Source organism: Oceanobacillus iheyensis HTE831, from assembly GCF_000011245.1.
Lineage (GTDB): Bacteria > Bacillota > Bacilli > Bacillales > Amphibacillaceae > Oceanobacillus > Oceanobacillus iheyensis.
Genome location: NC_004193.1, coordinates 1 through 57,671 on the forward strand (window position 1 = coordinate 1; position 57,671 = coordinate 57,671).

59 protein-coding genes, 2 tRNA genes, 1 other RNA gene and 1 other annotated feature (1 of these 63 running past the window's edge) are annotated in these 57,671 nt (G+C 36.3%); of the genes, 54 read left to right on the top strand and 8 right to left on the bottom strand.

Annotation, left to right across the window (positions count from 1 at the left end):
• The first annotated feature begins 299 nt into the window (after nt 1–299).
• The 8 genes from dnaA to OB_RS00045 all read left to right on the top strand — a co-directional run bounded on the left by dnaA (nt 300) and on the right by OB_RS00045 (nt 10,813).
• A complete protein-coding gene (gene dnaA, locus OB_RS00010; RefSeq protein WP_011064403.1) occupies nt 300–1,643 on the top strand; it encodes a chromosomal replication initiator protein DnaA in 1,344 nt (447 codons plus the stop codon).
• 186 nt (nt 1,644–1,829) lie between these two features.
• On the top strand, nt 1,830–2,966 hold the full coding sequence (dnaN, locus tag OB_RS00015; RefSeq protein ID WP_011064404.1) for a DNA polymerase III subunit beta: 1,137 nt from the start codon (nt 1,830–1,832) through the stop codon (nt 2,964–2,966).
• 252 nt (nt 2,967–3,218) lie between these two features.
• Nucleotides 3,219–3,440, top strand: coding sequence for a S4 domain-containing protein YaaA (gene yaaA / locus OB_RS00020; RefSeq protein ID WP_011064405.1), 222 nt, complete (start codon nt 3,219–3,221; stop codon nt 3,438–3,440).
• A gap of 2 nt (nt 3,441–3,442) precedes the next feature.
• Nucleotides 3,443–4,552, top strand: coding sequence for a DNA replication/repair protein RecF (gene recF, locus OB_RS00025; protein WP_011064406.1), 1,110 nt, complete (start codon nt 3,443–3,445; stop codon nt 4,550–4,552).
• 35 nt (nt 4,553–4,587) lie between these two features.
• Nucleotides 4,588–4,869: an extracellular matrix regulator RemB gene (remB, locus tag OB_RS00030; RefSeq protein ID WP_011064407.1), complete on the top strand. Its 282-nt coding sequence runs from the start codon at nt 4,588–4,590 to the stop codon at nt 4,867–4,869.
• Between the two features lie 239 nt (nt 4,870–5,108).
• Nucleotides 5,109–7,034: a DNA topoisomerase (ATP-hydrolyzing) subunit B gene (gene gyrB, locus OB_RS00035; RefSeq protein WP_011064408.1), complete on the top strand. Its 1,926-nt coding sequence runs from the start codon at nt 5,109–5,111 to the stop codon at nt 7,032–7,034.
• 88 nt (nt 7,035–7,122) lie between these two features.
• Complete coding sequence (gene gyrA, locus OB_RS00040) at nt 7,123–9,636, top strand: DNA gyrase subunit A (RefSeq protein ID WP_011064409.1); 2,514 nt, start codon at nt 7,123–7,125, stop codon at nt 9,634–9,636.
• 70 nt (nt 9,637–9,706) lie between these two features.
• The gene (locus tag OB_RS00045) at nt 9,707–10,813 is read left to right on the top strand and encodes an HD-GYP domain-containing protein (RefSeq protein WP_011064410.1); all 1,107 of its coding nucleotides are present in this window, start codon (nt 9,707–9,709) and stop codon (nt 10,811–10,813) included.
• 62 nt (nt 10,814–10,875) lie between these two features.
• Here the strand turns inward: OB_RS00045 and OB_RS00050 are convergent, their stop codons facing one another.
• Nucleotides 10,876–11,832: a YaaC family protein gene (locus tag OB_RS00050; protein WP_152023676.1), complete on the bottom strand. Its 957-nt coding sequence runs from the start codon at nt 11,830–11,832 to the stop codon at nt 10,876–10,878.
• 239 nt (nt 11,833–12,071) lie between these two features.
• Here OB_RS00050 and guaB point away from each other — a divergent pair, with 239 nt between their 5' ends.
• The 6 genes from guaB to OB_RS00080 all read left to right on the top strand — a co-directional run bounded on the left by guaB (nt 12,072) and on the right by OB_RS00080 (nt 18,650).
• Entirely contained in the window at nt 12,072–13,541 is a 1,470-nt protein-coding gene (gene guaB / locus OB_RS00055; RefSeq protein WP_011064412.1) for an IMP dehydrogenase, read from the top strand.
• 232 nt (nt 13,542–13,773) lie between these two features.
• Nucleotides 13,774–15,117: a serine hydrolase gene (locus OB_RS00060; RefSeq protein WP_011064413.1), complete on the top strand. Its 1,344-nt coding sequence runs from the start codon at nt 13,774–13,776 to the stop codon at nt 15,115–15,117.
• Nucleotides 15,118–15,219: 102 nt separating this feature from the next.
• Nucleotides 15,220–15,445 (top strand) — a binding site (T-box leader).
• Nucleotides 15,446–15,502: 57 nt separating this feature from the next.
• On the top strand, nt 15,503–16,777 hold the full coding sequence (gene serS, locus OB_RS00065; protein WP_011064414.1) for a serine--tRNA ligase: 1,275 nt from the start codon (nt 15,503–15,505) through the stop codon (nt 16,775–16,777).
• 144 nt (nt 16,778–16,921) lie between these two features.
• Nucleotides 16,922–17,017: transfer RNA gene (locus OB_RS00070), tRNA-Ser, on the top strand.
• A gap of 516 nt (nt 17,018–17,533) precedes the next feature.
• Nucleotides 17,534–18,346: a pyrroline-5-carboxylate reductase gene (gene proC, locus OB_RS00075; protein ID WP_011064415.1), complete on the top strand. Its 813-nt coding sequence runs from the start codon at nt 17,534–17,536 to the stop codon at nt 18,344–18,346.
• Nucleotides 18,347–18,359: 13 nt separating this feature from the next.
• Nucleotides 18,360–18,650, top strand: coding sequence for a TIGR04104 family putative zinc finger protein (locus OB_RS00080; RefSeq protein ID WP_011064416.1), 291 nt, complete (start codon nt 18,360–18,362; stop codon nt 18,648–18,650).
• 301 nt (nt 18,651–18,951) lie between these two features.
• On the opposite strand, the gene OB_RS00085 is transcribed toward OB_RS00080, so the two are convergent.
• Both OB_RS00085 and OB_RS00090 read right to left on the bottom strand, forming a co-directional pair.
• The gene (locus OB_RS00085; protein ID WP_011064417.1) at nt 18,952–19,638 is read right to left on the bottom strand and encodes a deoxynucleoside kinase; all 687 of its coding nucleotides are present in this window, start codon (nt 19,636–19,638) and stop codon (nt 18,952–18,954) included.
• 20 nt (nt 19,639–19,658) lie between these two features.
• Nucleotides 19,659–20,309: a deoxynucleoside kinase gene (locus tag OB_RS00090; RefSeq protein WP_011064418.1), complete on the bottom strand. Its 651-nt coding sequence runs from the start codon at nt 20,307–20,309 to the stop codon at nt 19,659–19,661.
• Between the two features lie 182 nt (nt 20,310–20,491).
• Between OB_RS00090 and OB_RS00095 the strand changes: the two genes are divergently transcribed.
• From OB_RS00095 to OB_RS00105, 3 genes are all read left to right on the top strand, one after another.
• Nucleotides 20,492–21,691 carry a Bcr/CflA family efflux MFS transporter gene (locus tag OB_RS00095; RefSeq protein WP_041544397.1) on the top strand — a complete coding sequence of 400 codons (1,200 nt, stop codon included), beginning with the start codon at nt 20,492–20,494 and terminating at the stop codon, nt 21,689–21,691.
• An 81-nt stretch (nt 21,692–21,772) separates the two neighbouring features.
• Nucleotides 21,773–21,845 (top strand) — tRNA-Arg (locus OB_RS00100).
• A 349-nt stretch (nt 21,846–22,194) separates the two neighbouring features.
• Complete coding sequence (locus tag OB_RS00105) at nt 22,195–22,650, top strand: hypothetical protein (RefSeq protein WP_011064420.1); 456 nt, start codon at nt 22,195–22,197, stop codon at nt 22,648–22,650.
• Between the two features lie 96 nt (nt 22,651–22,746).
• Here the strand turns inward: OB_RS00105 and OB_RS00110 are convergent, their stop codons facing one another.
• Entirely contained in the window at nt 22,747–22,935 is a 189-nt protein-coding gene (locus tag OB_RS00110) for a hypothetical protein (RefSeq protein ID WP_011064421.1), read from the bottom strand.
• Between the two features lie 156 nt (nt 22,936–23,091).
• Between OB_RS00110 and OB_RS18455 the strand changes: the two genes are divergently transcribed.
• Nucleotides 23,092–23,247, top strand: coding sequence for a hypothetical protein (locus OB_RS18455; protein WP_011064422.1), 156 nt, complete (start codon nt 23,092–23,094; stop codon nt 23,245–23,247).
• Nucleotides 23,248–23,424: 177 nt separating this feature from the next.
• On the opposite strand, the gene OB_RS18345 is transcribed toward OB_RS18455, so the two are convergent.
• Nucleotides 23,425–23,580 (bottom strand): hypothetical protein, encoded by a 156-nt coding sequence (locus OB_RS18345; protein ID WP_160162340.1) that lies wholly within the window; start codon nt 23,578–23,580, stop codon nt 23,425–23,427.
• 591 nt (nt 23,581–24,171) lie between these two features.
• Between OB_RS18345 and OB_RS00115 the strand changes: the two genes are divergently transcribed.
• The 3 genes from OB_RS00115 to OB_RS00125 all read left to right on the top strand — a co-directional run bounded on the left by OB_RS00115 (nt 24,172) and on the right by OB_RS00125 (nt 27,981).
• Entirely contained in the window at nt 24,172–25,398 is a 1,227-nt protein-coding gene (locus tag OB_RS00115; protein ID WP_011064423.1) for a dicarboxylate/amino acid:cation symporter, read from the top strand.
• A 189-nt stretch (nt 25,399–25,587) separates the two neighbouring features.
• Nucleotides 25,588–27,303, top strand: coding sequence for an acetate--CoA ligase (gene acsA, locus OB_RS00120; RefSeq protein WP_011064424.1), 1,716 nt, complete (start codon nt 25,588–25,590; stop codon nt 27,301–27,303).
• A 159-nt stretch (nt 27,304–27,462) separates the two neighbouring features.
• The gene (locus OB_RS00125) at nt 27,463–27,981 is read left to right on the top strand and encodes a type 1 glutamine amidotransferase domain-containing protein (protein ID WP_011064425.1); all 519 of its coding nucleotides are present in this window, start codon (nt 27,463–27,465) and stop codon (nt 27,979–27,981) included.
• Nucleotides 27,982–28,260: 279 nt separating this feature from the next.
• On the opposite strand, the gene OB_RS00130 is transcribed toward OB_RS00125, so the two are convergent.
• Entirely contained in the window at nt 28,261–29,550 is a 1,290-nt protein-coding gene (locus OB_RS00130; RefSeq protein ID WP_011064426.1) for a LysM peptidoglycan-binding domain-containing protein, read from the bottom strand.
• 61 nt (nt 29,551–29,611) lie between these two features.
• On the bottom strand, nt 29,612–30,145 hold the full coding sequence (locus OB_RS00135) for an isochorismatase family cysteine hydrolase (RefSeq protein WP_011064427.1): 534 nt from the start codon (nt 30,143–30,145) through the stop codon (nt 29,612–29,614).
• 80 nt (nt 30,146–30,225) lie between these two features.
• Here OB_RS00135 and tadA point away from each other — a divergent pair, with 80 nt between their 5' ends.
• The 20 genes from tadA (at nt 30,226) to rsmI (ending at nt 44,732) form a co-directional block, all read left to right on the top strand.
• On the top strand, nt 30,226–30,726 hold the full coding sequence (gene tadA, locus OB_RS00140; protein ID WP_011064428.1) for a tRNA adenosine(34) deaminase TadA: 501 nt from the start codon (nt 30,226–30,228) through the stop codon (nt 30,724–30,726).
• Between the two features lie 94 nt (nt 30,727–30,820).
• Nucleotides 30,821–31,086, top strand: an RNA gene (gene ffs, locus OB_RS17915) — signal recognition particle sRNA large type.
• A gap of 105 nt (nt 31,087–31,191) precedes the next feature.
• Entirely contained in the window at nt 31,192–32,109 is a 918-nt protein-coding gene (locus OB_RS00145; protein WP_011064429.1) for a glycine betaine ABC transporter substrate-binding protein, read from the top strand.
• A 148-nt stretch (nt 32,110–32,257) separates the two neighbouring features.
• Nucleotides 32,258–33,289, top strand: a complete 1,032-nt coding sequence (locus OB_RS00150) for an NADH:flavin oxidoreductase/NADH oxidase (RefSeq protein ID WP_011064430.1) — start codon at nt 32,258–32,260, stop codon at nt 33,287–33,289.
• 187 nt (nt 33,290–33,476) lie between these two features.
• Nucleotides 33,477–35,186, top strand: coding sequence for a DNA polymerase III subunit gamma/tau (gene dnaX, locus OB_RS00155; RefSeq protein ID WP_011064431.1), 1,710 nt, complete (start codon nt 33,477–33,479; stop codon nt 35,184–35,186).
• A gap of 33 nt (nt 35,187–35,219) precedes the next feature.
• Nucleotides 35,220–35,534, top strand: coding sequence for a YbaB/EbfC family nucleoid-associated protein (locus OB_RS00160; RefSeq protein WP_011064432.1), 315 nt, complete (start codon nt 35,220–35,222; stop codon nt 35,532–35,534).
• 163 nt (nt 35,535–35,697) lie between these two features.
• Nucleotides 35,698–36,294: a recombination mediator RecR gene (gene recR / locus OB_RS00165; protein ID WP_011064433.1), complete on the top strand. Its 597-nt coding sequence runs from the start codon at nt 35,698–35,700 to the stop codon at nt 36,292–36,294.
• A gap of 36 nt (nt 36,295–36,330) precedes the next feature.
• A complete protein-coding gene (locus OB_RS00170; protein WP_011064434.1) occupies nt 36,331–36,543 on the top strand; it encodes a YaaL family protein in 213 nt (70 codons plus the stop codon).
• 248 nt (nt 36,544–36,791) lie between these two features.
• Nucleotides 36,792–37,055: a pro-sigmaK processing inhibitor BofA family protein gene (locus OB_RS00175; RefSeq protein ID WP_011064435.1), complete on the top strand. Its 264-nt coding sequence runs from the start codon at nt 36,792–36,794 to the stop codon at nt 37,053–37,055.
• Between the two features lie 70 nt (nt 37,056–37,125).
• Nucleotides 37,126–37,323, top strand: coding sequence for a sigma factor G inhibitor Gin (locus OB_RS00180; protein ID WP_011064436.1), 198 nt, complete (start codon nt 37,126–37,128; stop codon nt 37,321–37,323).
• Nucleotides 37,324–37,464: 141 nt separating this feature from the next.
• Nucleotides 37,465–38,883 carry an aminotransferase class I/II-fold pyridoxal phosphate-dependent enzyme gene (locus OB_RS18715; RefSeq protein WP_011064437.1) on the top strand — a complete coding sequence of 473 codons (1,419 nt, stop codon included), beginning with the start codon at nt 37,465–37,467 and terminating at the stop codon, nt 38,881–38,883.
• A gap of 10 nt (nt 38,884–38,893) precedes the next feature.
• Nucleotides 38,894–39,571: a dTMP kinase gene (tmk, locus tag OB_RS00190; protein ID WP_011064438.1), complete on the top strand. Its 678-nt coding sequence runs from the start codon at nt 38,894–38,896 to the stop codon at nt 39,569–39,571.
• Entirely contained in the window at nt 39,540–39,869 is a 330-nt protein-coding gene (locus tag OB_RS00195; RefSeq protein ID WP_011064439.1) for a cyclic-di-AMP receptor, read from the top strand. Before tmk ends, OB_RS00195 begins: the two co-directional genes overlap by 32 nt.
• Before the next feature lie 28 nt (nt 39,870–39,897).
• On the top strand, nt 39,898–40,329 hold the full coding sequence (locus tag OB_RS00200) for a YaaR family protein (RefSeq protein WP_011064440.1): 432 nt from the start codon (nt 39,898–39,900) through the stop codon (nt 40,327–40,329).
• A gap of 48 nt (nt 40,330–40,377) precedes the next feature.
• Complete coding sequence (gene holB / locus OB_RS00205) at nt 40,378–41,367, top strand: DNA polymerase III subunit delta' (protein WP_011064441.1); 990 nt, start codon at nt 40,378–40,380, stop codon at nt 41,365–41,367.
• A 4-nt stretch (nt 41,368–41,371) separates the two neighbouring features.
• A complete protein-coding gene (locus OB_RS00210) occupies nt 41,372–42,196 on the top strand; it encodes a PSP1 domain-containing protein (protein WP_011064442.1) in 825 nt (274 codons plus the stop codon).
• 14 nt (nt 42,197–42,210) lie between these two features.
• Nucleotides 42,211–42,573 carry a DNA replication initiation control protein YabA gene (gene yabA, locus OB_RS00215; RefSeq protein ID WP_011064443.1) on the top strand — a complete coding sequence of 121 codons (363 nt, stop codon included), beginning with the start codon at nt 42,211–42,213 and terminating at the stop codon, nt 42,571–42,573.
• 277 nt (nt 42,574–42,850) lie between these two features.
• Nucleotides 42,851–43,591, top strand: a complete 741-nt coding sequence (locus OB_RS00220) for a tRNA1(Val) (adenine(37)-N6)-methyltransferase (RefSeq protein WP_011064444.1) — start codon at nt 42,851–42,853, stop codon at nt 43,589–43,591.
• Nucleotides 43,584–43,844 carry a GIY-YIG nuclease family protein gene (locus OB_RS00225; RefSeq protein ID WP_011064445.1) on the top strand — a complete coding sequence of 87 codons (261 nt, stop codon included), beginning with the start codon at nt 43,584–43,586 and terminating at the stop codon, nt 43,842–43,844. Before OB_RS00220 ends, OB_RS00225 begins: the two co-directional genes overlap by 8 nt.
• Before the next feature lie 6 nt (nt 43,845–43,850).
• Nucleotides 43,851–44,732 (top strand): 16S rRNA (cytidine(1402)-2'-O)-methyltransferase, encoded by an 882-nt coding sequence (gene rsmI, locus OB_RS00230; RefSeq protein WP_011064446.1) that lies wholly within the window; start codon nt 43,851–43,853, stop codon nt 44,730–44,732.
• A gap of 73 nt (nt 44,733–44,805) precedes the next feature.
• Here rsmI and OB_RS00235 read toward each other — a convergent pair whose 3' ends face one another.
• A complete protein-coding gene (locus OB_RS00235; RefSeq protein WP_011064447.1) occupies nt 44,806–45,081 on the bottom strand; it encodes an AbrB/MazE/SpoVT family DNA-binding domain-containing protein in 276 nt (91 codons plus the stop codon).
• A 339-nt stretch (nt 45,082–45,420) separates the two neighbouring features.
• Here OB_RS00235 and metG point away from each other — a divergent pair, with 339 nt between their 5' ends.
• From metG to OB_RS00305, 13 genes are all read left to right on the top strand, one after another.
• Nucleotides 45,421–47,442: a methionine--tRNA ligase gene (gene metG, locus OB_RS00240; protein ID WP_011064448.1), complete on the top strand. Its 2,022-nt coding sequence runs from the start codon at nt 45,421–45,423 to the stop codon at nt 47,440–47,442.
• A 124-nt stretch (nt 47,443–47,566) separates the two neighbouring features.
• Nucleotides 47,567–48,337, top strand: a complete 771-nt coding sequence (locus tag OB_RS00245) for a TatD family hydrolase (protein ID WP_011064449.1) — start codon at nt 47,567–47,569, stop codon at nt 48,335–48,337.
• A 256-nt stretch (nt 48,338–48,593) separates the two neighbouring features.
• Nucleotides 48,594–49,811 (top strand): G5 and 3D domain-containing protein, encoded by a 1,218-nt coding sequence (locus OB_RS00250; protein ID WP_152023678.1) that lies wholly within the window; start codon nt 48,594–48,596, stop codon nt 49,809–49,811.
• A gap of 85 nt (nt 49,812–49,896) precedes the next feature.
• Nucleotides 49,897–50,490, top strand: coding sequence for a ribonuclease M5 (rnmV, locus tag OB_RS00255; protein ID WP_011064451.1), 594 nt, complete (start codon nt 49,897–49,899; stop codon nt 50,488–50,490).
• Entirely contained in the window at nt 50,456–51,340 is an 885-nt protein-coding gene (gene rsmA / locus OB_RS00260) for a 16S rRNA (adenine(1518)-N(6)/adenine(1519)-N(6))-dimethyltransferase RsmA (protein ID WP_011064452.1), read from the top strand. Before rnmV ends, rsmA begins: the two co-directional genes overlap by 35 nt.
• Nucleotides 51,341–51,422: 82 nt before the next feature.
• A complete protein-coding gene (gene yabG / locus OB_RS00265; RefSeq protein ID WP_011064453.1) occupies nt 51,423–52,298 on the top strand; it encodes a sporulation peptidase YabG in 876 nt (291 codons plus the stop codon).
• 589 nt (nt 52,299–52,887) lie between these two features.
• A complete protein-coding gene (gene veg, locus OB_RS00275) occupies nt 52,888–53,136 on the top strand; it encodes a biofilm formation stimulator Veg (RefSeq protein ID WP_011064455.1) in 249 nt (82 codons plus the stop codon).
• A gap of 254 nt (nt 53,137–53,390) precedes the next feature.
• A complete protein-coding gene (locus OB_RS00280) occupies nt 53,391–53,564 on the top strand; it encodes a small, acid-soluble spore protein, alpha/beta type (RefSeq protein WP_011064456.1) in 174 nt (57 codons plus the stop codon).
• Nucleotides 53,565–53,740: 176 nt separating this feature from the next.
• Nucleotides 53,741–54,583: a 4-(cytidine 5'-diphospho)-2-C-methyl-D-erythritol kinase gene (gene ispE, locus OB_RS00285; RefSeq protein WP_011064457.1), complete on the top strand. Its 843-nt coding sequence runs from the start codon at nt 53,741–53,743 to the stop codon at nt 54,581–54,583.
• A 67-nt stretch (nt 54,584–54,650) separates the two neighbouring features.
• Nucleotides 54,651–55,460, top strand: coding sequence for a pur operon repressor (gene purR, locus OB_RS00290; RefSeq protein WP_011064458.1), 810 nt, complete (start codon nt 54,651–54,653; stop codon nt 55,458–55,460).
• Between the two features lie 162 nt (nt 55,461–55,622).
• Entirely contained in the window at nt 55,623–55,913 is a 291-nt protein-coding gene (gene spoVG, locus OB_RS00295; protein WP_011064459.1) for a septation regulator SpoVG, read from the top strand.
• A gap of 340 nt (nt 55,914–56,253) precedes the next feature.
• On the top strand, nt 56,254–57,621 hold the full coding sequence (gene glmU / locus OB_RS00300; protein WP_011064460.1) for a bifunctional UDP-N-acetylglucosamine diphosphorylase/glucosamine-1-phosphate N-acetyltransferase GlmU: 1,368 nt from the start codon (nt 56,254–56,256) through the stop codon (nt 57,619–57,621).
• 29 nt (nt 57,622–57,650) lie between these two features.
• On the top strand, nt 57,651–57,671 hold the start of the coding sequence (locus tag OB_RS00305) for a ribose-phosphate diphosphokinase (RefSeq protein WP_011064461.1). The gene runs 933 nt beyond the window's last position; only the first 21 of its 954 coding nucleotides appear in the window; the start codon lies at nt 57,651–57,653; its stop codon lies beyond the right edge, outside the window.

Sequence of the window (57,671 nt, forward strand, 5' to 3'; positions counted from 1 at the left end):
ACTTTCAAAAAAATCAGCGTAAAAAACATACTAATTTGGGCAAATTCCCACCTGTTTTTAGGGACATTTTTCTTTGAATTAGAGCCTCAGCAGCTCGTCATTGCTGAATTTTCTTGAAGTTGCCTCGTTTCTAGGCGCTTACGCTGGTCGTAGCCGGTTTCTGACTACGAATGATTTAAAAATTTAGTTTGTCATCTATGCTTCGTACATAGATAAAGATAATAATGCCTTTCCATCTATTTTAGATTGAGAGAGGCTTTTTCTGTCATGATTAAATTAGGAAAGGAGTGAGCACTACTTTGGAAAATATTGAAGAATTATGGAGCGCTACATTAAAAAAAATTGAAGAAAAATTGAGTAAACCTAGCTTTGATACGTGGCTTAAAAATACAAAAGCAGAAGCATTAGAAAAAGATACACTAATTATTTCTGCTCCAAATGAATTCGCAAGAGATTGGTTAGAAAATCAATACACGAACTTAATTTCTCAGATGCTACTTGAAGTTACAGGATCTGAATTAAATACAAAATTTATCATTCCTGATTCATTAGAAGAAATAGAAGAGCAAAAGCCTATGCCAAAACCAAAGCAGTCTACAGATACAGGTGACTCACCAAAATCGATGCTTAACTCAAAATATACTTTTGATACATTTGTCATTGGAGCTGGTAATCGTTTCGCTCATGCTGCTTCATTAGCGGTAGCTGAAGCACCTGCAAAAGCATATAATCCTCTATTTATTTATGGGGGAGTTGGATTAGGTAAAACACATTTAATGCACGCTATTGGTCATTATGTACGAGACCATAATCCGAATGCTAAAGTCGTTTATTTAACATCCGAAAAATTTACAAATGAATTTATTAACGCAATCATGGATAATAAATCCAATCATTTTCGTAATAAATACCGAAACATTGATGTTTTATTAATTGATGATATTCAATTTATTGCTGGAAAAGAATCGACGCAAGAAGAGTTTTTCCATACATTTAACGCATTGCACGGTGAAAGTAAACAAATTATTATCTCAAGTGATCGACCACCAAAAGAAATTCCAACATTAGAAGACCGATTACGTTCTCGTTTTGAATGGGGATTAATTACTGATATTACTCCTCCAGACTTAGAGACACGAATTGCGATTCTTAATAAGAAAGCAAAAGCAGAAGGACTCGATATACCAAATGAAGTCATGCTCTATATTGCAAATCAAATTAATACAAATATCCGTGAACTAGAAGGTGCATTAATTAGAGTGGTAGCTTATTCATCATTAGTTAATCAAGATATCGATGCTTCATTAGCAGCGGATGCGTTAAAGGATATTATTCCTAGTAGTAAACCAAAAGAAATTACCATACCAGCTATTCAAGAAATTGTTGCAGAACGCTACCACATTCGTTTAGAAGATTTTGCTGCAAAAAAGCGGACAAAATCTATTGCATTTCCTAGACAAATAGCGATGTATTTATCGAGAGAATTAACCGATGCATCTTTACCAAAGATCGGAGAAGAGTTTGGCGGTCGAGATCATACAACTGTCATTCATGCTCATGAAAAAATATCAAAAATGCTAGAACAAGATACGGAATTAGATAGAGATATCGAAGAACTAAAAGAAAAGCTTAAGTCGATATAAAGATATCCCCATGTGTATACTGTGTAAAACGTGTCTCACTCATGCACAGTTTATCCACATGTGGAAAACCTTTAGTAAAGTGTAATAATGATAGTTATCCACATAATCACAGGCCCTATTATTATTATTACTGTATTTTATAAATAAAAATAATAAATATAACTTCCAAATTAGGAGGGAACTAAAATGAGATTTACAATCCAACGAGATAAGTTAATTAATGGTGTATCAAATGTAATGAAGGCCATTTCTGCAAGAACGGTAATTCCAATTTTGACAGGCATGAAAATAGAAGTGAAAAATCATGGAGTTACTTTAACAGGAAGTGATTCGGATATTTCAATTGAGTATTATATTCCAATTGAAGAAGACGGTATTGTTCATGTGGAAAATATTGAAGAAGGTACAATTATACTTCAAGCAAAATATTTTCCGGATATAGTTAGGAAATTACCAGAAAGTACGGTTGATATTGTAGTAGATGATCAATTGAACGTAAGAATTACTTCTGGAAAAGCAGAATTTAATTTAAATGGACAAAGTGCTGAAGAATATCCACAGCTACCAAAAGTTCAAACAGAAAATAGTTTTGAATTACCGATTGATCTATTAAAAAGTATGATTAAGCAAACTGTATTTGCAGTATCCACAATGGAAACTCGACCGATTTTAACCGGTGTAAACTTGAAACTTGTGGATAACTCACTTTCATTTACTGCAACGGATAGTCATCGTTTAGCAAGAAGAGAAATTCCGGTTTCTAATGCACCAATCGAAATATCACAAATTGTTGTACCTGGAAAAAGTCTCAATGAATTAAACAAAATTCTTGGGGATTCTGAAGAAACGGTAGAAATTAGTGTGACTAATAATCAAATTTTATTCCGTACGAAGCACTTAAACTTCCTTTCAAGACTGCTTGATGGAAATTATCCGGAAACTTCTAGATTAATCCCTGAGCAAAGTAAGACAAAAATTCAATTAAAAACGAAAGAATTATTAGGGACAATTGATCGTGCTTCCTTATTGGCGAAAGAAGAAAGAAATAATGTCGTAAAGTTTAATGCACCTGGTAATTCAATGATTGAAATCTCCAGTAATTCGCCAGAAGTAGGAAACGTTGTTGAGGAAATTACAGCTGACCAAATGGAAGGTGAAGATGTGAAGATCTCATTTAGTTCTAAATATATGATTGATGCACTAAAAGCAATCGAATATGATGAAGTACAAATTGAGTTTACTGGCGCAATGAGACCATTTATTATCCGACCAGTTGGGGATGATTCTATTCTACAACTTATCTTACCTGTTAGAACCTATTAATTAATCTAAATAATATGGGAAGAAGCTCTTTCAACGAAAGGGCTTTTTTTCATTTAGTGTAAAGGTGAGAATAAAATTGCATCCTAAATTTGGAGGGAGATAAATTTAAAATGCAAAATTAAGGGTTTTTAAGACGTTTTTGTATATTTTGAGAGGTAAACTTCCTTTTCGAGCAAATCTTTAGTAGAATAGATATATAAGACTTTTAAAGTGTATCCGGTTTTAAAATATAAAAAGAATTTGGTGATAAACATGCACGAACAAATACAAATCGACACGGAGTATATTACTTTAGGGCAATTGATTAAGCTATTAAATTTCTTGGAATCTGGAGGAATGGTAAAGACTTTTCTTCAAGAAGAAGGTGCCTTAGTAAATGGTCATCTCGAGCAAAGACGTGGAAGAAAGTTATATCCAAAGGATGTCGTTGAAATCCAAGGCATTGGTTCATATATCGTGATTAAAGAGGACTAAACATGCATATTGAAAAATTAGAACTAACGAATTATCGAAATTATGACCAATTGGAGATAGCATTTGATGATCAAATTAATGTGATTATCGGAGAAAATGCTCAAGGTAAAACAAATCTAATGGAAGCTATCTACGTTCTATCATTTGCTCGGAGTCACCGAACTCCTAGAGAAAAAGAATTAATTCAATGGGACAAAGATTATGCTAAAATAGAAGGTAGAATTACAAAAAGAAATCAGTCTATTCCCTTGCAAATCTCCATAACTTCCAAAGGAAAAAAAGCAAAGGTCAATCACCTTGAGCAACATCGTTTAAGCGACTATATTGGGTCGGTGAATGTCGTGATGTTTGCTCCAGAAGATCTGACAATTGTCAAAGGTGCTCCCCAAATTCGACGACGATTTATGGACATGGAACTTGGTCAAATACAACCAACCTATATTTATCATTTAGCGCAGTATCAAAAAGTATTAAAGCAACGCAACCATTTATTAAAACAATTACAACGAAAACCTAATTCCGATACGACCATGTTAGAAGTATTAACCGATCAATTGATTGAGCATGCTTCTATTTTATTGGAACGACGTTTTATTTACTTAGAATTGTTAAGAAAATGGGCTCAACCGATTCATAGAGGAATAAGTCGAGAATTAGAGCAACTCGAAATTCAATATAGTCCGAGTATTGAAGTATCAGAAGACGCAAATAAGGAAAAAATAGGTAATATATATCAAATGAAGTTCGCAGAGGTAAAGCAAAAGGAGATTGAGCGTGGAACGACTTTAGCTGGCCCGCATCGAGATGATTTAATTTTCTTTGTAAATGGAAAAGATGTGCAAACATATGGTTCACAAGGTCAGCAGCGCACAACTGCTTTATCGATTAAACTAGCGGAAATTGAGCTGATTTATCAAGAGGTTGGAGAATATCCTATCCTCCTGCTAGATGATGTATTAAGTGAATTAGATGATTATCGTCAATCTCATTTACTTAATACTATTCAAGGTAAGGTACAAACATTTGTATCAACGACAAGTGTTGAAGGTATTCATCATGAAACATTACAACAAGCTGAGTTATTTAGAGTTACCGATGGTGTAGTGAATTAATTAGCAGAAAATAATTTAAAAGGAAGTGACGATTTATGTTTATCCATATTGGAAACGGAAATGTCATTCGAACAAAGGAGATCGTTGCCATTATTGATTGCAATCTACTTTCGTCATCTTCCATTGTTGATGAAATGATGGAGGCTTGGAAAAAAAATAAAAAAGTCTCTGGCCCAAGGAAACATGCTAAATCAATTATGCTAACGGAAGATCATGTGTATTTTAGCTCATTGTCCGTTGCAACGTTAAAAAAACGTTCAAGTATGATGTCCACGATTAATAAATTGGATGATTATTCAGATGAACTATCCATTTAATCGTTAAATATAGATAGAAAAATGAAATTCTCCGACCCTGGATTGCGTTAGCAACCGGAGGCTTATCTGCCGCCGTTGGATAAGCGGGATATATTTCTAGAGCGGAGTTTCAAATTCCCGAAGATTGAGGAATCTACAAGCTAAATCAAGTTATTTATTGCAAAAGCTTCCGAATAGAAGGACATCGATAAAATCGGTCTCCTATTTAAGTGTATTTCAACAGAAATGAGTGTGAGAAAATGTCTATGGAAGATAAAATTACGGAAAACCAAGAATATGGTGCAGATCAGATACAAGTTCTTGAAGGATTAGAAGCAGTTAGAAAAAGACCTGGTATGTATATTGGCTCTACTAGTGAAAAAGGGCTTCATCACTTAGTCTGGGAAATTGTCGATAATAGTATCGATGAAGCATTAGCAGGTTATTGTGACCATATTCAAGTAGTGGTTGAAGAAGATAATAGTATTACAGTAAAGGATAATGGACGTGGTATTCCAGTTGATATCCAACAAAAAACTGGAAGACCCGCACTTGAAGTAATTATGACTGTACTACATGCTGGCGGAAAATTCGGTGGAGGCGGTTATAAGGTTTCTGGCGGATTACACGGTGTAGGGGCATCGGTTGTAAATGCACTTTCTAGTGAATTAGAAGTGTATGTACATCGTGATGGGAAAGTTCATTTCCTGTCGTTCAAAAAAGGTGTTCCAGATGGAGAAATTAAGGTGATTGGAGATACCGATATTACTGGTACTGTAACTCACTTTAGACCAGATACAGAAATCTTCACAGAAACAACAGAATATAACTTTGATACATTGGAACAACGTCTTCGTGAGCTTGCATTTTTAAATAAAGGATTAAAAATTTCTATCGAAGATAAACGTACGGATAGAGAACAAGTGACGTACCACTATGAAGGCGGTATAAGTTCTTATGTTGAATTTATTAATAAAAATAAAGAAGTTCTTCATGAGCCCTTCTTTGCAGAAGGAGAAGACCAAGGGATCTCTGTAGAAGTAGCTATTCAATACAATGATGGATTTGCAAGCAATTTATACTCATTCGCGAATAATATCCATACGTATGAAGGTGGATCACATGAAGTCGGATTCCGTAGCGGTTTGACACGTATAATAAATGATTATGCAAAGAAAAACGGTTTAATTAAGGATGGAGATTCTAATCTTTCCGGTGACGATGTTCGTGAAGGAATGACAACAATCGTATCTATCAAACATCCAGATCCACAATTTGAAGGACAAACAAAGACGAAACTCGGTAATAGTGAAGTTCGTGCAATAACAGATGGAGTCTTTTCTGAAGCATTTTCTAAGTTTTTATATGAAAATCCTTCCACAGCAAAAATTATTGTCGAAAAAGGATTGATGGCGTCACGAGCACGGCTTGCAGCTAAAAAAGCAAGAGAACTTACACGTCGTAAAAGTAACTTAGAGATTTCTAATTTACCTGGTAAGTTAGCTGACTGTTCTTCACGAGATGCCGCTATAAGTGAACTATATATTGTAGAGGGGGACTCAGCTGGAGGTTCTGCAAAATCCGGTAGGGATCGCCATTTCCAAGCAATCCTCCCACTAAGAGGTAAGATTTTAAACGTGGAAAAAGCACGCTTGGACCGTATTTTATCTAATAATGAAGTACGAGCTATGATAACAGCGCTAGGAAGCGGTGTTGGCGAAGAATTCGATATTAGTAAAGCACGATATCACAAAATCGTTATCATGACGGATGCTGACGTAGATGGTGCGCATATTCGAACATTGCTATTAACGTTCTTCTACCGATATATGCGTCCACTGATTGAACAAGGCTATATTTACATCGCGCAACCACCACTTTATCAAGTGAAGCAAGGAAAAACGGTGAATTATGCGTATAACGATAAAGAATTGGATCGGATATTAAATGAAATTCCTAAAGCACCAAAACCTAATATTCAGCGATACAAAGGTTTAGGAGAAATGAACGCAGATCAATTATGGGATACAACAATGGACCCTGATACTCGTACACTCCTGCAAGTAGAATTAAGCGATGCAATCGATGCTGACCAAGTATTCGATATGTTAATGGGAGATAAAGTAGAGCCACGTCGAATCTTTATCGAAGAAAATGCACAATATGTGAAGAACTTAGACATTTAACCATGTCCAAATATGAATGATTAGATAGAAGATCGATTGAAGGAAATCACTAAGTTAGTGTGCTTAGTGATTGGGAGGTAATGAAAGAATGGCAGATATAAATCGTCCGAGAGTATCGGAAATTAATATTAGTAATGAGATGCGTACGTCATTCCTCGATTATGCGATGAGTGTAATTGTAGCTCGTGCATTACCAGATGTGCGTGACGGAATGAAACCAGTTCATCGTCGTATTCTATATGCGATGAACGACTTAGGTATGCATTCAGATAAAGCATATAAGAAGTCAGCTCGTATTGTTGGTGAAGTTATTGGTAAATATCACCCACATGGTGATTCCGCAGTATACGAAACGATGGTACGTATGGCGCAAACTTTTAGCTATCGATATATGTTAGTCGATGGACACGGAAACTTCGGATCCGTAGATGGTGACTCAGCAGCAGCTATGCGTTATACAGAAGCTAGAATGTCCAAAATTTCCATGGAATTACTCCGTGATATTAATAAAGACACGATCGATTATCAAGATAACTATGACGGTACAGAAAGAGAGCCTGTTGTATTTCCAGCACGTTTTCCAAATTTACTTGTAAATGGTACATCTGGGATTGCAGTTGGTATGGCGACGAATATCCCCCCTCATCATTTAGGGGAGACGATTGATGCTGTACTGGCTATTAGTCAAAATCCTGACATTACGATAGACGAAATAATGGAAAATCATCTTCCAGGTCCTGATTTTCCAACTGCTGGTCAAATATTAGGCCGGAGCGGTATTCGAAAAGCATATGAGACTGGTAAAGGATCTATTACCATTCGTGCGAAGTTAAATATCGAACAAGGTAAAAATGATAAAGAAACAATTATTGTCACAGAATTACCTTATCAAGTTAACAAAGCAAAACTGATTGAAAAAATTGCAGAATTAGTTCGTGATAAGAAAGTAGAAGGTATCACTGATCTTCGCGATGAATCTGACCGTAATGGAATGCGAATTGTAATTGAATTACGACGTGATGCAAATGCGAATGTTGTACTTAATAATTTATATAAGCATACGTCCCTACAAACTACATTTGGCATCAATATGCTGGCACTTGTAGATGGGCAACCAAGAGTACTTAATATAAAGCAATGTCTTAGCTACTACTTAGAGCATCAAAAAGTCATCATAAAACGTCGTACGCAATTTGAATTAAATAAGGCAGAGGCACGTGCACATATTTTAGAGGGTCTACGTATAGCACTGGATCACTTGGATGAGGTAATTGAGTTAATCCGTAGTTCTAAAACAGCTGATATTGCTCGCGAAGGTTTAATGGAACGATTTAAATTAAGTGAGAAACAAGCACAAGCTATCTTGGATATGCGTCTTCAACGTTTAACGGGATTAGAGCGAGAGAAAATTGAAGATGAATATAAAGAGCTGCAGGCTTTGATTGAAGAATTAAAAGCAATTTTAGCGGATGAAGAAAAAGTATTAGAGATTATCCGTGAAGAATTAACGGAGATTAAAGAAAAGTATAAAGAAGATCGAAGAACAGAAATCGTAGCAGGTGGCGCAGGATTCTTTGAAGATGAAGATCTTATCCCAGAAGAAAATATCGTCATAACGTTAACTCATCAAGGTTATATCAAACGATTACCTGCATCTACGTACCGCACACAAAAACGTGGGGGACGTGGAATACAAGGTATGGGTACTAACGAGGATGATTTTGTAGAACATTTAGTATCTACATCTACACATGATACGATCCTCTTCTTTACCAACAAAGGGAAGGTTTATAAGGCGAAAGGGTATGAAATTCCGGAGTTCAGCCGAACTGCGAAAGGCATACCAATTATTAATCTTCTTCAAGTGGAAAAAGGGGAATGGGTGAATGCTGTTATATCCGTTAATCAATTTGATGAAGAAGCGTACCTATTCTTTACGACCAAACACGGAATTGCAAAACGTACATCTCTTGAGAAATTCCGTAATATCCGTAAAGGTGGATTAATTGCAGTCGGCCTTCGAGAAGAAGATGAATTAATATCCGTTCGTCTGACAGATGGACAAAAAGAAATGATGATAGCAACGAAGAACGGTTATCTCATTCGTTTTGAAGAAACACAGATTCGTTCGATGGGACGAACGGCTGCAGGTGTTAAAGGGATTTCTTTACGAGGCGATGATGTCGTCGTTTCCATGGAAATTATTGAACCAGGATCTAAAATTCTTCACGTTACCAACAAAGGATTCGGTAAACAAACCGATGAATCAGAATACCGTCGTATTAATCGTGGTGGTAAAGGGGTATTTACTTGTAAACTCGATGAAAAGACGGGAAATGTTGTTGCAGTTAAGGCAGTAAATGGTGACGAAGACTTAATGTTAATTACCATTGCCGGTGTATTAATCCGAATACAAGTGCAGGACATATCACAAACAGGTAGAAATACAAAAGGGGTTCACTTAATTCGATTGCAGGATGGTGAAGAAGTAGCTACAGTTACTCGTATCGAAAAAGATGATGAAGAAGATGTCGAGGATATTGAAGTAGTAGAAGGAGAAACAACGGATCCATCAACAGAGACAAACGAAGATAAGGAATAATTAATGGTGCTGTCTCTTATTTTGATAGAGGCAGCACTTCCATATTGTCTATCTTAGGGGGAAATGTTATATGAAAATGAAGACTTCACATCTCATGCCTGGCTATGTGTTACAAAAAGATATTATCGGAAAATCTAACCGGCCAATTGCGTTAAAAGGGACAGAACTCACGGAAAATGACATTCAAATAATTCAAAAATTCCTTATTGATACTGTCGATATAGATACATTAGTAACTGACAATAAACCAAGTAATAAAGTAAACGAACATTCAAAAGAAGAAGCAGAAGATAATATTCGTTCTCATTCAGTACAAGAGAAGAGAAACGGATTTTTCTTGAAAGAGTATAGGAAAGCGGTAAGTGCCTATAAAGATCAATTCTTAAAATGGCAACAATCCATGCCTGTTTCTATCCCAGATTTACGAAATGCTATTATTCCCTTGCTAGAACAATTAGAGCAATTAGATGCCAACGTGATTTTTTCCCTGCATCAATTTGCGCGAACTGAAGAATACATTTTTCATCATAGTGTAGCAACTTCATTGATATCCGCATTCATCGCGAAAGAAATGGGGTATCGACGAGGTGAATGGATCCAAGTTGGATTAGCTGGTGTCCTTTGTGATTGTGGGATGGCAAAGTTGGATATAGATGTAATTCAAAAACAAGGTCCTTTGACGTCAAAAGAATTCAAAAATATCAAAAAACATCCGCAAACAAGTTATGTCATGATTAAAGATCTTCCTTCTTTAACAAGCGGTGTTCAGCTAGCTGTCCTGCAGCATCATGAACGAGGAAACGGAGAAGGATATCCATTAGGCATGACTCTGAATAAAGTACATCCTTACGCTCGAATTATAGCAGTTGCGGATTCCTATCATGCTATGGCGACAACAACCTGTTATCGGAAGGCAAGGAATATCGTGAATGTAATAGAAGAATTACATGTAAGCACGATTCGCTTATATGATCCAGATGTAGTGAATACATTTATGAATATCTTCTCCAACTGGCTAGAAAATTCCAAGGTGGTATTAAATAATGGCGTTGCTGGTGAGGTAGTATTTGTCAATAAACATGAGCCAACACGCCCAATCGTAAAAAGTAATGACAGTGATGATATATTCTCATTAGAACAGCTTCCTGAACTATATATTGATAAGATACTTGGTTAAAATGATGAGCCTATTCTATTTTGTTGTTTGTAGTCCCTCTATTGTATTCAAAAAGAGGGTACTTACTTGCCGTTACAATCGGAATAAATAGAATGGAGCTCTTTTTCTATTAAATAAGGGATTTTCCTTCTGGTTACCTCTAAAAAATGTTCAATCATTGGATAAGCCCTATCCTCTTTTGATACCATTAACTCTCCCCACCATTCTGTCTCATAACGACAAAGCATACTCAAATTATACAAAATTAAATAATGAGCGATTATTTCGGAGTATGGAAAGTAAATATCCCGAGATGTAGGAAAATACAATCGTTGATTATCCATATGGACAAAAAATGGACCATCGGCTTGCATTATTACGTTTTGTAAATCGATTCTAAACAAAGTCCTCTCTTCCTTAACCTCTTTGATCGGTGGGAGGAAAGGACGAATGCGATGTACAAATGCATTTCGAGTTAAATGGTAATGATCTAGTATCGACGTTGGAAATACTAATTGCTTGTTATTAATTTCTCCTACATCAATTAATGTTTCTCGTTGTTGATAGTTCCATAACACCTGTAATTCAGGAATATTGGCTAATAATAACCGCATGGAAGCCTTCTCCAAAGGAAAAGGATTGAATTGATATATATGTCTAACAAAATAAGGGAAGAGTCCTTGTTGTTGGATCTTTACTTCATCCTCAAAAAACTGATAATCCTTTCGCTTTCGCTTTCTTGACGTTACTCCATGGGCAAGTAATGCAGTACTTTCAGGGTAATCCGGACGCTTGGTAAGTAACCATCCTTTTAAGAGATGAACCATGCCATAAAAATAAAGAACGGGTCTTACTATGGGGCTGCTTTCTTCGCCATTCTTATAAAACTGTAACCCGTGTTGAAGATAGTGCATAAAAGTCGGGCCATTTTGATAGCTTTTTTTCGTTTGTTCATCGATATTTTGATAACATGTACGTAAAAATGACTGTGCATTTTCTTGCGCACTTAAATGTGTAAACAACTGATTTGTTTCCATCATTATCCAACCCCATAACTATCATAATATTTAGAATTACAGTTCTTCTTTTTTTACATATTTATCTTCTTGAAAAAGCGAAAAATATAGAGTAATGTATATAAAAATAGCTTTGTTAATACTTTTAGTTTGAGCGAGATTACTGGCATTATTCATGCCTAGAAAATGATATTACCGCATGTAGTTAGAACTGCAAAAGCGGTTGAAATATGGGAATTCAAATTTAAAAGGAGGAAGTAAAAATGAGAGAAGACAAGTTTGCAAAAGAAGGATTAACCTTTGATGATGTATTGTTATTGCCTGCAAAATCAGAAGTATTGCCAAATCAAGTAGATTTAAGTGTTGAATTAACCTCTACGTTAAAATTAAAATCTCCATTTATAAGTGCTGGCATGGATACAGTTACAGAAGCAGAAATGGCGATTGCAATGGCACGTCAAGGTGGATTTGGTGTTATTCATAAAAATATGTCGATTGAAGATCAAGCAGAACAAGTAGACAAAGTAAAACGTTCTGAAAGTGGTGTTATTACGAATCCATTCTTTTTAACTCCAGAACATCAAGTCTACGATGCAGAGCATTTAATGGGTAAATTTCGAATTTCTGGTGTTCCAATTGTAAACAATATTGAAGAACAAAAGCTTGTCGGCATTTTAACGAATCGTGACCTTCGTTTTATACAAGATTATTCGATCTCTATTTCAGAAGTAATGACAAGTGAAAATCTTGTAACGGCTCCTGTTGGAACAACGTTACAGGAAGCAGAAAAATTACTTCAACAATATAAAATTGAAAAACTTCCACTTGTAGATGATCGAAATATATTAAAAGGACTTATAACAATTAAAGATATTGAGAAAGTCATTGAATTCCCAAATTCAGCAAAAGACGCTCAAGGTAGATTAATTGTTGGAGCGGCTGTTGGAGTAACTGGAGATGCAATGAAACGTATTGAAAAACTTGTAAGTGTTGGTGTTGATGCAATCGTTATCGATACAGCTCATGGACATTCACAAGGTGTATTAGAACAATTGAAAAAAGTACGTCAAGCCTATCCAGACCTTCAAATCATTGCTGGTAATGTAGCTACCCCAGAAGGAACTAAAGCATTAATCGAAGCAGGTGTATCGGTAGTTAAAGTAGGAATTGGACCTGGATCTATTTGTACAACTCGTGTTGTAGCTGGAGTAGGGGTACCACAAATCACTGCAGTTCATGATTGTGCTTTAGCTGCGGCAGAGTATGGTGTTCCGGTTATTGCAGATGGAGGAATTAAGTACTCCGGCGATATTGTAAAAGCTCTAGCAGCTGGTGCACATGCAGTTATGATCGGAAGCATGTTCGCAGGTGTATCGGAAAGCCCAGGAGAAACAGAAATTTTCCAAGGACGTCAATATAAAGTATATCGTGGAATGGGCTCAGTTGGCGCCATGGCAGCTGGTTCCAAAGATCGTTATTTCCAAAGTGAATCACAAAACAAAAAACTTGTACCAGAAGGTATTGAAGGTCGTGTAGCTTATAAAGGACCATTAAGTGACACGTTCCATCAGCTTGTTGGTGGCCTTCGTTCTGGTATGGGATACTGTGGTACAAAATCAATTGAGGCCCTTCGTAATGATGGTAAATTTATTCGTATCACAAATGCAGGTTTACGTGAAAGTCATCCGCATGATGTTCAAATTACGAAAGAAGCACCAAACTATACTTTATAAGCTAAACTTCTTTGAAAACAAATTGTACGGTAAAATGAATATCATCATTTTTTAATAAAAATGTAAATAAACTTCACTTTGCCATATAATTGCCATATTCCTAGATTAAAATAGGTGGGGGGACAATCCTCATCTATTTTTTTTATTACTGCTATGTTAAAATATGATAGGTGCTAAGCAGAATACATAGTATTATGTAATATAGCGATACTTATGATGGAGGTACAAGAAATTGAGAAATAAAATTAACAAAGTTTTACTGTTAGCGGTAGCAAGCATCCTCGTATTTACATCCATGTTGACAGCCACTACAACTGTCCAAGCAAATGAATTAGACCTAGAATCTGAATCAGCAATACTCGTGGATGGTGAAACAGGAAAAGTCCTGTATGCAAAAAATCCTGATGTTGCGTTACCTCCTGCTAGCATGACAAAAATGATGACAGAATATCTTGTTTGGGAAGCAATTGAAAACGGCGATATCACATGGGATACAACAACAGAAATTAGTGATTATCCATATAGTATATCCGCAAATAATTCTTTTTCCGGTGTTGGATTAAGACAACAGCAGGAATATACAGTAAAAGAATTATATGAAGCGATGGCGATTAACTCTGATAATGCAACAACGATCGCATTAGCAGAACTAATTGCTGGCTCTGAATCTGAATTTGTTAAAATGATGAACGAAAAAGGCGAAGAGATGGGCTTACAAGAATTTAAGTTTGTAAACTCTACTGGACTAGATAATGAAGATTTAGGTGATAATTATCCGGAGGGAACAAACCCGAACGATACGAATCTACTATCTGCACGTTCAGCAGCTTTATTAGGCTATCATTTAGTTAATGATTATGAAGAAGCATTAGAAATTTCTAGCATTCCGCAAACCGATTTTGGTGGACAGACCATCAATAACTGGAACTATATGTTACCACATGAAGGAGATAATCTAGCATCGTATTATTATGAAGGTGTCGATGGGTTAAAGACCGGCTTTACGGATTTAGCTGGTTATAGTTTTACAGGAACTGCGGAACGTAATGGACAACGATTAATTACGGTTGTAATGAAAACCGGAAGTGAAACAGAACGATTTGAAGAGACAGCAAAATTATTAGACTATGGTTTCTCTAATTTTGAAAATACAGAGCTATTCTCAGCAGGCTATCAAGAAGAAGGACATGAAACGATCCCAGTAGCAAAAGGGAAAGAAGATCAAGTGTCGATATCACTTCAAGATAGTGTGAGTGTACCTATTAAAGCAGATGAAAAAGATTTATATCATTTAGAATATAACATAGATCAAGATCGATTGAATGAAGATGGTGAATTAGTTGCTCCTGTAGAAGCGAATGAAGCAATTGGAACAGCGAAGCTTGTCTATGATGGTGAAACAGAAGATTATGGATATATTAGTGATGCCGGTTCAAATACTGGAGAATTCACGCTTGTAACGGATGAAGCAGTGGAGAAATCAAATTGGTTTATGCTGACACTACAAGCAATTGGAGACTTCTTTGTAAATATATTTACAAGTGCCGTTGATTGGATTAAAGGTTTATTTAGCTAAATTTCCGGTCTTGAATAAAAACTAATTAGGCAATCTTATTAACTTGTGTATAAGGTATTGCAATGTTGGTAAAAATTGATTATGATATACCATAATAAACGTAGAAATGTAACGATAGGAAATAGTAGTGATAGTTTGTTCTATAGAGAGTCAATGGCTGGTGGAAATTGACGTTCAACTATAATGAATCCATCCTTGAACATGCTTATGAAAGAATTGTTTCTGTAAGTAAGCACGGCAGACACCGTTAAAAGTTAGTAGAGCCGGAAGGTATTAATATGCCTTCAATCAGGGTGGCAACGCGGGAATTAATACTCTCGTCCCTTTTTACAGGGACGGGAGTTTTTTGTTTTGATTTGTTATATATTAAAGGAGGAATTAGAACATGTTAGATATGAAATATCTACGCCAAAATTTTGAAGAAGTACAGCAACGTTTACAGCATCGTGGAGAAGATTTAGCAGATTTAGATAAATTTGGTGAACTAGATACGAATCGTCGTCAATTAATTGCAGAAACAGAGAAGTTAAAGGCTCAACGAAATGAAGCTACAAAGAAAATATCTGAACTTAAAAGAGAGAAAAAAGATGCTGAACCTGCAATTAAAGAGATGCGAGAAGTTGGCCAAGAAATTGCTACACTGGATAAACAATTGAAGGATATTGAAGAAAAACTAGAACAAATCATGCTGTCGATTCCAAATTTGCCTCATGAGAGCGTTCCTGTTGGTGAAGATGAAGAAGATAATATTGAAGCAAGAAAATGGGGAGAGGCGCCTAATTTTGCTTTTGAAGCACTACCTCATTGGGATGTTGCGACAAATCTAGACATTATAGATTTTGAGCGTGCGGGTAAAGTAACAGGAAGTCGTTTTGTTTTTTATAAAGGCTTAGGTGCAAGACTAGAGAGAGCATTATGGAACTTTATGATGGATTTACATGCAGATGAGCATGGCTATCAAGAAATGCTTCCACCATACATTGTAAATCGTTCAAGTATGACTGGAACAGGGCAGCTTCCTAAATTTGAAGAGGATGCGTTTAAATTAGAAGAATGGGATTATTTTATGGTTCCAACAGCAGAAGTACCAGTGACTAACTATCATCGAGAAGAAATACTTGGAATCGATGACCTCCCTAAAAAGTATGTAGCATTCAGTGCTAGCTTTCGTTCTGAAGCTGGATCTGCTGGACGCGATACACGTGGATTAATTCGCCAACATCAGTTTAATAAAGTAGAACTAGTTAATTTCGTAAAACCAGAGGACTCTTATGACGTATTAGAAAGGTTAACAGGGGAAGCAGAAAAAGTATTACAACTGTTAAAACTTCCATACCGCGTAATGAGTATGTGTACAGGAGATTTAGGATTTACCGCTGCGAAGAAATACGATATTGAAGTATGGATTCCAAGTCAAGAAACTTACCGAGAAATTTCTTCTTGCTCTAATTTTGAGGATTTCCAAGCACGACGTGCAGGTATTCGTTTCCGACGTGAAGCAAATGGGAAACCGGAATTTGTGCATACATTAAATGGTTCTGGTTTAGCGATTGGACGTACAGTAGCAGCAATCTTAGAAAATTATCAGCAAGAAGATGGTACTGTCGTCGTACCTGAAGTTTTACGTCCATACATGGGTGGAAAAGAAATTATTGGGTAAACTAATAATAAATCGCTCTCTTGATCTTCGGTTAAACACACCCTAGATCAAGAGAGTATATAAAAAAATAGGTTTTATAAATTTTTTTACTATATTTTGTTGACAATGCTCGAAAAAGCATGTTATATTATTTCTTGTGTTCAGGGAGGTATACCCAAGTCTGGCTCGAAAGGGGATCGGTCTTGAAAACCGACAGGCGGGTCAAACCGCGCGGGGGTTCGAATCCCTCTACCTCCTCCATTTTTAAATTAGCGCATAAATATTGGAGATAAAAAACCCCGTTGCAGTTGCAACGGGGTTTTATTGTTAATAATGTAATTTGATAAGAGCGTATCTTGACAAAACATTAGGAAAGCCTTATAGTACAAATCAATCTAAGTAAACAAATACGAGGAACGGGCAAGTAATATAGCTGAATAATTGTATGTAGAGAATGGAATCCATGGGCTGGAAGATTCCTACAATTACCTGTATGAACCTACCCGGGAGTATGTTAGTGTAATGCTAACCGCAGCGAACTGCGATATCAATGGAGCTGGGTGATATAATACCATTAAGGGTGGTACCGCGGATAACTGATTCCGTCCTTTGACTAAGGATGTGTAATCAGTTTTTTTATTCGCTTTCTGTAAATAGTGGGGAGGCAGTGAGATCATCTAAAATAGTAATATCTATTCGGCATATACAGCATGTATGTAACCTTTTTTCAACCTTTATAAATGACTGAAACCTATCTTGATAAGGAGGATATTGAGTATGAATCAAACGATTGCATTTATGGGAGCAGGTTCGCTTGCAGAAGCGATTATTTCTGGAATTACGAAAGCTCAAATTGTCCCAAATGAAAATATACTCGTAACCAATAAAAGTGATATAAACCGATTAAAACGAATAGAAGAAGGCTATGACATTCAAGGAAATACGAATAAACAAGAAGTCATTAAACAAGCAGATATTATCATTTTGGCGATGAAACCAAAAGACGCTGCAACCTCATTATCTTTTATGAAAGAATACATTCGTCCTGATCAAATGGTGATTTCTGTAATTGCAGGACTTACAACGGAAAGAATGGAAGCGATTTTAGAAAAAGAGATACCAGTGATTCGAACCATGCCCAATACCTCTGCGTTAATTGGATATTCAGCTACCGCCATTGCAAAAGGATCCTATGTTACTGATGAGCAATTAGCAGTTGCAGAACAATTATTTCAAACTGTTGGTATGACTACAATTATTAAAGAAAAAGATATGCATACGGTTACGGCTATCGCTGGCAGTGGGCCGGCATTCTTTTACTATATGGTCGAAGCGATGGAACAAGCAGCTGTAGAAGCAGGTTTGGATGCAGAAATGGCATCTCAATTAATAGCTCAAACCGTTATCGGTGCAGGAAAAATGTTAGAATTATCTGGAGACCCAATAACACTTCGAAAAAATATTACAAGTCCTGGTGGAACAACCGAAGCCGGTGTCCAGCAATTAATGAGTGAAGATTTTGCATCAATTGTCCAGTCTTGTGTTCAGAGGGCACGAGAACGTTCCATGGAACTTGCTGCCAAGTCATGAAGGGAGAAAAACCATGCAAACACCATCCTGTAAATATTGTGGTGCACAGTGGAGTTATGCTGAAACGTTTAAAAATATTTTTAAACCCCGTATGATATGTTCACACTGTGGAGAAGAAAATTATTACCAATCCGATAATAAAAGTAGCTGGATCACGTTATTTGGAATCCCAATTGTGTTAATGGTTGCTTTATTATTAGATTTATCGACAAGCTTAATTATACTTATTTCTGTTATATTGGTACTTGTACACGTTTCACTATTCCCGTATCGGACAAAATTAAAAAAGGTAGATAAGAAATAAAAAGAGGTCGAGACAAAAGTATTTAATCAAAAGAGAAATCGAATGAATGGGTATTGGAAACCCGCTTCAGAAATATACTGCGCTTATCCTAAGGCGGCTGGTGAGCCTCCGGATGCTCCGCATTCCGGTGTCTCGCCTAGGCCTTGCTCCCACAGGACAAGGAAGACTGCGACAGCATTACATCGCACGCAGAAAATCGTTTTTTGATTTTCAAGGAGTCTCCGTATATTTCTTACGCTTATTTTATCTATCATCCGCCTTTTGACCAAATAATTTGGTTATGTCCCGACCCACCTCTTTATTAGTTGGTGATAATTTCACCTTTTTTATATTTTCTAGAAAGTTGAATGGAGCGCCCTATCTTTTCTAAAATTAACGCTAGGGAATCATCTTCTTTCATTAAATCATAATCCGAGATGTTAATTCGTAACACCGGACAAGCATTGAAGTTATCTATCCAATCACTATATCGGCGATACATTTCTTCCCAATACTCAATTGGAGTATTCTTCTCCATATCACGCCCACGACTTTTGATTCGTGAAACGATCTCATCAAAAGATCCTTCTAGATATATGAGTAAATCCGGATGTGGAAAATACGGCGTCATTACCATCGCATCAAATAAGCTTTTGTACGTATCGTAATCAGTTGGATTCATGGTTCCATTATCGTAATGCATTTTAGCAAAAATACCGGTATCTTCATAAATAGAACGATCTTGAATAAATCCGCCACCATATTCAAAAATCTTTTTCTGCTCTTTAAAGCGTTCTGCTAAGAAATAGATTTGCAAATGGAAGCTCCAACGTTCAAAGTCATTATAAAAATCACTTAAATAGGGATTAGAATCCACTTTTTCAAATGAAGTTTTAAAGTGTAATGCCTCTGCTAATGCATTGGTCATTGTTGATTTTCCAACTCCAACTGTTCCTGCAATGGTTATAATGCTGTCATTTGGAATTTGGTATTTTTCACGTAAGTTCATTTTGTAACTCCCTTTTTTGATTAGTTAGACGGTAAAGCCCTACATTGTTCGTTAATAAGGCTTTCGACATCACCAATGATTTGTTCTAAATGATCTTGATATTGAACAAAGTCCATTTGATCTCCATTAATACGCAATACAGGGATATGAGGATGTGTACGTTCAAATTCCAACATAAATGCCTCATAATCAGCAGAAAGCTGTCGTAAGTATTCTGGGTCAATATGCTGCTCAACCTCACGTCCACGCATACGAATTCGTTTTAGAATCGTATCTAAATCTGCATGAATATAAATAAGTATATTTGGTGTTGGTATGTCCTCTGTTAATATTTGATAGATCTTTTCGTATTTCTCTAATTTATCTTGTTGTAATGTACGCTTCGCAAAGATCATATTTTTTGTTATATGGTAATCAGCAATCACTGGCTGCTCTTGTTGTAAATAGTCTTTATTAATATCTTCGAGTTGTTTGAAACGATTGCATAGAAAGAACATTTCCGTTTGGAAACTCCATTCACTGATATTCTCGTAGAATTTTCCTAGAAATGGATTTTCTTCGACAATTTCCTTAAGTAAATGAAATTCAAAGTGGTCGGATAGTTTTTTTGCTAAGGATGTTTTTCCAATACCAATCGGTCCTTCGATGGCAATAAAAGGCATATCTGTCATTGGTTTCCCTCCTATTTCCCACAGACATAAAACACGCTACTTATTCTACCATAAATCGACATTATCTACTACAAGACAACAAATAGTATACATTTCTTGACAGGAAGCGTATGGACGATTAAAATTCTTCCATTAAGGAGTGATTGCTTATTTCTCTCAAACATCAGGAAAAATCAAATTCAATCTTACATAACCCTACTGGAAAAGCGCGGATTGGGTTAGCGTTATTACTAGGATTACTGGCTTTTTTAGGTCCGCTTAATATCGATATGTATTTGCCAAGCTTTCCAGGGATATCTTCAGATTTCGGCGTTAGTGCTACCCTTGTCCAATTTAGTTTGACTGCGTGTTTAATTGGACTAGCTGTCGGTCAAATAGTAGTAGGACCGATAAGTGATGCACAAGGTAGGAAAAAACCATTATTAATTGCGACTTTCTTATTTGCCTTATCTTCGCTTCTTTGTGCTTTTTCGCCTAATATCTCAACACTAATTGTTGCACGGTTCTTGCAAGGGTTAACTGCATCAGCAGGAGTTGTGTTATCTCGTGCAGTTGTACGTGATGTATTTACAGGCAAACAGCTGACAAAGTTTTTCGCTCTTTTAATGGTAATTAATGCGATAGCACCAATGATAGCACCAATGATTGGTGGAGGAATATTAGCTATTCCATCTACAAATTGGCAATCTATCTTTTATTTCCTTGCAATAATTGGCATTTTAATTGTTCTCATCGTTGCCATAAAATTAAAAGAAACATTGCCTCCACAAAAACGTATACCGAGTTCAATTGGTTCTTCTGTGAAAACGATGGGGAGTTTACTCAAGGATCGTTCGTTTATCGGCTATGCATTAGTGGTTGGATTTGTGCATGGAGGAAGTTTCGCATATGTATCCGGTACGCCATTTGTATATCAAGATATCTATGGTGTTTCACCACAGGTATTCAGTGTCTTATTTGGAATCAATGGACTTGCAATTATTACTGGAAGCTTTCTCATCGGACGATTGAGTGATATTGTCTCAGAGAAAAAACTTCTACAGACAGCAGTTACTATTGCACTTACTGCAACCTCCCTGCTTTTACTAATGACAATTATAAAAGGACCATTAGCGTCGTTAGTGATTTTAATCTTTATATACATGATTACGATGGGGATGACGATTACAAGTACATTTACTTTAGGTATGGCTAAACAAGGGCATCGTGCAGGAAGTGCGAGTGCGGTATTAGGCATGCTTCCAATGTTACTTGGTGCGTTATTTTCTCCGCTTGCGGGTATTAATGAAGCATCTGCCGTGCCGATGGGGATGATATTGTTTACAACATCGCTGATCGGTTTCATTGCTTTCTTCACATTGGTTAAAAAAAATGAAAATTAAAAAGGGTAGTATATTCAGTGATTTGTCAGCTTTTCAAATAGTGGAGTATTTAGTATAATAGCTTCTGTTATTACCTTTTATGCCCTCGTAGCTCAGGGGATAGAGCATCGGTTTCCTAAACCGTGTGTCGCAGGTTCGAATCCTGCCGGGGGCGTTGTTTTCTAAGTTTTATTATTATGTCATCTCGCCATGTTCAGATAACTTCTTTTTCACAAACAGTGTATTATTTTCAATATTATTTCACATTCTTAAAATCTGGCAATTAGATTAGCGTTTATTATTTTTATGTTGTTTGGATTCGTCTTTTAAAGCGCTAACTAAAGCTAAAAATACTATTATTATAATAATGGATGTGAATATAATTACCTCTAGCAAAACGAATTCTCTCCTTTCTTGAATTTCATTCTAAATATCAGTCAAAATAAGATTATTGTGTACGAAAACCGGAGCATTGATCAATTACCAGAAATAAATATTATAATCTTATCATTAGGGGGAGTATTATGAAGAAAAAGAATATTTTTATTGTAGTAATAATCGTTATTCTTATCGGGATCAGTGCTTTTATTTGGTATAGTCTTTCTTCTAAAACGAATTTTAAAGCGTTATTGGACAACGATTTAAACGATGTAGATGAAATTACCCATATTGTAATTGATAAAAACGACATTGACAAAAATGAATCTTTTTGGGCAACTATTGAACAAGAGGAACTTTTGAGTTTAGTGGTTTCAAAGATGGAGGAAATAGAATTAAAAGAAAAGATAACGAATAAAGAATTATATCTTGATAATACAATGACAATTCATACGATTTATGCTACTTATTTTTATGACTATAACTCTAACAGTATAATAGCTGATGGAAAACAATATGAAGTGCTAGAAGGTAACTTCGAATCATTTATTAATGATCTAGTTATAGAGTGGGAAACACCTGAAGAATTTATGGAGGATTGAAAGAAAAAAATGGGGTTGGAACGAAGCAACAGGAGGCGTTTCGAATACAATTGGCAGGATCGTATATAAGTTCAATCATTCGATTAACTGTAAAAATTAATTGTTTGTGTTAGAATCTGAGTTTTTAAATATATGAAGGTTGTTTATGAGTAATACAAATGAAGGTATAAATATAATCCTTCCTATAAACCAGCCTAATTCTCCATTTTTTAAATCAGCGAAATAGCCCCAAATAACTGCAACTATAACACCGATGATAAGTAAGTTAATATTTGATTTCTTCAAGTTCCCATCCCCCTCCCAATAGTTAGGTATATGAGAAATATTTTATCATATAGAACTGCATTTTATTTATAATAATTTGAATTATTCGTAATTTCTTTATAAGCTATTGAGAGAAAATCCTTACAGAGCAACTAAATTTTGGAGGGCTAAAACAAAATGGAAATTTCTTTCGGTTTAATTATAATACTTAGTTTAGTTTTTTATTTTATTCTTTATATTGTTATTGAAACTGCGGTAAGAAGGGGGATTGATTCATCAAAAACGAACGGTCTAATTGAAGAATTATATAAAAAAGTAAGAGAAGAGGAGTAAGTTTTATACTTAAATGAAGAACTTAGTAATATAATAATTCTGAATAATCAAATATAGATTGTTTTCTTATTAAAAATGCTTTGTAGGGAGAAAAAGCTATAAATCCAATCTACAATAAACCTAAGGTTATAGATTGGATTTATAAGCCGAAATGTGAGTTGCACATTTCAAACATTGCTACTTTAATTGCTTCAGAGCTATTTTTAGTTCATCAATCTGATCGTTAAGTTGTGTAAGTTGCTCTTTTGTTAAATAATGTAACGATGATTTCAACTTTTCTAGATAAAATAAGTCTCTAAGTAGCAATGTTATTTCAGTGGAGTTCAATTTCATAATATCGCTCCTTGAAATACGATTACAACTATTCATTTTCCTTTAATAAAGAAACTCAAACTATCAATTCATTCAAGCAATGATGATTTAGTTACATTGTCAATAGAAATTAATGAAGGTTTATATGGTTGGACCAAGTGTTTAGCAGTATTGTTTTGTGATAAGAATTTTTGTAAAAAATTTCTCATACTTGTACAGAAAAATGAATAATAGTAGTAAAAATTCAGTATATAAATCATAGTTTTAGATGAGTTCGTCGGAAATTTTAATGAAATAAATGAATAATAAGGAGGAGGTGTTTTAGTAATATAGGAAAAGATTAGTCTGTCCAAAATCTATTGTTTTATGATAGAATATTGTTTACGGTTGTTAAAACCGTGTGTAGTGGGGATTGTAAACCCTACCGGGCACAGGATGTAATCTATTTTTCACCTATAATTAACACACCAAATCCAAAACTCCTTCCACAAATGAACATTGTATCGTTTTAATATCCCAATGCCCAAACAAACATAATAGCTAAGAAGTAGAGATGATTTCACTTATATAAGAAAGAATTTTCTGAAAAAACAGAGAGGATGATATTACACCATGAGTTTAACAAAAAAGATATTAATTGCTCTTATTGCAGGTGCTGTTGTCGGAGGAATTTTAACATTTACACCTGATTCTTTTTTTGGGCCTGTAGATAAGTTTTTTCTAAATCCAATTGGTCAAATATTCTTGAATTTAATAATGATGCTAGTTGTACCACTAGTATTTGTATCGATTACTTTAGGAACAGCTGGATTAGGTGAACCGGCTAAACTAGGTAAGATTGGTGTATCAACGGTTGGGTTTTTCTTATGTACCACTGCACTTGCACTTACAATTGCATTAGGATTGGGTTATCTCATAAAGCCAGGGGAAGCTGGGATGTTCGATACGGCGAATGCGAACTATGAGCCGAGCGAAGCTCCTCCGATTATGGAAACGTTAATAAACATCATTCCAGAAAATCCAATTGCAGCAATGTCATCGGGAGACATGTTGCAAATAATCGCATTTGCTATATTTATTGGTATTGCTTTAGCTTACCTTGGAGAGAAAACCCAAGGAATTCATAGTCTTTTTGAACAAGCAAATGAAATACTAAATTGGTTAGTAATGGTAGTAATGAAATTCGCTCCTTATGGTGCTTTTGCTTTAATCGCTTCTGCTATAGGTGGTGCAGGATTAGACGCAGTAGGATCTATGGTGAGTTATATGTTAACAGTGATACTTGGATTAATCGTTCATGGACTATTAGTTTATGGGTTAATCATTTGGTTCTTAGGAAAACAGAATCCATTTACCTTTTATAAAGGATTTTTCCCGGCTATGTCCGTTGCATTTAGTACTTCAAGTTCCAATGCAACGTTACCATTATCCATGAAGACAGCGCAGGAAAACCTAGGTGTGAAGAAAGAGATTAGTAGTTTTGTTCAACCTTTGGGTGCAACAATTAACATGGATGGTACTGCTATTATGCAGGCAGTTGCCACTGTATTCATATCGCAGGTGTATGATATACCACTAGGCTTTTCAGAATTACTTATGGTTGTATTGGTTGCAACATTAGCAAGTGTTGGAACTGCAGGAGTTCCAGGTGTGGGCTTGATTATGTTAGCAATGGTATTAAGTCAAGTAGGTTTACCAGCAGAAGGAATAGCGTTAATTGTTGGTATCGATCGTATCTTAGATATGCTACGGACTTCATTAAACATTACCGGTGATGCCACTATTGCCTATGTACTGTCTGAAAGAGAAAAACGTAAAGAAGCAGCTAGTGCGAAATAGAAAAAAATTAGTAGGAAGAAAACCATTCGCTTTTAGAGTGGCTTTCTTCCTCTTTTTTTGTAAAAAGCGGACAAGGGACTTTAAAAAAGTCACAAAATGTTCTAAAATAGATAACAGTTACCTAAATGTTTTAATAATTTTGTGTAATTAGAATTGTAATCGTTTGCAAAATCATAGTGAGGTGATTAAATGGATATGCAAGTAGTACCTGCACGTGAAGGTAATCATAATTTAAAGGATTATGAAGCATTAAGAAAGGACTTTTCATGGGAGGAAGTCAAGAAAAATTTCTCTTGGTATGAATCAGGGAAGGTGAATATGGCATATGAAGCAGTAGATAAACATGCAGCTGATCCAACTAAAAAAGATCAAGCAGCATTATTATACTCAGCTCCTGACCGTGAAGAGAAAGTAACATTTGAACAACTTCGATTAAAGAGTAATCAATTTGCTAATGTATTGAAAAAATACGAGATTGAAAAAGGAGACCGTGTCTTTTTATTTATGCCGAGAAGCCCTGAATTCTATGAGGCATTCTTTGGTATTTTAAAAATCGGCGCTATTGCTGGTCCATTATTTGAAGCATTTATGGAACAGGCAGTAGGAGATCGTTTGGACGACAGTGAGGCTCGAGTATTAATTACAACGCCAGAACTACTATATCGTGTGCCACAAGATAAACTCCCGCATTTAGAAAAAATTGTACTTGTGGGCGATCATTCAGAACAAGATGATAAATTTATTGATTATGAAGAAGAAATGAAAGGTGCATCCGAAGATTTTGACATTGTTTGGGTTGATTTAGAGGATGGAATGCTATTGCATTACACATCTGGTTCAACAGGAAAACCAAAAGGTATTCTTCATGTGCATAATGCCATGATTCAGCATTATGCTACAGCTGAATGGGTGCTAGATCTAAAAGAAGATGATGTTTACTGGTGTACAGCAGATCCTGGTTGGGTAACTGGTACAAGTTATGGGATTTTCGCTCCATGGCTCCATGGTGTGACGAATGTTATTCGTGGAGGCCGATTTACGCCAGATGATTGGTATCAAACATTACAAGACTATAAAGTAACGGTCTGGTATACAGCGCCAACTGCTTTGCGTATGCTTGTAAGTCATGGAGAAGACACTGTGAAAAAATATGATCTTTCTTCTGTACGACACATCCTTAGTGTCGGAGAACCATTGAATCCGGAAGTAATTACATGGGGACTAAAAGCTTTTGATCTTCGCATTCACGATACATGGTGGATGACTGAAACGGGAGCACAATTGATTGTAAACATTCCATCGCTTGAGATTCGACCAGGATCCATGGGGAAACCAATTCCTGGGGTAGAAGCTTCAATCGTTGATAATGAGGGAAATGAGATTCCGCCAAATCAAATGGGGAACCTTGCTATTAAGGAAGGTTGGCCATCGATGATGCGGGAAGTCTGGAAGAATAAAAGTAAATTTGAAAGCTATTTTGTAAATGGCTGGTATGTATCTGGAGATAGTGCATACCGCGATGAAGATGGATATTTCTGGTTCCAAGGTCGTCTGGATGATGTTATCAATACATCTGGTGAAAGAGTGGGTCCATTTGAAGTAGAGAGTAAATTAATTGAGCATCCAGCTGTTTCAGAAGCGGGTGTTATTGGAAAACCGCATCCGGAACGCGGAGAAATTATAAAAGCATTTATTACCTTAAATGCAGGCTATGAAGATAGTGAAGAATTATTAGAGGATATTCGTCAATTTGTAAAAACAGGGTTAAGTGCACATGCAGCTCCACGAGAAATTGAAGTGAAAGATAGTATCCCAAAAACAAGAAGTGGAAAAATTATGCGTAGACTTCTAAAATCTTGGGAACTTGGCTTGCCGACAGGAGATACATCTACTTTAGAAGATTAATGAAATAATATGAGAAAAGGCTGGGATATGAGATCCCAGCCTTTTTTGAATATAATCGATACAGTTTGTTTAAAAAAGTAAAAAAGTTACTGATGTTTAATAAAAATCTAAGTTGGGAATTAAGTATGATGTAAGTCATTTTAAAGGAGTGGATAAATAATGAAAAAACGTATAGCAACCGTAATTACGGATATGTTTGAAGATGTGGAATTCACAGATCCTGTCCAATCCTTTAAAGAGGCAGGACATGAAGTGATTACAATTGAAAAAGAAAAAGGAAAAACGATTAAAGGAAAGTCGAATGACACAAGTGTAACAATAGATGAAAGTATTGATAATGTGAATCCGGAAAACTTTGACGCATTATTTATACCTGGTGGTTTTTCTCCCGATATCCTTCGTGGAGATGATCGATTTGTAACATTTGCTAAGCATTTTATGGATGAGAAAAAACCGGTAATGGCTATCTGTCATGGACCACAGCTATTAATTACTGCTAGATCGCTAGAAGGAAGAGGAGCGACTGGCTATAAATCTATTCAAGTAGATATGGAATATGCAGGTGCCAAAGTGAAAGACGAAGAAGTAGTCGTCTGTCAAAATCAATTGGTAACTAGTCGTCAACCTGATGATATCCCTGCATTTAATCGAGAATCATTAAAAGTTCTCGAAGGATAAATAATCATTGTATACGAAAGCCTCAAGGAATTACCAAAGTCCCTTGAGGCTTTTTTTGCTAGGTTTAGCAGGCACGGCCTCAGCTAAATTGAAAAGAAGAAACTTTTTAAGTTGATCTTCAAGCTCTGTTATTCTGAGCAGAAGTGGCCGTCTTCCATTACAATTAAAGCCAAGTTATTGCTGTAATCCGAACATTAAATATAATTACCACTAAACGTTCGCTTTTAGATTGAATTCAGCAGTTATGAAATTGACTCGAATATTTACATTTTTGTTCTCTTATTCTAATTTGGTGATGGTAAATTGATCGTTGAGTAGTAACCAGTTTTGCGGAAAGGCTAACCCAAGCTTCCAATAAGCAATTCCAAGCAAGTTAAATTCACGAATTAAATCGAATTTACCTTGTATCGATCGAGCATCCTCAAACCACACTTCATGATTTGCTCCAGAATTGTCTGTGTATGTGAAAAAAGGTGCTTGAGCTACCGGATCAAATTGAATAGCAGCATTATTTTCGATAGCAATTTGTATTGCTTGTTGTGGACTCACTGCTCGAGCTGGTCCACCACCTTCTACAAATGGGAGTGTCCAATCGTACCCATATAAATTTTGTCCCATTAATATCTTTTCCGGTGGAATAGCCGAAACGGCATATTCAATTACATTACGGACCGAATTCAATGGTGAAACCGCCATTGGAGGACCGTAGCTATATCCCCATTCATACGTCATAAGAACAACAAAATCTACTATTTCTCCATGTGCAGCATAGTCATGTGCTTCATACCATTGTCCAGACTGCGTATCACTTGTTTTAGGTGCGAGCGCAGTGGAAACAAGTAAGCCTTCCTGTGATAGGCGAGCTTTTGCAGTTCGAAGAAATTGATTATAGGCTTCACGATCTTCTCCCGGCAAAAATTCAAGATCAAAATGTACGTCTCTAAAACCTTGTTGAAGTGCTGTATTAATAATTTCCGTTAGCAATGTATTTTGTACAGCACTTACGGTAACGATAATATGCCCGAGCTCATCACTAAACGCGCCCTCTTCCAAATTAGTTATAACCATTGCCATTGCTGTATCATTTGCGTTGGCTGTTTGAAATAAATTGCCAGCTGGAGGAGCCTTCAATGTTCCATCTCTGTTTACTTGATAACTAAATAGTGCAAGGTAGGTTAAGTATGGAGTTCTATTTTCTGCAGCAGTTTCTAGTGTTTGGGATACTGTATCACCGAAGGGTTCTACATAAGCATAAGAGGTGATGGGGCGTTTTTCAATCGGTGGAATATAAATCCGCATACCAGGAGACAATGTTTGATTTATTGATATGCCATTTATTCGTGCAATTTCCTGTACGGTAAAACCAAATTGATTCGCAATAGAAGTTAACGTATCACCAGGTTGAACAAAATAAAATTGGCCAACAATTGGAATAACAAGTGCTTGCCCAATAACAAGTGCATTAGGAGAAGTTAAATCATTTGCTTCAATAATATCAGCGACGGAAGATTCGTATGTATTAGCAATTTGATATACACTATCTCCTTGTTGCACAACGTGAATTTGCAAAGGAACTACCTCCTTACATAGAGTCTCTAACTATCTATATGAGGAGGGTAAATGCATTATGCTAAATTGGAGATATATCTGCATCCATGACGGATTCCATTAAATATAAAGCGTAGTTATTATTTTCTTCTTGTTCAGAAGCCATACAATTTTTTGGTATAGACATGTCTATTTTGTACATGTAGGCATCTTTTGCACTGAACAAAATACAAATATCTCCGGCTATTCCGGCAAGTATTACATGATTTCTCTCTAGTTCTATAAGTAAGGAATGAAGAGGAGTCTGGAAAAAGGCGGAATGCTGCGGCTTGATTAAGAAATAATCATCTTCATCGGGTTTAATCTTATCGATTATTTCTTTACTTTTTTCATTCGTACAATAATCAATTACTTTGTTAAAATCAGCTTGCCACAAGCCGTAATGATCATTAACATAGATAATAGGTAAATTGTTTTCCTTAGCAAAGGAGCGTAGTTTTATAACATTAGGTAAGATTTGTTTTGTGTGGTGAAGTAGGTCATCTCCACCATCAAATTGAAAGTCATTGATTAAATCAACAAAGACTACAGCTGTATTTTCAGATGAAAAATTCATAAAGCTCCTCCTTTGATATTCTATTATTATTATTACCGTTCAAATCTATATTAAAACTTTAAATAAAGAGATGTGATACTGTGAAAGACGAATTATCAGTGAGTCAAGATGAGTTATTTATGGCGGCTGCGATAAGAGAAGCAAGACGAGCGTGGATTCTGAATGAAGTTCCGATTGGGGCAGTGATCGTTCATGATGGAGAAATTGTTGGCAAAGGGTTTAATCTCCGCGAGTCGATGCAAGCTACCCTTACACATGCTGAGTTATTAGCAATGCAAGAAGCAAATAATGAAATCGGAAGCTGGCGACTAGAAGATTGTACATTGTATGTCACATTAGAGCCTTGTCCCATGTGTGCAGGTGCGATAGTTCAATCCAGAATGAAGCGAGTAGTTTATGGAGCACCTGATCCGAAAGCAGGGTGCGCGGGGACGATAATGAACTTGTTAAATGAACCTCGGTTTAATCATCAGGTGGAGGTAACATCTGGAGTTTTAGAGCAACAATGTAGTACTATTTTAAAAGAATTTTTTAAAGAACTAAGAGAAAAAAAGTCTAAAGATATTTCAACAAATGACTAAAATAGCATCTGTATATATTTGGCATAATCCCCGCGCCAACCGAAGTATTACTTTATCATTGCATTTTTGTAATGATGTCTTTATAATAGAGAATACGTGCTAAGCGGGGAGGTAGCGGTGCCCTGTACTCGCAATCCGCTATAGCGGGGCCGAATTCCCACTCGAGGTGGGACGACTTTATGGTCTGACTTAAGGGATTGGTGTTGACGCCCGGGTCCTGCGCAACAGGAACCCACGAATCCTGTCAGGTCCGGAAGGAAGCAGCAGTAAGTGGTTATTCTTGTGTGCCGCAGGGAAGCCTAGGCCGAGCCATGAACTTATGTAGCGCATAGGGTCGTTTCATCGACAGTGGGTGCACGTATACATATACGTGTTAACTTGAATAATTTATAGCATTATAAGTAAAGGCTGATTAACTATATCAGCCTTTTTAATTTATTTTTTATTTAATGAAGGGGTGCTTCTATGTTTAGACAAAGAAGAAAAATGGTTTTAGGAGTAATTAGTAGCTTAATTTTAGTGTTATTATTAGCTGCTTGTGGATCGGATGATACAAGCAATGATAGTGCGGAAGAAGAGAGCTATAGTGAAGCAGTAGAACATACAATTACTGGTATTGAACCTGGGGCAGGAATTACAGTAACAACAGAAACAGCGATGGAAGAGTATGATCAGTTATCTGGATGGGAACTAAAACAATCTTCCACAGCAGCAATGATTGTGGAACTGGAAAAAGCAATTGAAAATGAAGAACCAATTGTTGTAACTGGTTGGAATCCACATTGGATGTTTGCAAAATTTGATAATCTTAAGTACTTAGAAGATCCACAAAATATATATGGTGATACAGAAGAAATTCGTAGCTTAGCAAGAGAAGGATTTGAAGAAGAAAATCCAAATGCCTATAAATTAATTGACCAATTCAACTGGAGCGTAGAAGATATGGAAAGTATCATGTACGAATCATCAGAAACCGGCAAAGGTATTGAAGAAGTTGCAAAACAATGGGTAGAGGATAATCCAGATAAAGTTGAAGCGTGGACAGAAGGTGTTGAGGATGGTAATGGTGAGACTGTAGAATTGGTTTCCACACCTTGGGACTCGGAACGTGCTTCTTCAAATGTCGTTGCTGAAGTATTACGTTCTAAAGGTTTTGAAGTAAAAATTACAGATGTAGATGTAGCTGTTGTATTTGAGGCAATCGCAAATGGTGATGCTGACGCAACATTAGCAGCATGGATGCCAAACACACACAGAAAATTCTATGAAAGTATTGAAGGACAATTTGTAGATATGGGAGCAAATATCGAAGGTGCAAAATTAGGGATTGTTGTACCAGATTATATGGATATTGACTCCATTGAAGATTTAGAAGCAAAATAAATATTAGAATTATCTATTCGAACAAATCCATATATGTTTAATGGATTTGTTCTTTTTGAGTTTTATTAGATTAAGCAGATAAATTGCAATACGTACCACCGGCTCGTAAGATGTAATATAATTACATTCCTTTAAAAGAGGTGGTTACATGACTCAATTAGATAAGCAATACAAGATAAAAGGATTATCATTAAAGAATAAAATTGTGATGGCTCCGATGTGCCAGTATTCTGTAGATGCTAAAGATGGGATACCAAATGATTGGCATTTTGTTCATTATGTATCACGTGCGGTTGGTGGAGCAGGACTCATTATTGTGGAGATGACTGATGTTGATCCTGATGGCCGGATTACGGATTATGATCTGGGATTATGGTCAGATGAACATGTTCCAGCATATCGTCGTATTGTTGATGAAGTTCATCGTTACGATGCGAAGATTGGAATTCAAATTGCACATGCTGGTCGTAAAGCAGAAGATGCAGAACCTCCTGTTGCGCCATCTGCAATTCCTGTAACCGCTGAAAGTAAAGTACCTCGTGCGTTGACTACAGAAGAAGTGAAGCAAACTGTCAAACAGTTCCAAGATGCTGCAAAGCGTGCAGTAGAAGCTGGATTTGATACGATTGAAATTCATGGAGCGCATGGATATTTAATACATCAATTTCATTCTCCGTTGATTAACAAACGAGAGGATCGATACGGAGAAGATTTATCTTTATTTGGTGTAGAGGTAATACAAGCTATAAAAGAAGTAATTCCAGAAGATATGCCACTGCTCATGCGTATTTCAGCGATGGAGTATATGGATGAGGGATATGATCTAAATCATTCTGTAGACATTGCTAAAAAATATCAAGAAGCTGGTGTCGATGTTTTCCATATTTCTAGTGGTGGAGAAGGACCTCCAGGAAAACGAAAACCAGCCAATCATCCAGGATATCAGATTCGATTTGCTCGTACGTTTAGACAAGAATTAAATGTACCTATTATTGCGGTTGGCGTATTAGAACATCCAAAAGTTGCAGAAGCGGCACTTGGTAATGAAGATGCAGATTTAATTGCGATTGGACGTGGCATGTTGAAAGATCCATATTGGGCAATCCATGCGATTGAAGAAATTACAGGAATAGCGGTTCCACCTAAACAATATGAACGGGCATTTCCACGTAAAAAATAACTTTAAAAAGGTATAATGAATGGGATAGGCTATATTAGTTAATAGTATGCTAATATAGCCTTTTCAATGTTTTGAGGGACTCTATGTTGCTAAATAGATGTTCTATGCTTTTCTTCATCTCCAAGGTTCACATGAGACCCTTTCATCGGGTATAATGAAAATTAGATTAATAAGGGGAATGTAAACTATGAGTTATCAAGCATTATACCGTGTATGGCGGCCACGAACATTTGAAGATGTAGTAGGACAAACACATATTACTCGAACACTACAAAATGCGATTGAGCAGGATAAATTTTCGCATGCTTATTTATTCTCTGGACCACGTGGAACAGGGAAGACAAGTGCTGCAAAAATATTTGCGCAAACTATTAATTGTGAGCATGCCCCTGTAAAAGAACCTTGTAATGAATGTGCAGCATGTAGAGGCATTCAAGATGGATCCGTATCAGATGTTATTGAAATCGATGCTGCTTCCAATACAAGTGTAGATGATATTCGTGATATACGTGATAAAGTGAAGTATGCACCAAGTACGGTGCCATATAAAGTGTACATTATTGATGAGGTACACATGATATCGGTAAATGCATTTAATGCTTTACTGAAGACGTTGGAAGAACCACCAAAGCATGTTGTGTTTATTCTTGCAACAACAGAACCACATAAAATCCCCTTAACGATTATATCTCGCTGTCAACGTTTTGACTTTAAACCAATTTCTAATCAATCGATTGTTGGAAGAATGCAAACGATAATGCAAGCAGAAAATATTCACGTTACGGATGAGGCTTTAGAGTCTGTCGCGCTTGCTGCAGAAGGCGGAATGCGAGATGCCTTGAGTATACTGGATCAAGCCATTTCGTATAGTGAAGAGAAAGTCATATTAGAAGATGTTTTAGCAGTTACAGGTGGCGTATCGCAAGTCGTGCTTCATAAAGTTGTTTCAGCTATGAATGAAAATAATGTTCAAGAGGTACTAGTAGCATTGGATGAGATGATTCGTACCGGTAAAGACCCAGGGAAATTTGTGCAGGATTTAATTTATTTTATGCGAGATCTTCTATTATTCAGGAGCTCGGCAAATCTTGCAGATATGCTAGAAAGAGCTGTAGCAGATGATTCATTTAAACAACTGTCAGAACGTGTATCCAACCAATGGATCCAGCGCTCGATTATTGAATTGAATCAGTGCCAACAAGAAATGAAATGGTCCAATAGCCCGAAAGTATTTATCGAAATTGCATTACTTACTATTACTAATTATGGACAAGAACATCGTGTTGAAGTTGGTAATAATACAACCGCTTCTGCTGAATCTGAAGTTGTACTGCAATTACAAAGCAAGATGCAACAGTTGGAAAAAGATATAAAGACATTAAAAGAAAACCCACCTGCATCTACTACACCAAGTAAACAAACAACAACGGAGCGAAGAAGACCAAATACCCGATCATCTAAAAACAGTTTTAAGATTCCATATGATCGAATTCGTGATACACTAGGAAGAGCAGAAAAAAGTGAACTAAAAAATGTACACGCGCATTGGGCTAATTTCTTAAGTAAGTTAAAAACAACAAATGCACCTGCGCATGCTACGATACAAGATAGTAAACCTGCTGCTGCTTCGGATGATACATTGATTGTTGCATTCAAATATGAAATCCACTGTTCTTTATTTTTAGATCACCGAGAAATGGCAGAATCGTTACTTGGAGGTCTGGACAAACATCGTACTATCATCCCTATTCCAGAACAAGCATGGAATGAAGTACGTAATGATTATATTCAAAATCAGGATAAACCAAAAGAAAACTCTGAAGAACAACAATCAGATCCTGTAGTTGATGAAGCAAGGAAGCTTTTTGGTGATGACCTATTAGAAATACATGATTAATAATATAGATAACTATTAAAGGAGGTATTTTCCATGAAGGGAAATATGAATAATATGATGAAGCAGATGCAGAAAATGCAAAAGAAAATGATGCAAGCACAGGATGAACTGCATGAAATGACATTTGAAGCTACTGCTGGCGGTGGAATGGTAACTGTAAAAGCAAGTGGTAAGAAAGAAATTATCGATGTAGAGATTAAAGAAGAAGTGGTAGACCCAGATGATATCGATATGCTTCAAGATCTTATTCTAGCAGCGACAAATGATGTACTAAATCAAATTGATGAAAAAACAAACGATACAATGGGACAATTTACAAAAGGCATGAATATGCCAGGAATGTTCTAAATAAGGCATACAAAGACAAAAGGCGTCTGGCTAATGCGAGACGCCTTATTTAGGCAGTTAAGAAAGTACAATTCTTTCTTTTTGCATAATTGCAGTAGATATTGGTTATTAACCAAGGAGTTCAACCATAAATCAACATTGTGGTTGTGTAGGAGGAAACATCATGTATTATCCAGAACCTATCACGAAATTAATAGATAGCTTCTCTAAATTGCCAGGAATCGGCCCCAAAACGGCCGCTCGTTTGGCTTTCTTTGTGTTGAATATGAAAGAAGATGACGTATTAAATTTTGCGAATGCACTAGTTAGTGCAAAACGAGAATTATCTCATTGTTCCGTATGTGGCCATATAACGGATCAAGATCCATGTGCAATCTGTACGGATACGAGCCGTGATGGATCACTTATTTGTGTTGTTCAGGATCCAAAAGATGTCATTGCAATGGAAAAGATGAAAGAATTCCACGGGAAATACCATGTGTTACATGGAGCGATTTCACCTATGGATGGAATTGGACCAGAGGATATCAATGTTCCTGACTTAATTAACCGTTTAAAGGATGAGGAAGTAGAAGAACTTATACTTGCAACGAATCCCAATATCGAAGGTGAAGCAACTGCAATGTATATTTCACGATTAGTAAAACCATCTGGAATTCGAACGACAAGGATTGCTCATGGTTTGCCAGTAGGTGGAGATCTAGAGTATGCAGATGAAGTAACCTTATCAAAAGCATTAGAAGGTAGAAGAGACGTTTAATAATAATGCAGGAATGTAGGGGCTAGGTGAAGGGTAATGGGGAAAAAGTTAAGAAAAAGAGATGTAGATGAAGAATTATTAAATTCTCTGTACCATGTAGAACAAGAATGGAAACAACTTCAGCAAATTGTAAAACAAAGTATTGAACCAACACAAAGTGGTCACCATGTAGAAAAGTTAGCAAAGGCTAAATATATGTTTCTTATTCGTGAAGCACGTATACGTAAAGTAAGTGCGGTACGTGTTTAGTTATATATAATGTTAGGAAAGCATAGAAATTGAAATAATTCGTTATCGAATTGAGTAGCATGATATAATATGAAACTTTTTTCATTCGGGTTATGCTGTCCACTACATAATCGATCGATAAACGAATATTTTGTAGAAGTCTCTATGCTTTTATTGGCTGTTCTGTGCTTTTCTTAAAAAATAGTTCTATCAATCGGTTTTTCTTCATACTTTACAGTAAAGAGATATGGAGAAGAGGTTGATGCGAGATGAGTTCGACCGTATTTATAAGTATTATTGTTGGTTTAATAATTATTCTATTACTCGTTGGAGCGCCTGTGAAGCCTATGAAGTATATTGGACAGGCCACCATTAAACTAGGAATTGGAATGTTGTTCTTATTTTTTATTAATGTGTTTGGGGGAGCAATTGGCCTCCATATTCCGATTAATATATTTACCGTTTTTGTATCAGGATTCTTAGGTGTGTTTGGTATCGGCTCGCTTGCTGCCATTCATCTCTTTGTATTGTAAAAGCTTTCAAAGATTTTTGGTATACTTTCCGTTAGATTAGGAGATACTAGCTTTTAACGGAGGTGGAGAAATGGAGCATACAAACGTCTTTGAGCTAGAGTGTTGTGGTATATGTGAAGAAAGAAAAGAACAAGGAATTCACCTGTACACGATGTTCATATGCACGGAATGTGAGTATAACATGATCCATACAGAACCTAGAGAAGAGAAATATAATTACTATTTACGTAAACTAAAAAATATGAATCAACCAAAATTATATTCATAGTTCAAAATTAAACACGATGAAATAGTGAAGAGTCTTTGCTTGCAAAGGCTTTTTTTCTGCTGTAAAAAACACTAATCTATCCTTTTTTGACAGGACTTTGTGTTTTTTTTATTGTATATAATAGAGGAAATAAGGGAGATGATGAAGTTGGATCAATCTTATATGCCATTCGTAGATCATTTAAGAAATTTCAGTTCAAAGAGACCGGTATCATTCCATGTTCCAGGGCATAAGCATGGGGCGGTTTTTCCTGAAGCAGCTAGAGAATTATTTGGCTCTATTTTATCTGTAGATGTAACTGAAATAGCAGGAATGGATGACTTGCATGCACCAAGTGAGATCATCGCAGAAGCAGAAAAACTAGCAACAGATTATTTCAATTCTGACCATACATTTTTTTTAGTTGGAGGATCTACATCAGGTAATCTAGCAATGATTATGGCAGCATGTAATCCGGGAGATGAGGTAATCGTCCAACGGAATTGTCATAAATCAATTATGAATGGCTTAGAACTTGCAGGTGCAAAGCCAATATTTATAGCTCCAGAGTGGAGAGATGATTTACAACGATATACCGCACCAACATATGATAGCATAAAACAAGCAATGTTGAGGTTTCCGAATGCAAAGGCTCTTATTCTCACCTATCCAGATTACTTTGGGGCGGTTTTTGATATTCAGTCCATGATTGAATTAGCACACACCTATCATATTCCAGTATTTGTTGATGAAGCACATGGCGTCCATTTTTCATCATCTGAAATGTTTCCACAATCGGCTTTACAGTTAGGAGCAGATGTTGTAGTACAATCCGCACATAAAATGGCTCCAGCTATGACAATGGCTGCATATTTACATATTGGCACTTCACGTGTAGAAAAACATCGACTTGCTTATTATTTGCAAATGTTACAGTCGAGTAGTCCATCTTATCCGATAATGGCTTCTTTGGATGTAGCAAGATTTTATTTAGCGCAATTATCAAAAGAAAAAATCCGAGGTATCTTAAATAGTGTAGAAAACGTAAGAAACATATTCTCCGGGGCATCATTTTGGGAATTGGTACCTCATGATGATCCGTTAAAATTAACGTTCCACGTGAAACATGGCTATAAAATAAGTGAGATAGAATCGATGCTCGAATATCATGGAATTTATCCAGAGTTAACGACAGAAAATCAATTCTTATTCATACATGGTTTAGCGCCTTTTGTAGAACAAGATTATTTGAAAAAAACAATACAATTGATAGAGGAAGAATTAAAAAAATCAGTGAAACATGCTACAATAGAAGGGGCAAAGCTTTTTACCAATCCTATAGAGGAACTAGCATTGTCATACCAAGAAATGAAACACATTACATCACTTCTTGTCCCATTTGCTCAAAGTGAAGGTGAAATTGCAGCAGAGGCAGTGATCCCATATCCCCCTGGTATTCCAGTCATACTCAAAGGCGAGAGAATTACGAAGGCGCATATTACAAAGATTCAGCTTTTGATTCAACAAGGAGTAACCATTCAGCAACGGGAAGAAGGAATACGTATATATAGGAAGGCATGAGACACAATATATGGCTGGTTTGTTTATTACATTTGAAGGTGGAGAAGGTGCTGGAAAGACAACAGTTATCCAACATATCTTCCAAAAATTAATTGCTCAAGGGATTGATGTTATTCAAACAAGAGAACCCGGAGGAATAAAAATATCGGAGAAAATTCGAAGTATTATACATGATCCAGAACATCTGGAAATGGAAGAAAGAACGGAAGCTCTATTATATGCAGCTGCTAGAAGACAGCATTTAGTGGAGAAAGTGTTTCCCGCTTTGGAACAAGGAAAAGTGGTGCTCTGTGATCGCTTTGTAGATAGTAGCTTAGCATATCAAGGTTATGCTAGAGGATTAGGAATAGATGAAGTTTATGCAATTAATCATTTTGTAATTCAAGATTGCATGCCTGATTTAACACTTTTTTTCGATATAGAACCAAAAAAGGGATTAGAACGCATAGCGGCGAATAAAAATAGAGAAAGAAACCGATTAGATCTAGAAAATATGCAGTTTCATGAAGCAGTTTATGAAGGATATCAAAAAGTGATTGCTCGTTTCCCTGAGCGGATAAAGACGATTCAAGCGGAACAAGCATTAGAGGCAGTGGAACAGGATACCATGGAGATAATCAGTTCTTTTTTAAATGAAAAAGAAAAGGGTGGTAACAATGAAATTAATTATTACGGTGATTCAAGATAAGGATTCAAACCGACTTGTTAATGCATTAGGAGAACAAAATTTTAAGACAACAAAACTAGCAACCACAGGTGGATTTTTAAAAGAAGGAAATACGACGTTAATGATTGGTTGTAATGATGAAGATGTTGATCATGCATTAGAAATAATTAAAGATAATTGTTCACACCGCGAACAGATGGTAGCGCCAATATCACCAATGGGTGGAAATGCAGATTCCTATATTCCAAAGCCTGTAAAAGTAGAGGTTGGAGGAGCAACGGTATTTATCTTACCTATCGAATCTTTTTATCAATTTTAATGAGTGATTATGAAAGGGGGCTGGACACATGAAAATTACCAATGAAATGCAAACAAAGGCGGAAACAAAAATCCATAGAACTACAAAAGTTGGGGATCCATCCTTTCAACAAATGGTTCAGTCCCAAACAAAGCAATTGAACCAGCAACAGTTTCATCAGCTAGTACAGCAAATCAGCAAGCAAGGAAGTAAACTTGCACAATACCGTTCATTCCGCGAACTAGTAAAGTTTAAGCGGATGGTTAAAAGTTTTTTAGATAAAGCAGTGGTACAAGGTTATAAACTTGAGAAATCACATAGTTTTGGACTGCAAGGAAGTAGACATCTTTCGATAGTAAAAGCAGTAGATGAGAAATTAATTCAATTAGCAGAAGATATAATGGACGAAGAAAAGAAGACAGTAGATATATTAGGTCTAATTGGTGAGATCAAAGGTCTATTGATTAATATATATACATGAATAACAAGTGATCTCTATTAAGTGGGGATCAATTAGGATGGATGAATGATGATAACTTGGGAGGAAATCACAGACCTTCAGCCGATTGCTAGTCGAACAATCATCAATAGTATAAATAAAGGCAGGGTATCCCACGCTTACCTTCTACAAGGCGAACGAGGAACAGGGAAGCGGGACATTGCATTATTATTAGCAAAGTATTTATTCTGTTTGCATCGTGAAGGAGCAAATCCTTGCCATACATGTAATAATTGTAAACGAATAGATTCGGGTAATCATCCTGACTTGCATTGGATTGAACCAGATGGGCAATCGATTAAAATCGAACAGGTGCGTAATTTGCAAAAGGAATTCACATATTCAGGGATGGAATCGAATCAAAAAGTATATGTTATTCAGGATGCAGATACATTAACGGTAAATGCAGCAAATCGTTTGCTTAAATTTTTGGAAGAACCAAGTAAGCAAACAACCGCAATTATGCTGACAGAGAATGGACACTCGATACTATCAACCATTCGTTCACGATGCCAAATTATAGAATTACAGCCTCTCCCACCTGATGTAATGAATCAAAGATTACAAGATGAAGGGGTTCACCACTTGGAAGCAAACCTTTTAAGTGCCTTAACAAATAATACAAAAGAAGCTTTGTCATTACACCAAGATGAGTGGTTTGCAGGTGCAAGAAAGATAGTGGTACAATTAATAGAAATGTATGTTCAAAAACCAGAGGATGTTTATTTATTTATCCACCAACAATGGATACCTCATTTTAAAGAACGTACCGAACAACAAATGGGATTGGATTTATTATTATTAGGATTTCAGGATATCCTTCATCAACATATTAAAGAAGACACTACAACAGTCTTATTACCTAAAGAAGATGCAAAAATGGAACGGGCAATGATGTCTTTTTCCAAAGAGCAATTATTATTTATATTGCAGCTGATTTTAACAGCAAAACGAAAATTAAAGCAAAATGTTCAGCCGACGTTAGTAATGGAACAATTAGCACTTCAAATACAGAGGTGAAAAAATGATAGAAGTTATAGGAGTACGATTTAAGAAGGCGGGTAAAATCTATTATTTCGATCCAGACCAAGATAATATAGAGTTAGATAGTTATGTCATTGTCGAAACGGTTCGTGGAATTGAATTTGGTAAAGTAGTGATCACGAATAAGCAGGTGGATGAAGAAGATGTTGTACTACCGCTTAAGAAAGTTATTCGTGTAGCAGATGATAGAGATAAAAGAACCGTCGTTGAAAATCAGGAACAGGCTCAAAAAGCCTTTGATATATGTACAGAAAAAATCGAATACCATGAACTAGATATGAATTTAGTAGAAGTGGAATATACATTTGATAGAAATAAAATTATTTTTTACTTTACTGCAGATGGTCGTGTAGACTTTCGTAATCTAGTAAAAGATTTAGCATCTATGTTTAAAACACGTATCGAATTACGACAAATTGGCGTACGTGATGAAGCAAAAATGCTTGGTGGTATAGGCCCTTGTGGTCGAATGTTATGTTGTTCTACATTTTTAGGAGACTTTGAACCAGTATCGATAAAAATGGCAAAAGATCAAAATCTCTCTCTGAATCCAGCAAAAATTTCTGGTTTGTGTGGAAGATTGATGTGTTGTTTAAAATATGAGAATGACGATTATGAAACAGCAAAAAAAGAATTACCTGATATTGGTAAGTCTATGAAAACTCCTTATGGAGAAGGTAAAGTAGTAGGACTAAATATTTTAGAGCGTATGATACAAATTGAGTTACCTGAAAAAGATCGCGTGGTAGAATATACATTAGATGAATTAATTGAAGAAGGAATAGTTGCGCAAGCCACAGAATGATGAGGTGAGTGGGCGTGGGAAACAGAGAAATATTTGATCAGGTTTCCGACATGGAAAAGCAAATTGGAGAGCTATATGAACAGCTAGGAGATTTAAAAGTAAAGTTAAGTGATTTACTGGAAGAAAATCATCGATTAGCACATGAAAATCATCATTTACGCCATCATCTAGAAGAGTATAGACAAGATGGAGATACTGATTCAAAACAACCATTAAATGAAACAAAGAAAAAACATCATACTCTTCCTGGGGAAGGATATGATAACTTAGCAAGATTGTATGAGGAAGGATTTCATATTTGTAACCTTGAATTTGGAAGTCCACGCAGAAATGAAGATTGCATCTTTTGTTTAGATTTCTTTGATAAAACGAAATAATACTATCTTAAGTAAGAAGGATATGATCTGATCTTTCTTGATAAGCATTTTACAGGGCTGTCTCTAGCTTAGTGATTACATTTTTTAGTAACGGGATGTTACCGCATATACAGGGAAAAGTAATGAAGTGACTTAAAAATAAGGTTATACTACTTATGAAGGAGCTTATTATTCTCTGTACTATGCAGGTGCAGTTGCTAAGAATAGTCAACTAATGTGGAGATAGCCCTTCTTCGTTTTTATGAAATCGAACAAGACAGGATAAAGAGGGATCACTATGGTAGAACTTTATGATGATGAACGAACAGATTATTTATTAGCAAATAATGAAATGAAGATAATTCAAAGTCCAACAGCATTTGCATTCTCTTTAGATGCTGTATTACTTGCTGATTTTGCATCGATTCCTAAAAAAAGAGGTGCGATATTAGATTTATGTACGGGGAATGGAGTGATTCCTTTACTGTTATCACGCAAAACAACAGCAAAGATCACAGGAGTGGAGATACAAGATCGCATCTATAGTATGGCTGAACGGAATGTGAAGTTAAATCAATTACAGTCACAATTACATATGATTCATGGAGATTTAAAAGAAATGCAAGCAGTACTTGGACAAAGCAGTTTTGATATGGTTACCTGTAATCCACCTTATTTTAAAACCCCTTCCAAAACAGAACATAATGTAAACGAACATTTAACGATTGCTCGACACGAAGTGCACTGTACCTTAGAGGATGTGGTACGCGCATGTAAATTACATGTACGTCCAGGTGGGAAAGTAGCAATGGTGCATCGTCCAGGCAGGTTAGTTGATATTATAGAGCTGTTTAGAAAATATAAAATTGAACCAAAACGAATCCAATTTATATATCCGAAGCAAGGGAAAGAGGCAAATATGCTATTGATCGAAGGAATTCGAGATGGAAAAGCAGACATAAAGATTTTACCGCCTCTATACATCTATGAAAGTGATGGAACCTATACGAAACAGGCGGAGGAAATTATTTATGGATGAACAGCATTATGTTTATATATTACGTTGCCGTGATCAATCTTTATATACGGGATATACGAATAATCTAGAGCATCGTCTACAAATGCATGAAACGGGGAAGGGTGCTAAGTATACACGTGGTCGAGGACCATTTGAAGTATTGTATGTAAAGAAATTTATCAATAAATCAGAAGCAATGCAAGAAGAATATCGCATAAAACAGTTACCTCGTTTTGAGAAGCTAAAACTAATCGAATTCCAAGAACAGGAGTGATCACAGGTGAATATACAAAAAAGCTTTGAGAATGAAGATGCTGCTTTGTATGTAGTACCAACACCGATTGGAAATCTTGAAGACATAACTTATCGTGCCATTCGCATGTTAAGAGAAGCATCGGTAATTGCTGCAGAAGATACGCGTAATACGAAGAAACTTCTGCATTACTTTGAAATAGAGACACCTTTAATTAGTTATCACGAGCATAATCATCAAAGTCGTGTGAACCAACTAATGGAGCGAATAAAAGGTGGAGAAGTAGTCGCATTAGTCAGTGATGCTGGGATGCCTGCAATATCCGATCCGGGTGTTGAACTTGTACAAGCAGCAATAGCAGAGGAGTTAAAAGTAGTCGTTCTTCCAGGGGCAAACGCAGCTCTATCTGCATTAGTTGGGTCAGGATTAACGACACAACCTTTTACTTTTTACGGATTTTTACCTCGGAAGAAAAAAGAAAAGAAACAAATACTGGAGAATTTACAAAAAACAGAAGGAACAATCGTTTTTTATGAATCTCCATATCGAGTCAAGGACACGGTAGAAGCGATTCAAGAGACATATGGAAATAGAAAAATGGCATTAGGTAGAGAATTAACCAAACGCTTTGAAGAGTATATTCGAGGGACTGCGGAAGAAATTTTTTCATGGTGCAAGAAAAATGAAATGCGTGGAGAATTTGTTGTCATGGTAGAAGGTCGAAATATGTCGGATGAATCTGAAATTCGACAAGAATCGACATGGTGGGAAGCAATGAGTTTACATGAACATGTCGCTTATTATATAAATACGTCAGGTTTTAACAGTAAAGAAGCAATAAAGCAAACTGCAGTAGATCGAGGAATTCCTAAACGAGAAGTTTATCAAGCCTATCATATTCAAACATAAAGAAAGCTGACAATTCAAATGGATTGTCAGCTTTCTTTATAAAACGTAAAAAAGATTTGATACCAAATATGGCTTATTTGAAACGTGATTGAATTTCTTCCAACAGAATTTGAGCGCCTGCTGGACTGAGGACTAAGTTACCGTTTGCAATAGACAGGTTTTCATCGGATACTTCTCCAGTAACTTGACAAGTCATATTAGGTTTGTATTTCTTGAGAACAATTTTATCATTGTCTACATAGATCTCCATTGTGTCTTTTTCGTGGATGTCCAATGTGCGACGTAATTCAATTGGTATGACTACACGGCCTAATTCATCGACCTTACGTACAATTCCAGTTGATTTCATTGTTTGACTCCCCCATACTCGAAAAACACGGATATTAACTCTCCTCATACAAGTGTTTATCCGAATTTTCCTTATTGATGATACTACATAAAAAAATCGCCATGGTTCGACACCTATATTAAAAATAGAATACCAACAAATTACTCACTTGTCAATCAAATTTTACTAAAAGTGGAAAAATTTGATTAGTTCTTTGGTCACCGTTTATTTTATCTCCATATTGGCAACGGTATAATAGATAAGTAAAGCGCGGTAGATGTACACGATTTGGCAAATTGCGTTATAATAGCTACAATAGAATCTATATATAATAAGGAAGAGATTTAGGAGGCACAACGAATGGCAAGAGAAAATGCATTTTATATAACCACGCCAATATACTATCCTAGTGGAAAATTACATATTGGAAATGCGTACACGACAATCGCTTGTGATGTAATGGCACGTTATAAACGCATGCGTGGATTCGATGTTTTTTATTTAACAGGTAGTGATGAGCATGGACAAAAAATCGAACAAAAAGCGAAAGAGATGAATATTTCTCCGAAAGCCTATGTAGATGATATGGCTGAAGGAATGAAAAAGTTATGGAATACATTAGAAATTAGTAATGATAAGTTTATTCGCACAACGGAAGAACAACATAAAAAAGTAGTAGCCGATATATTTGAACGATTCTTAGAACAAGGTGATATTTACTTAGATGAATATGAAGGATGGTATTCGGTTCCTGATGAAACATTCTATACTGAAACACAGTTAGAGGATGTAGAAAGAGATGACGACGGTAATGTTATTGGTGGTAAATCTCCAGATAGTGGACATCCAGTCGAATTAATTAAAGAAGAATCCTATTTCTTCCGGATGAGTAAATATGCCGATCGTTTGTTGAAATTTTATGAAGACAACCCGGAATTTATTCAACCAGAATCTCGAAAAAATGAAATGATTAATAACTTTATTAAACCAGGTTTAGAGGACCTAGCCGTTTCTCGTACAACATTCAGCTGGGGTGTACAAGTTCCGAGTAACCCAAAACACGTTGTATACGTCTGGATTGATGCGCTTACCAACTATATCACAGCATTAGGTTATGGCTCAGAAGACACATCCCTTTATGACAAGTTTTGGCCAGCGGATGTGCATATGGTTGGAAAAGAGATTGTACGATTCCATACGATTTATTGGCCGATTATGCTAATGGCTCTAGACTTACCTTTACCAAAAAAAGTCTTTGCACATGGCTGGCTTTTAATGAAGGATGGAAAAATGTCGAAATCAAAAGGGAATGTCGTATATCCTGAAATGCTTGTCGAACGTTATGGTCTAGATGCTTTACGTTACTACCTCATGCGTGAAGTTGCCTTTGGAAGCGATGGCGTCTTTACACCGGAAGATTTTATTTCTCGTGTAAATTATGACCTAGCAAATGACCTCGGAAACTTATTAAATCGGACAGTGGCGATGATTAATAAGTATTTTGATGGAAAGGTTCCTGAATTTAAAGGGGAAGTAACAAGTTTTGATGGCGAGTTACAAACAACCGCAAATAATGCAGTCAAAGAATATGAGAAACATATGGAAGGCATGCAATTTAGCGATGCATTAAAACAAGTGTGGATTTTAATTTCGAGAGCAAACAAATATATTGATGAAACAGAACCTTGGATAGTAGCAAAAGATGAAGGTCGCAGAAATGAATTAGCAAGTGTCATGGTTCATTTAGCGGAAAGTTTACATGCAGCCGCGCTAATGTTACAACCATTCCTAACTCATGCACCGAAGAAAATCGCAGAGCAACTTGGTCTAGGAGAAGAATATGGGCTAGATTGGGGTACAATCGGTTTTGGCAATTTCCCAGAAAATACAACCGTGGTTAAGAAAGGCACACCAATCTTCCCTCGTCTTGATTTGGATGAAGAAGCTGCTTATATTCGTGATCAAATGGCGAATGGTGCAAACGCAGCTTCTTCAGAAGATGAGACGGGCGACTGGGACCCTAATGAGACAGACCTTGTCTCTGAAAAAGAAAAACAGATTAAATATGATGTGTTTGATAAGGTTGAACTAAAAGTAGCTGAAGTGAAAGACTGTAGTAAAGTAGAGGGCGCAGATAAACTATTAAAATTCCGATTAGATGCTGGAGATAATGGAGATCGACAAATACTTTCCGGCATCGCTGAATATTATTCGGAACCAGAGCAATTAATTGGCAAAAAAGTTGTCATCGTCGCTAATTTGAAGCCACGTAAAATGCGTGGAGAAATTAGTCAAGGTATGATATTATCAGCGGAATACGACGGCAAACTACAAATTGTAGAAGCACCAAGTGAAGCGCCTAACGGTTCGTCAATTTCTTAATCGAAATAAGAAATGAAGTAAAAACTATAAGCTAAATCGGATCGAGCTATAATGGGGTGACACTTCCTAGATACCCGGATTATAGCTCGGTTTTTTATTTTAAAAAAGAAAAGGATGAACAAGTATGTTATTTGATACACATGTACATTTAAATGCGAGACAATTTAAGGATGATCGTGAAGAAACTATTCAGCGAGCATACGATGCCGGCGTTGAAAATATGGTTGTTGTCGGATTCGATAGAGAGACAATACCTTTAGCAATAGAGATTGCAGAAAGCCATCCGGCAATTTATGCCGCAGTAGGGTGGCATCCTGTAGATGCTATTGATATGACAGAAGAAGATCTTAGCTGGATCGAGCAATTGAGTTCACATCCAAAAGTGGTTGCTATTGGTGAGATGGGACTGGACTATCATTGGGATAAATCACCAAAGGAGATTCAAAAAGAAGTATTTCGAAAACAAATAGCACTTGCGAAAAAAGTAAACATGCCGATAATCATTCATAATCGAGAAGCTACAGAAGATATTATCAAAATTCTACAAGAGGAAAATGCGAAAGAAATAGGCGGAATTATGCATTGTTACAATGATTCAGTCGAGTATGTACAGGATTGCTTGGACATGAATTTCTATATTTCTTTAGGTGGACCAGTAACCTTTAAGAACGCACCGCTTCCGAAAGAAGTTGCAAAAGAAGTTCCTTTAGACCGTTTATTAATTGAAACAGATGCACCATTTCTAGCCCCTCATCCAAATCGAGGAAAAAGAAATGAACCTGCATACGTTCGACTAGTCGCTGAACAAATTGCTGCTTTAAGAGAAATGAGTGTAGAAGAAATTGGAGAAATTACTACAAAGAATGCGCGACGTTTTTTTAATATAAACGAATAAAAATTACGCGATATTGTCATAAACGAGCTAAAAAATGGAAAAAATTTGGGGGATAAACGGACTGTTTATCTCCTTTTTTTACAATTTGATAACAAGCTTTGGGACTAGATGCATCATAGTATTTCGTCCAATATTCCTAGATTATTGATGAATTACCAGGATAAATGTAATTGGTTTGTAAACGAACCGTAAACGGAATAGCTTTGACTTTGCATATACCTGTTAATATAATCAATTGGGAGTGAGGGGGGCTTTTATGATGAAGCTAATTTCAAAGTTATCAGGGCCGAAACAGAAACTGATAACATCAGGTATTGGTGTTTTTGTACTAATTCTTTTTTCGAGTTTTGTAATGTACGAAGCGACAAAAGCAAAAGTAGTATTTGCTGAAGACGGAGAAGAACTAACAATCAATACACACAAGGATACCGTTGGAGAGCTTTTGAACGAATTAGGTGTTGATGTTGGCGAACATGATCTATTATCACATCAAATGGATGCCTTGATTCAATCAGGAATGACGATTGATTATGTAGCTGCTAAAGATGTAACAATGACAATCGATGGCAAAGAAAAAGAGTATAGTACAACGGCCGATACGATTGGGGCATTTTTTGAAGAAAATAACCTAATGTTTACAGAAGACGATGAGCTATCTCATAAAACTTCAAGCAAGGTAGAAGATGGACTACATATAGATATTACAACAGCCTTTGAGGTAGAGATTCAGAATGGAAATGACAAAACTACGGTCATGACAACTGGTGGAACAGTCAAAGAAATTATTAACAAAGCAGATGTTTCTTTTGATCAAGATAGCAATGATAAAATAACTCCTAATTTAAGTGAAGAAGTTGAAAAAGGAGAGGCAATAGATATAGTTCGAGTAACAGAGGAAGAAAAAGTAGTCGAAGAAACGATTGATTTTGACACAGAAACAAAAGAGGATAGCTCCTTGCCAAAGGGAGAAGAGAAAGTAATTACAGAGGGTAAAAATGGTCTGGTAACAAAAACATACATGGTTACTAAGGAGAACGGGGATGAAGTAGACAGAGAACTCATCGACGAAGTTGTAGAAGACAGTGTAGCAAAAGTAGTTGCAGTTGGAACAAAGGAACCTAAAGCTCAGCAAGCATCCAGCAATCATACCAATCATTCATCTCAGAAGAGTTCAGGTTCAAGTGGAAAAACGTTAACAATGAAAGCTAGTGCTTTTACAGCAAGTTGTAGTGGTTGCTCTGGTGTTACTGCTACCGGCATTAATCTAAGTAGTAATCCAAATATGAAAATTATCGCAGTAGACCCAAGTGTCATCCCATTGGGTACGAAAGTACATGTAGAAGGATATGGTGAAGCTATTGCCGGAGACACAGGCGGCAATATTGTTGGTAATCGTATTGATGTGCATGTACCATCAAGATCTGATGCATATGCATGGGGTGTACGCACCGTAAAAGTGACAATTTTAGATTAGCATAATTTTATATGACAAAGGATAAAATGCTCTTATCATGCTATGATGGTAAGAGCATTATTTTTTTATGTTCGGAGGAACTAAGGTGAGAATTAAGGAAATGATTGTTGTAGAAGGCAGAGATGATACAGCTCGAATCCAGTTAGCAGTCGATGCCGATACAATAGAAACAAATGGATCAGCGATAAATAAACAAACATTGGAAAAAATACGCCATGCTAAAGAAAAGCGTGGGGTAATTATATTTACGGATCCGGATTACCCTGGTGAACGAATTCGAAATATAATTAATGAACATATCCCAGGGTGTAAGCACGCTTTTTTACCAAAAGAAGAAGCCAAAAATAATAAATCTGATCGTGCGAGTTTAGGAATTGAACATGCAAGTGTAGCTGCAATCCAAAAAGCATTGGAACATGTGTATGAATTAGCAGAAATGAAAACAAGTGATATATTAAAGGCGGATCTTATTGAATATGGATTAATTGGTGGAAAGAAGGCCAGTGAACGCCGAGAATGGTTAGGAAAACGATTGAAAATAGGACATACAAATGGCAAGCAATTATTAAAACGACTTACACAGTTCCAAATTAGCAAAAAACAGTTAGATGAAGCTATGGAATTAATGGATCAGGAGGTTCAACATGACGACGAACAAATACATCGCAACTCCTTCTAGAACGAAGGATATTTTAGGTAAATATCATTTCACATTTAAAAAAAGTTTAGGACAAAACTTTTTAGTGGATGTTTCGGTATTACAAAATATCATTCGCCATGCAGGAATTACAAAAGATACTGCTGCAATTGAAATTGGTCCGGGTATTGGAGCACTGACAGAGCAATTAGCAATACATGCGGATCAAGTGGTTGCATTTGAAATTGATCAACGATTATTACCAATTTTACAAGACACATTGGGTGAATATTCGAATGTATCTGTGATTCATCAAGATATTTTAAAGGCGGATGTGACAAAGGTTATTGACGAACATTTTAAGGAAGGTCAAGAAGTTCATGTTGTTGCAAATTTACCATATTACATTACGACCCCTATTTTAATGAAATTGATTCGTGATCGGTTACCAGTAACAAGTTTAACGGTTATGATTCAAAAAGAAGTAGCAGATCGTATGTCTGGCGAACCGAATTCAAAAAGCTATGGTTCCTTAAGTCTTGCGGTCCAATATTACAGTGAAGCAAAAGTAGTAATGAACGTACCGAAGCAAGTGTTTATGCCGCAACCGAATGTTGATTCAAGTATATTGCAACTAACAATGCGAAAACAGCCTCCTGTGGAAGTTACGGATGAAGATTTCTTCTTTGAAATTATTCAAGCAAGCTTTGCGCAACGCCGTAAAACACTAAAGAATAATCTCACTCGCTTTTTTAAAGGGGTTCATGACAAGGAAAAGATTGACCATATATTACAAGAAGCAGGTGTGGAAGGGATTCGAAGAGGAGAGTCTCTAACTATGGAGGAATTCGCGCAAGTAGCAAATACTTTTTACCAATACCAATCTAAATAATACTACAATGACTCGAGTGTTAAGGCACAATAGCCTGCTTTTTCTCATATGGTATAGGAGACATATCGTGTGAGGTGTACAGATGGTTATTGCAAACGGAGAGCTTGTAACACGAAAGTCATATGATCATGATTTATTATTTCGTGTAATAGAGATTAAAAAAGATATTGCTGTTTTACATGGGGAGGATATGCGATTAGCTGCAGATGCCCCCCTGAATGATTTATCAAAAGTTGATCAGCGAGAGAAAAAAAGAAGAAAAGAACAGGAGAAAGAAAAGCAAGAAACATCGTATAGATTATTTAGGCAAGACTATCAGTTAATGAAGGAAAAGCGGAATTACGAGGCAACCGAAGGATATTCGAATGCAGCAAGTTACTTTCAACTACCTGCGAAAGTATTGCATATGGATGGGGACGCAAACTATTTACGAAAATGTATACAATTGTATCAACGAATCGGATTACAAGTCCATGGGGTGCATTTAACAGAAGTTCAAATGCCAGAAGAAATTAATGATCTATTAGAACGTATTCAACCAGATATACTGGTTATTACAGGTCATGATGCATATTCGAAAAACAAGGGATTAAAGAATGATTTGCGTGCATATCGGCATTCAAAGTATTTCGTGGAAACAGTAAGAGAAGCAAGAAGAGTGGTTCCTAATCTTGATCAGTTAATTATATTTGCGGGTGCGTGTCAGTCACATTTTGAATCCATTATTCGCGCAGGGGCCAATTTTGCTAGCTCCCCTTCAAGAGTAAATATTCATGCCCTAGATCCTGTTTATATCGTTGCTAAAATAGCATATACACCTTTTATGGAGAGTGTTTCGGTTTGGGAAGCACTTAGAAATACATTAACCGGAGAAAGAGGGTTAGGTGGTATCGAAACGAAAGGGTTATTGCGAACAGGTATGCCTTTTGTAGAGGATAGTAATGAAGAGGAAATGTAAGGAGTCTTCCAATAAAGCGAGGGCTCTTTTTTTATTGTCTAGCGAATTATAAAATTTTGGGGCTGTGGAAAAACAACTAAGTTATTTAGCCACGTCCAGCGCAAGCGCCCATCACCTATTGTCCTTCCGGAAACCTCCTTATAATAAAGAAGACTGCCGAATGTCCTTTGTGAGGCATAGTCGCACTTATACCCTTGCGGTGAAAGTCAACATCGATTCGCATACGCTTATCGTGTTTCCTTTATCTCAAAGAAGCAAAGAAGTTCGACCAGTCGAACCACCCCTTGAAAACCAGGGGCGCAGGACATACGGTGATAAACGGGCGCTTGCGCTTTTGTTCTTAGGTAATAAAGTTTTCACGCAAAAAGCTAAATCCGAATGATTGGCTTTTAAAAGCCTGCTAATTATAACGGAGTATCAGTATGCTTTTTTTAATAAATTATACATATTTAATGAATATCTACACATATTAACAGAAATAGACAAAAATTATTGTTGACAGCAAAATCAATATGCTGATATAATATTAAGTTTTGTTTGACTTTTGGACAGGGGTATGTTAAAATTATCCTATGTGAGGTGGAGTGTAGTGGCAAAGACATTAATAGAAATTAAGCAAGGTCTTGAGTGTCAGGTAGGTCAACGATTAACACTCAAAGCAAATGGTGGACGGAGAAAGACGATTGAGCGGTGTGGAATATTGGCAGAAACATACCCATCCGTTTTTATCGTAGAGCTTGATCAAGACGAAAATGCATTCGAACGTGTTTCCTATAGCTATGCAGACATACTAACAGAGACGGTAGAGTTGAATTTTTTAAAAGAAGTTCAACAATAATTTAGAAACAGTAGACAAGTCTTCGTCTACTGTTTTTTTAGTTAGATAAGAAAGCTTTAGAAAATGAATAGTATCCGTACACGCATGTATCAGCGCACGTTAAGGATAAGTAAAAACGAGAAACAGAGTAAATGTTTACTTTATACATTTTAATTGCTGCCTCGGATGGATAATTATAACTTGTCTATCTTATATAAAGTTACATAAACTATGGATGCCGGATAGTAAAAGCTTATTAGAGGGGGAACTTTTTCATGGGAAGACGTGGAATTATGTCAACGCAAATGAAAGAGGAAATAGCTAAGGAGTTAGGGTTTTACGATACGGTAAAGCAAGAAGGTTGGGGAGGCATTAAATCAAGGGATGCCGGGAATATGGTGAAGCGAGCAATAGAAATCGCTGAACAGCAAATGAGAGGCAAATCCTAAATTTAGGGATTTGTCTCTTTTTGTATCGATTCGTATTAAATTAAGGTTTACGGAAGGTTTGTTTTTATAATTTCATTTTTTATATTTATTCGCCTCTATATCTTGAATATGATACAATAATCTATATTTTTAAGCCCGTGTATAAAGAAAGAAAGGTAGGTGATCTGGTGATTGTCATGGAGAAAGCACCTGCAAAGATTAATCTGTCTTTAGATGTTTTGCATAAGCGAGATGATGGTTATCATGATGTTGAAATGGTGATGACAACCATTGATTTATCTGACCGAATCGAATTACAACAACTTCCTAAAGATGAGATACAAATTGCATTGGAAAGCAGATATGTTCCCAGTGATGAACGGAATTTAGCTTACCAAGCAGCAAAATTATTTAAGAAGACATATCAAATTCCAAATGGAGTTCGTATCCAAATAGAGAAAAACATCCCTGTATCTGCAGGTCTTGCTGGGGGTAGTACAGATGCTGCAGCTGTTTTACGAGGATTAAATCGCTTATTTCATGTAAATGCGCCTCTGAAAGATTTAGCAAAATTAGGTTCTAATCTAGGTGCAGATGTTGCTTTTTGTGTATATGGAAAGACAGCCATTGCAAAGGGCTTCGGAGATCAAATTGAAATGCTTCCCTCACCACCAAACTGTTGGGTAATTACTGCAAGACCAGATATTGGAGTGTCCACTAGAACGATCTTTGAACGGATTGAACTACAACACCTTCAACACCCGGATACAAAGAAAGTATTAGAGGCACTACAAAAAAGAGATTTTTATCAAATTTGTATAAGTTTAGGAAATGCTTTGGAAGATATAACATTTGCACTTCATCCGGAAGTTAATCGAATTAAGAATGCCATGCTGCAAGCTGGTGCCGACGGAGCAATGATGAGTGGTAGCGGGCCAACAGTATTCGGTCTGGTACAACACTTTAGTAAAGCGCAACGGATTTATAATAGTATGCGCGGTTTTTGTGAGGATGTACAGTTGGTCCGGATTTTAGGATGAGTATTGTTTAAAGTCGTATATTAATGGTATATTATATATAAAACATTCGGGTTTGGAGGTGTCACAAATGAAAAGAAGTAATCGATTGGTAGTTTTAACAGATTATTTCCTGGAAAATCCCAGGCAGCACATAAAATTAACTTATTTTGTAGAGCTTTGTAAAACAACCAAGTCGTCTGTTAGTGAAGATTTAGATATTATTCATGATGTATTTCAGCAACAAGGCAAGGGGTATTTACAGCGAACTACAGGAGCTGGTGGTGGCGTACAGTATATCCCAGAATTTGCTTCCGAGAAAAGCGTAGCATTTATAACGGAATTACAACGTCAACTAGAAGATCCGGTCCGTATTTTACCAGGCGGTTATCTTTATATGAGTGATATATTAGGAGATCCGAAAATGGTTCGTGAAATAGGTAGAGTGTTTGCTTCTCGCTTTTCCAATCTAGAAATAGATGCCATTGTAACAGTAGCAACAAAAGGGATTCCCTTAGCATATGCTGTTGCATCATTTTTACGAGTTCCTGTCGTTATCGCTAGAAGAGATCCAAAGGTTACAGAAGGATCATCCGTTAGTATTAATTACGTATCTGGTTCTTCTCGTAAAATACAAACAATGGTATTACCAAAGCGTAGTTTAAAAGAAGGATCAAATGTCTGTATCATTGATGATTTTATGATGGCTGGAGGAACGATTGCTGGCATAAAAAGTTTACTTGAAGAATTTAATGCAACGGTAAAAGCTATCGGTGTATTAGCAGAAGCAGAAGATGAGGAAGAACGAATCGTTAATGACTATACTTCGTTAATTAAAATTTCACATGTCGACCTGCAAAATAATACGATAACGATACTACCAGGTAATTATAACAAATAGATATATAAACAATTAGGTCTTTTCACACGTGATTTTTCATCTATTACCTTTTTCTTATATTATTATTAAAATATTTCATTTTTTTTGCAATTAAAGCAGGAATTTTATTTATTTTGTTGAATTAGTAAAAGTAAGACCAAAGAGAAAAGGTGGTGAAACATCATGGAAGTGACTGACGTTAGATTACGCCGCGTAAATACAGAAGGAAGAATGCGAGCGATTGCATCAATCACGTTAGACCAAGAGTTTGTTGTCCATGATATACGCGTAATTGACGGTAATAATGGACTATTTGTGGCTATGCCTTCAAAGCGAACTCCAGATGGTGAATTTAGGGACATAGCACACCCTATTAACTCCGGAACCCGTTCCAAAATCCAAGAAGCAGTTTTAGCGGAATATCAAAAAGCGGGCGAAGATGAAGTAAACTACGAAGAAGCAGGTGCTTCATAATTAAATATGATTGTATTAGGAGAAGGATTTAATCTAAAGAGGGTTATCCTTCTTTTTTGTGTTAATACAGAAAAGAATATGGAAGAACTAAAATGAGAACTACTTCTTATATCTATGTTATAGATACAAAGCAAGTACTAGCATCGAAACGGAGTACCTCCTTTATAACTGGATACTTACGTCCTACCTCGCTTTTTATGACAGACACTTTCGTACCCCATAATTTCCTATTGTTACCAAGTTATTCCTTTAATATATCAATGTTTTCACTTTTATTGAAAAGATGGGCCAATTACGATATATTTTTAAGTGGATATTTAGAGATAATGGAGGTTTCCTAATGGCGAATCGATTTGCTGTAATATTAGCAGCGGGGCAAGGGACTAGGATGAAATCAAAGCTACATAAAATGCTTCATCCAGTTGCTGGCAGACCAATGGTGCAACATGTCGTTGATCAGCTGCAACAGGTTAACTTAAATAAAATTGTTACTATTGTTGGATTTGGGGCAGAAAAGGTGAAGGCTCAACTTGGGTCTTCAAGTGAATTTGCATTTCAAAAGGAACAGCTGGGTACCGGCCATGCTGTTTTACAGGCAGAGGATCTTTTGAAAGATGAAAAAGGTGTAACAGTTGTTGCTTGTGGAGATACACCTCTTATTCGTGCCGAAACATTTGAAGAACTGATTCAATATCATAAGAAAACAGGGGCTAAAGCAAGTATTCTGACAACCAAAGTAGAAAACCCTACAGGATACGGACGTGTCGTTAGAAATGACCAAGACGAGGTAGAGAGAATCGTTGAACATAAAGATGCTAATGAAGGCGAGAGATTAATTCAAGAAATTAATACGGGGACATATTGTTTTGATAATCAAGCCTTGTTTGCAGCTTTAAAGGAAGTTTCCAATGATAATGCACAGGGAGAATATTATTTACCTGATGTGATTAAGATATTACGTCATCAAGGTGATACGGTTAGCGCATTTATGACTCCTGATTTTGATGAAACAATAGGGATAAATGATCGAATAGCGCTCGCAGAAGCTGAAAAAATAATGAAAAAGCGTATTAATGAACAACATATGCGTAATGGAGTAAGTATTATTGATCCTGAGCAAACTTATATTGAACCAGATGTACAAATTGAATCGGACGTTATACTCCATCCTGGTACAGTTTTAAAGGGTGAAACGATTATTCGCACTGGAGCGGAAATCGGCCCGCATTCTGAACTTAAGGATTGTGAAGTTGGGGAAGATACTGTCATTAGACATAGCGTAGCGACAAGCAGTAAAGTAGGAAATAGAGTAAATATTGGTCCGTATGCTCATATTAGGCCAGAGTCACGTGTGGGTAACGATACAAAGGTTGGAAATTTCGTAGAGATTAAGAAAACAAACCTAGGTGATCATAGTAAAGTATCTCATTTAAGTTATATTGGTGATGCTGACGTTGGAGAAAGAGTCAATGTTGGCTGCGGAACCATTACAGTAAATTATGACGGTACGAATAAATACTTAACTACAATTGAAGACGACGCATTTATTGGTTGTAATTCGAACCTTATTGCACCTGTAACGGTTGGAAAAGGGTCTTACGTAGCTGCCGGATCTACGATTACAAAAAATGTACCCGAAAATGCATTGTCAATAGCAAGAGCGAGACAAACAAATAAAGAAGAATATGCATCTAAATTCAAAAAATAGATGAACAATTTTATGGAGGTAATCAAACAATGACATCCAGTTATAAAGAT

What these genes read in the sequence shown, in the direction of transcription:
- OB_RS18455 (WP_011064422.1), top strand. Translation starts at nt 23,092, where the DNA reads ATGGAAATTTCTTTCGGTTTAATTATAATACTTAGTTTAGTTTTTTAT.
- glmU (WP_011064460.1), top strand. Translation starts at nt 56,254, where the DNA reads ATGGCGAATCGATTTGCTGTAATATTAGCAGCGGGGCAAGGGACTAGG.
- yaaA (WP_011064405.1), top strand. Translation starts at nt 3,219, where the DNA reads ATGCACGAACAAATACAAATCGACACGGAGTATATTACTTTAGGGCAA.
- OB_RS00150 (WP_011064430.1), top strand. Translation starts at nt 32,258, where the DNA reads ATGACTCAATTAGATAAGCAATACAAGATAAAAGGATTATCATTAAAG.
- recF (WP_011064406.1), top strand. Translation starts at nt 3,443, where the DNA reads ATGCATATTGAAAAATTAGAACTAACGAATTATCGAAATTATGACCAA.
- OB_RS00200 (WP_011064440.1), top strand. Translation starts at nt 39,898, where the DNA reads ATGAAAATTACCAATGAAATGCAAACAAAGGCGGAAACAAAAATCCAT.
- gyrB (WP_011064408.1), top strand. Translation starts at nt 5,109, where the DNA reads ATGTCTATGGAAGATAAAATTACGGAAAACCAAGAATATGGTGCAGAT.
- OB_RS00145 (WP_011064429.1), top strand. Translation starts at nt 31,192, where the DNA reads ATGTTTAGACAAAGAAGAAAAATGGTTTTAGGAGTAATTAGTAGCTTA.
- proC (WP_011064415.1), top strand. Translation starts at nt 17,534, where the DNA reads ATGAATCAAACGATTGCATTTATGGGAGCAGGTTCGCTTGCAGAAGCG.
- OB_RS00175 (WP_011064435.1), top strand. Translation starts at nt 36,792, where the DNA reads ATGAGTTCGACCGTATTTATAAGTATTATTGTTGGTTTAATAATTATT.
- OB_RS00280 (WP_011064456.1), top strand. Translation starts at nt 53,391, where the DNA reads ATGGGAAGACGTGGAATTATGTCAACGCAAATGAAAGAGGAAATAGCT.
- rsmA (WP_011064452.1), top strand. Translation starts at nt 50,456, where the DNA reads ATGACGACGAACAAATACATCGCAACTCCTTCTAGAACGAAGGATATT.
- OB_RS00195 (WP_011064439.1), top strand. Translation starts at nt 39,540, where the DNA reads ATGAAATTAATTATTACGGTGATTCAAGATAAGGATTCAAACCGACTT.
- tmk (WP_011064438.1), top strand. Translation starts at nt 38,894, where the DNA reads ATGGCTGGTTTGTTTATTACATTTGAAGGTGGAGAAGGTGCTGGAAAG.
- OB_RS00170 (WP_011064434.1), top strand. Translation starts at nt 36,331, where the DNA reads ATGGGGAAAAAGTTAAGAAAAAGAGATGTAGATGAAGAATTATTAAAT.
- OB_RS00250 (WP_152023678.1), top strand. Translation starts at nt 48,594, where the DNA reads ATGATGAAGCTAATTTCAAAGTTATCAGGGCCGAAACAGAAACTGATA.
- OB_RS00050 (WP_152023676.1), bottom strand. Translation starts at nt 11,832, where the DNA reads ATGATGGAAACAAATCAGTTGTTTACACATTTAAGTGCGCAAGAAAAT.
- OB_RS00045 (WP_011064410.1), top strand. Translation starts at nt 9,707, where the DNA reads ATGAAAATGAAGACTTCACATCTCATGCCTGGCTATGTGTTACAAAAA.
- OB_RS00180 (WP_011064436.1), top strand. Translation starts at nt 37,126, where the DNA reads ATGGAGCATACAAACGTCTTTGAGCTAGAGTGTTGTGGTATATGTGAA.
- OB_RS00245 (WP_011064449.1), top strand. Translation starts at nt 47,567, where the DNA reads ATGTTATTTGATACACATGTACATTTAAATGCGAGACAATTTAAGGAT.
- dnaX (WP_011064431.1), top strand. Translation starts at nt 33,477, where the DNA reads ATGAGTTATCAAGCATTATACCGTGTATGGCGGCCACGAACATTTGAA.
- OB_RS00080 (WP_011064416.1), top strand. Translation starts at nt 18,360, where the DNA reads ATGCAAACACCATCCTGTAAATATTGTGGTGCACAGTGGAGTTATGCT.
- OB_RS00090 (WP_011064418.1), bottom strand. Translation starts at nt 20,309, where the DNA reads ATGACAGATATGCCTTTTATTGCCATCGAAGGACCGATTGGTATTGGA.
- gyrA (WP_011064409.1), top strand. Translation starts at nt 7,123, where the DNA reads ATGGCAGATATAAATCGTCCGAGAGTATCGGAAATTAATATTAGTAAT.
- yabG (WP_011064453.1), top strand. Translation starts at nt 51,423, where the DNA reads ATGGTTATTGCAAACGGAGAGCTTGTAACACGAAAGTCATATGATCAT.
- OB_RS00085 (WP_011064417.1), bottom strand. Translation starts at nt 19,638, where the DNA reads ATGAACTTACGTGAAAAATACCAAATTCCAAATGACAGCATTATAACC.
- OB_RS18345 (WP_160162340.1), bottom strand. Translation starts at nt 23,580, where the DNA reads ATGAAATTGAACTCCACTGAAATAACATTGCTACTTAGAGACTTATTT.
- acsA (WP_011064424.1), top strand. Translation starts at nt 25,588, where the DNA reads ATGGATATGCAAGTAGTACCTGCACGTGAAGGTAATCATAATTTAAAG.
- OB_RS00125 (WP_011064425.1), top strand. Translation starts at nt 27,463, where the DNA reads ATGAAAAAACGTATAGCAACCGTAATTACGGATATGTTTGAAGATGTG.
- guaB (WP_011064412.1), top strand. Translation starts at nt 12,072, where the DNA reads ATGAGAGAAGACAAGTTTGCAAAAGAAGGATTAACCTTTGATGATGTA.
- OB_RS00105 (WP_011064420.1), top strand. Translation starts at nt 22,195, where the DNA reads ATGAAGAAAAAGAATATTTTTATTGTAGTAATAATCGTTATTCTTATC.
- OB_RS00235 (WP_011064447.1), bottom strand. Translation starts at nt 45,081, where the DNA reads ATGAAATCAACTGGAATTGTACGTAAGGTCGATGAATTAGGCCGTGTA.
- OB_RS00210 (WP_011064442.1), top strand. Translation starts at nt 41,372, where the DNA reads ATGATAGAAGTTATAGGAGTACGATTTAAGAAGGCGGGTAAAATCTAT.
- serS (WP_011064414.1), top strand. Translation starts at nt 15,503, where the DNA reads ATGTTAGATATGAAATATCTACGCCAAAATTTTGAAGAAGTACAGCAA.
- remB (WP_011064407.1), top strand. Translation starts at nt 4,588, where the DNA reads ATGTTTATCCATATTGGAAACGGAAATGTCATTCGAACAAAGGAGATC.
- holB (WP_011064441.1), top strand. Translation starts at nt 40,378, where the DNA reads ATGATAACTTGGGAGGAAATCACAGACCTTCAGCCGATTGCTAGTCGA.
- OB_RS18715 (WP_011064437.1), top strand. Translation starts at nt 37,465, where the DNA reads ATGAAGTTGGATCAATCTTATATGCCATTCGTAGATCATTTAAGAAAT.
- recR (WP_011064433.1), top strand. Translation starts at nt 35,698, where the DNA reads ATGTATTATCCAGAACCTATCACGAAATTAATAGATAGCTTCTCTAAA.
- OB_RS00115 (WP_011064423.1), top strand. Translation starts at nt 24,172, where the DNA reads ATGAGTTTAACAAAAAAGATATTAATTGCTCTTATTGCAGGTGCTGTT.
- dnaN (WP_011064404.1), top strand. Translation starts at nt 1,830, where the DNA reads ATGAGATTTACAATCCAACGAGATAAGTTAATTAATGGTGTATCAAAT.
- spoVG (WP_011064459.1), top strand. Translation starts at nt 55,623, where the DNA reads ATGGAAGTGACTGACGTTAGATTACGCCGCGTAAATACAGAAGGAAGA.
- OB_RS00160 (WP_011064432.1), top strand. Translation starts at nt 35,220, where the DNA reads ATGAAGGGAAATATGAATAATATGATGAAGCAGATGCAGAAAATGCAA.
- purR (WP_011064458.1), top strand. Translation starts at nt 54,651, where the DNA reads ATGAAAAGAAGTAATCGATTGGTAGTTTTAACAGATTATTTCCTGGAA.
- OB_RS00225 (WP_011064445.1), top strand. Translation starts at nt 43,584, where the DNA reads ATGGATGAACAGCATTATGTTTATATATTACGTTGCCGTGATCAATCT.
- OB_RS00135 (WP_011064427.1), bottom strand. Translation starts at nt 30,145, where the DNA reads ATGAATTTTTCATCTGAAAATACAGCTGTAGTCTTTGTTGATTTAATC.
- ispE (WP_011064457.1), top strand. Translation starts at nt 53,741, where the DNA reads ATGGAGAAAGCACCTGCAAAGATTAATCTGTCTTTAGATGTTTTGCAT.
- metG (WP_011064448.1), top strand. Translation starts at nt 45,421, where the DNA reads ATGGCAAGAGAAAATGCATTTTATATAACCACGCCAATATACTATCCT.
- OB_RS00220 (WP_011064444.1), top strand. Translation starts at nt 42,851, where the DNA reads ATGGTAGAACTTTATGATGATGAACGAACAGATTATTTATTAGCAAAT.